This is a genomic window from Bdellovibrionales bacterium, from assembly GCA_019750295.1.
Taxonomy (GTDB): Bacteria; Bdellovibrionota; Bdellovibrionia; order Bdellovibrionales; family JAGQZY01; genus JAIEOS01.
This window is the reverse complement of the sequence record JAIEOS010000019.1, coordinates 1-43,625: the sequence shown is the minus strand read 5'-3', so window position 1 is coordinate 43,625 and position 43,625 is coordinate 1. Positions and strand designations below refer to the sequence as shown.

Below are 43,625 nucleotides of genomic sequence, written 5' to 3'. Positions count from 1 at the left end.
CGTTGCCGCAGGCTCATAAGTTAAATACTCCGCAGGACCTGAAAGAATCTTTGTAGGACTCACGGTATTTATTTTCTGATTTGTGATAGCGCTGTCTGCGATATCGATAGTTGCAATTGTTCCATCAAAGATTTTACCACTTGTCACAGCGTCAGTGGCAAGCTTTGCTGTCACAACACCTAAATCTTTAATCTGCAATTGATTTGTGCCGTTAATTTCAATTCCGATATTGTCAGTCGCAACAGTGAGTGTTGCAGCACCACTTGTTACACCTCCAGTGAGTCCGCTACCGGCATTCGTATTGACCGCAGTGATATCACCAATTGTTCCGGCAGTAACGGTATCTAAGATCTCAAGAGCTGTTGTTCCGTTCCAATATATTAGTTTATTGATGTCTGAATTATACCAGGTTGTCCCTACATGACCCATTCCCAGCGGAGTGCCCGTGATTAAAGTACTTTGCTGAGCGTTTGTGTAACTTCCTAATCGCAAAGTCCTCTGACCACTCATGGTCACATGTCCCGTACCTAAAAGATCAAAACTTGCAAAATTGGTCTGGGCTCCCATAGTGATTGCACCCGTCATAGTACCGCCAGCGAGTGGAAGTTTTGTTGTATCTGTGTTTGTTGGAACAACACCTGCTGGTAAACTTCCTGTCGTAATCTTTGAAGCGTCAATGCCACTAGCGAGCATCGCATTTGTCACGCCACCTGTAGCAATGCTAATTGTACCTGCCGTGGTGATTGGTCCTCCCGTCAAGCCAGACCCTGTGGCAATACTTGTCACAGTTCCAGTACCTGACCCACCACCGCCCATGACTTGAACTGCTGTTCCGTCAAAAAACTTTACTTGATTGGTTGTGGAGTTAAACCACGTGGCTCCAGCCACTGGGGACCCAGGGTCTGCGCCAAAGCTTGGAAGATTTGCGCCGTTGGTCCCTTGTGGCATATAAAGTGGGCTTGTTCCGGCGAGGAGAGCTAATAGACTCGTGTAATTTGTGCCACCTAAAAGAGTTTCCAAATTACTTTGAGATAAATTCTGGGAAGGGTTTATTTGTACAAAGTTTGCTGGCGTTAAGCCTTGGAGACTATTCGCGTACCAAGAAAACGGAGTCGCTTGCATATGGAAGTCTTGTGCCAAGGTTACAAGACCTGAGCCATCGTTGTAGCTAATGCGCATTTTTCGGGTGTGGCCAGAGAGAGCATTGTAGCTTGTTCCAACTGCGCAAGTTGTAATACCCGTAATATTCTGATTGTTTCTAAAAATATTTTCAAGCGCTGATGTGTCTTCAAAATCAGTTCCCGAACGAATCCCAACTCCTACGTTAAGACTGAAAACTCCGCTCGATCCAAGCATGTTGATGGAGTGCTGCTCTTCAAATAAAACACAATCGTTCACCTGCGAAAGAATTTGGACGCGAAAAACGACTGGATCAGCTTCAAGAGGAGTGCTTCCGTTTTTTAAAATTTGTCCTTGGTAAACAAAGCTCGATGGAACTTGCGCAAAAGATTGGTCGCAAAATAAAATGAGGCATAGACTTAAATAGATTAAAAAATTTAATCGCAAATATACATATGCTCTCATATAGATAGCTCATCGGAGTTTTCCATAATTTATTGAGTATTTTAAGGCATTTATAATGTATCGTCATGAAACACTGCTTTCGTCTAAACAATGCATTACTTTGAATTTCTTAAAGAATATTAAGGTATCAAAAGCGGGCCACTAAAAATGGTCGCAAAATTACTTTTTTTAATGTGTGATACTGGCGTCTGATCTTAAAGTGAGATTGGTTTCCTCGATCAAAGGCTTATCGATTCTTTTTCCAGCGGACCCCTTAATCAGATCGGGACCCGCCATCATCGTAGAATGGCTAGCTCCTAGAGCATCAAAAAGTTGGGCTTGCTTATCAAACTGTCGAAAAAATTCCACCTGCACCACTTGTTCTTTGCCAGTGATTTTTAAATCTTTCACGCCGTCTCGGTGTGCTCTGATTCTACAAATGGTGATACCATTTTGGTCTGAATCGGTGCAATTCAAAGAATTTATACCTGAAAATACATCTCTATCAAATAGGACACTAATGTTTTGTTGGGGATTGCCGAGGCGATCTTGTACGTTAAGAGTCAGCATTAACTCACTAAATCCATCAGCAATAGCAGTACTTTTTGAAACAACTGTCACTACGATTCCAGCGTGCCCAGTTGTTCCCCCACCGCCATTCACCCAATCATTAACAGCTTGAGTACATCCTGATATCGAAATCATAGTGCACAGAAAAAAAATGCGTTTAAATGGGAATATTTTCATCAACAAGACCTATCGGCCATAGCAAGCAAATAGTAAAGATATGTTGTCTCAAAACAATACAATTTTATAAAAATTAATTTTAGCCTATAGTAATTTTGATCTCTAAAAATTTACAAATATAAAAAAGCATCGGAAGGCTGGGATATCGCCGTGATTGCTCGATGGTTTTAACAGTATTGACAGCAAGTCCCAATTGTTCAGCCAGTGCCTCCTGAGAAAGCCCCAGACTCTCGCGCTTCTTTTGTATCTTTTGGGCAATACCTCTTAACTGCTTTTCCGCATCTCGTTGAAATTTTTCGGGTATCGCTTCTAATCTTTTACTTGCCATTAATCTAATGGCAACACAGGGCCACTACTAGTAACAGATACTAATAGTGGTCTTTTATCAATTTTTAATCTCCGTTTAAGACACAGTTTTAATGAGTCTTTTTATTTCTGGAGATTTCCGATCCACAAGATCACCCGTTGCGTAGCGATGTAAAATGCTGCTTATAAAAGTTTGATAAGGTATGCCCAGTCGTTCCGCCTCTGTACGGATATCTGACAGATCAGATCCATCAACGCGAAGACTGATTTGCGTTTTTACAGCATCCTTATCAACAGTTGCTTTTTTAGGTCTCTTTTTTAATTTGCTTAAATCATATTCCTTCTTCATAACTTTTTTTCTCCTTATCTGTGGCCTTCCTTGCGCTTATGATACGGACAACATCTCCATGATCTCTTTCGCAAAAAACAACTATTAGTAAATTCGACCGTGAGGATAACCCTATGCGAATAAAACGATCTTCACCTTCGCTGTGTTCAGGATCAAAAAACTCAATAGAATATTCATCAGCCCAAACAGTTTGAGCTTCTTCAAACCATACGCCGTGCTTCTTTTGATTGATTCTGTTTTTAGTATCATCCCAGTCAAATTTCATAATGACATTGTATGCTATTGTATATTCAAAAGCAATACAATCAAAATGAGCTAATAATGCCTAATAAAATCAATAGTTTACGTAAATTTTTAACGCACACCTAACCCTCTTGAAAAGGAGTAATTGATAAACAATAATGATCACGTAATTAAGGTCTTGGCTAATGAACAGCAAGACCCGTTCTTTGAAAATCGAATCGCGCCCGAATTTCTGAATACAAAACTTGCGTCCTTGTATCTTGGAATTACTGAAAACGCTTTACGAATTAAAGTATGTCGCGGACAAGTCCCCTACTTTAAATTCGGTAGACAACTCAGATTCAAGATCCATGAATTAAGAAGTTTGTTGCTTAGAAAGGAACGATAAAATGTCTATTTCTAAGTATTCAAAAGACGGAAAAGTTTTGTACGAGGTATTTGTAAAAACAAGAGACTCAAGCGGAAAACAAGTTGGATTGCGAAAAAAAGGTATTAAATCACTCAATGAGGCTAAAGAAGTTGAGTTTGAATTTAAAACGAATTTGCGCGGTCACAAAAACAAAATTCCGTGGATCACATGGACTGATCATTTTTTAGCAAGATATAAAACTGAGTTTTGTAATTCTACCTACGAGAACTACAAACGAAACTTGCAAAAATGGGTCAACCCCGTTTGGAAAGGAAAATTTTTAGATGAAATCTCCTCTTCCGATGTTCACGCAATGGTTTTTGAACACATCACTGGAGTTTCTAGCTATACAAGAAAGACTTTTTTAAAAATTATAAAAAGAGCTTTTAATATGGCTATAGAAGAATGTGTTCTGCAACGCAATCCGGCGATTGGGATAAAAGTTAAAGTCGCAGAAGTCCACCAAGGAGTATTGAATCGCAGTGAGATTGAGCTTTTCTTAAAAGAAGCTAAACTCTCTAAGCACAGATTTTTTCCTCACTGGTCATTAGCGCTTTTGACTGGAATGAGAAGCGGAGAGCTACACGCTTTGCGCTGGTCTGATGTTGATTTTGACTCAGGCTTTATTAGCGTCAACAAATCATGGACTAAGTTCAATGGTGAAGGACCTACTAAAACCTCTAAAAATCGAGTCTGCCCAATCTCAAGAGAATGCCGTAAGTTCTTAACTGAGTTAAAACTTGTAACGGGATCATCAGATTTTGTGCTTCCCAGATTGTCAGAATGGGATCAAGGCCAACAAGGTCAGGTCACAAAAGACTTTTGCAGAGGCATGGGGATTACGCCGATTAAATTCCACGACCTCAGAGCTACATTTATTACGCAAATGCTAAACAATGGCGTTCCTCTATCAAAGGTAATGGCTATTGTTGGGCACTCAGCGCTAAAAACTACACAGGGCTATTTAAGACTGTGTGGCAAAGATGTCGAAGGAGCTACGGAGGATCTCAAGATCATCATTCCAGAAGCATCTAGCTCTGGGAAAGTTATTGAAATGCGCCGAAAGGATGCAAACAATTGACTTTCTTAGTGTTCTAGGTAACTCTTGGTAATTGTTAGGTCCCTTAAGTGAGTAATTACAGTAATTTGGGGAGCTTGGTTCTCCCCGACCAATTTAGAAAATCAAAGGTTCTACGGAGCGCCCCGGTCGCAGGTTCGATCAATCCTGTCTCGCGCAGGCGAAAGCCGAGCCAAAAATCACCACACCCCTCTCAAATCCCAAACTATCAAATCGTCAGCGCCCGATTTCGACAAGTAATGTAAATCATTTTCTCGGTAATTCGTAAATTTTGAGATTTAGAGTGCTCAATGCATTGTCGCAAAAAAGACTCCTGCTCCCCCGTGAGCCCTTCAAGAGGAGTCAACGGCAATGCCCCCGCACGAATAATTCTTGGTTCGTCAACGCTCTCAGAAATGTCGTCCTCAAAAACGGCGTTTGTAGACACTTCCTCTGCAAAGAGTTGAAGAGGTAAAATCATCAGAGATAGAAAAATTAGATTTTTAAACGTCATCATTCTCGGCCCCCTAGTCATACCTACCCAATGGAAAACTTGAGCTGGTTGAAAGAAAAGTGGAGCAAGCGGCATGCCTTAAAAACTCCATTTACAGCTATTAAAAACGTTACTATTTCAAAATCTCATTTTGATTGTTTAAACTCAAAAACATGTCTAAAACATTTTCGTTCTAATTTGAGAATTCAAACAATCCTGGATGGACCAGATGATCTATCACCCCAAGACCACTCCATCAAAAAAATCCAAACAAGCTCACGAAATTCTCCTAAAACGACAGCGCCAATGATGTCGTGAGCGTTAAGTTCTCTTTTGAAAAATCAGATGCGCTTTTCGGAAAAACGTTGGCGTCGGCCCGAAGATATCGAAGCTCATTTCTCCACGAAAGACCGTGTTCAAGAATTTGATCAAACCCAAGCGACCCGCCCCATCCGTTGAAACTCTCAGGACGATTCGTCACTAGGATGACTTGATCGGGGTCATTAAAATGTTCAAGGCGGAGAGACACTTTTTGATCCTCCGAAATTTTATATCGACCCATCAATGAAACTCCAAACCATTGGCTTGAGTTTGAACTCTCTGGTTTTTCTTGAAATCCAATATCGAACTCTGCGGCCCACTCAAAGTTTTCGGCATTTTTGCTTCGTAGAATCAAGTTGTGGTAATGACGAAACTCTGAGTTTCGAGGCAATCCATTCAAATCAGGAGAGATCTCATTACCGATCAGTGTGTTGTAGACGACTGAAAAACGATCCCACGAATACTCAATTCCAGTTCCTATATTTTTATCGGTGTTGTTCTCAGAAATGTTCTGCCAGCCATTGATCACCAAAAACTGAAGAGTGAGCGAGTCACTGGCGGTGTGAGTGAGCTTTACTCCAGAAAGATAATAAGGTGAATAATCGGCAACCCAGGAGCGAGTGAGAACTATGTTGTCGCGAGAAATCCATGTCTCTGCTCCCACATGGGCAAAGAAAATTCCGGCATCGACCCAGGTTTTATCTGAGATCTTATACCCGAGACGCGCCTCCTGGATGTGACGAGAAAGTTCGGGGCCACTGATAGAGCCTCTCTGGGGTTCCCCCGAATAATTGCTCTGCACCGAAGTGCCGGCCTGAAGCGCAAATCTTCCCCGGAGTTTTGGAGCGTCGACGTTGACGTCTAAATAGCCGAGGTTCAGGTTAAACTCATTGGACCTGGAAGGCTGGGTCGAGAACGCACGATCCCCATTTGGCGGATTATTAAAATCAAACGCATATTGCGTGTCGACAAATCCTCCCCAAGAAATATGAGGTTTAGACTCCTCCGCTAAGCTGAAGGAACTGACGGACAAAATAAAAGTGGCGATGACTAAGTTTTTCATAGGAACAGAGTCTCTCAGATTTAAAATAAAAATGAACATAAAAATATGGAGGAAAGCATTAGAAAAATAAAGCTTCAGAAGCTTAAAAAAATAGCAGAACAGAATAATAGGACTTTAGTACATTTCGTAAATATCAAATTTAATCCCACCGCTCGTTTGCTGATGCGTGGGGTGCCACGTCTTCAACAATACTCCAGACATAAATAAGAAACTCGTCAGCCAGTGGAATTTTAATAAATAATTTATCTTCTTTGATTTCGATAGCTGTTTGAGTTTTCTTACCCAATTGCATATCTGGATCAGAGCTGCAGTCGGAGCCGTTTTCCGGATTTAACCAAGTCACATGGAGAATCAGTTGATCGCCTTCTATTTTCCAATTTCCTCGATTTTCACAAAAATTCTTTTGGGTTTTAAGTTGCCAATAGAGACGGTGCGTCCCGTCTCCATAAAAATTAAAAGTCATTTTGAGTTGGGGATCATCGGGCTGAATCCATTGATCTTCGTAGTAGTAACCGAAGGCTTGCCAAGTTCCTAAAATCTGCTGTGAATAATTTTGAACTGCGGCGGCGTTGACACCTAGACTCAACAGAACCCAAAGTGACATCATGCTCTCTCCTTATCTATAAAAATCGACGACGAACTAACACCTGGCTGACCATTGAGTTTTCGTCTTTTGTGAGTTGCTCGCTGGCCATTTTTGAAAACGTTTTTCCAAAATCCACTAGGGTGCTAGCTGCATTTAGTCTCACAAGAGTTTTAAGCGCTAAAAGTTCTGCTTTTTGAACTCCTATTGTTTTCCTGAGCTCCCAGAGTGTTCCACTCACGATAAGTGAGTCCCCATACACCGTATTTTTCTGGTCACTTAACGTAAAATTATTATCTACGGATCGAGTGTAGGGACCATTGAGGTAACTGACTTCGCCCAGATGTGGATGATCCAGAAAAGAAGTGGTATAGAAATCGGCAAAAGCTTCATTTAAACTACCTTGAGGCAAGCTCGAGAGTGCATCGACAAAGGCATGAACCGTTTCGTGCATTACGATGGTAGGATCTTTTAAAATATCTTTATAACTGACACCATCCCCCTGCCCTAAGTAGATACGTTGATCGTGATAAAACATTGCTGATTTTTTAGCCGGCGCCCCCAAATGTGTCTTTACTTCAATGCTAAATGGAAGATCTACGCCTAAACGATTTTTAAAACTTTGCACAACTTTCTGTACAAAATGATAAACTTGGACTTGATCAAAGCGCGGATCTTCTGGATTAAAAAAGAACAGCTCTTGTGGGGACCGAGCGATGGTGTTTGTGTCTGTGATGACCTTTACATATTGACCTGTAAGAGTTCCATCGCCCATGAGTCCAGGCAAGAGAACTTCCTCAACATGACTCCACTGAGGACCACTGGGATAAACTTTTCCTCGTCCGTCAAAGTAGGAACTCACCTGCTCTCGACTGATAAATTTAAAATCTGTCGTGATCTTTAGCCGTTCTACAAGATCCATTTTCTCTGAGAGAAAATCGACTTTATAAAACAGGGGGAACTTGCCTTTATTCGAGAACACCAGTTTTATAGGAGTGAGGAACCGGCCATGGCGTAACTCAGGAATTTTAATGGGCAGGAGCTTTAGAAATTCATCTTTTTCAACATGAAGCTTCCGAATTTTCGCCTTGAGGTGGTCTGAGGGGTGATTCGAATAGGTGGCCGATACAAAGATGGGGTCATTCCCATTTTTAATGATTTGCAGGTTAGAGTTCTCGACCTCCGCCGAATCATGAAGTTGCACAAATCTTTCGACAGTCCCCGCAAGAGTTGGAACTGTGAAAACAGGCTGGGAGAATTTAGAGGAAATCGCAGGCGCTGCAACACCATCATTCTTAGTCCAAGTGATCGAGACATCTTTGTATTTTTTTTGACAACCCAAACCCAATATTGAAACAAATATGAGTATCCAGTTCATGGCAACCCCTTGAGGGAGATACCTCTCCCGTTAAATTACTCAATCATTAAATTCTTCTCGAAATAAGTGCCGTCGCCAGCAACAAATCTCACCTTATGAGCGCCGGGAGCTAAAGCTCCCAGGGAAACAACTTTCTGATAGGGCACTAAGGCCATGGTGCAAAAGGTCTGCATCACATCGGCCAGAACCTGCACCTCGTGGAGCTTTTCCTGGAGGTGCGTCACTTTTACCGAATTGAGCCTGTAGCAGCCGTTTGGAAAATAGCCATTCACAATAACCATAGGGTCCGCTTTAGAGTCGAAGCTGCTCGGAAAAAAGGCTTCCGAGACACCTACAACAACTTGCTTCACTTCGACCCTTGTTAAACTCGCCGAACCGCTCTCACAAATTGCCATGAAAAATATTATGAATAGAATTCCCCGCATCACAACCCCCTTAGTCGACTTTTAAGGTTTTCTCGAAAAAGGTTCCGTCGTCGGCTACAAATCTTAAAGTGTGCGAACCTTCACTTAAAACTCCAAGAGAGATTTCCTGGTTAAACGGCACAAAAACCCGAATACATATCGCCTGTTTGACTTTAGCAATCGTCTGAATCACATGTTCAGTTCCGGTCTTATGCTCCACCTTTGCCGAAGCCATGGTGTAACAAGTGTTCGGGAAAAGTCCATTGACCACGACGTAGGCTTCAGATTTAGAATCAAATCCGCTCGGAATATAGACATCACTAATCGCAATGGCGATTTCTTTGACCGGAAAGTTTTCTGCTTGAGTTGCTAAACTGCTTCCGACGATGCCGCACACGAGAAAAAAAACTTTAAACTTCATATTAACTCCTTTGGTTAGTTGCTGACTCATCAGCATGAGCAACTCAGATGCCACAGTGATTGGTGTTTATTTTTGATTAGGATTTTTTTTTGAGACAGATCGTCAATCACCATCAGACAACATGGCAGGGATAAATTCAGCGGCTAGGTTTTATAAAATAGTTTGGCTCGAAAAAAAAAGCCGACGGATTCAAGTCGGCTTTTTGAGGGAACTTGAGAATATGCCTTTATATTCAGCTTCCTATCGAACTACACAAAGTGGGTTGCCCACAACATGACATCCTGATCAGCCAGCTTTAAATAGTATTACTGAAAACTTCGATCCAAAGCCAACCTGACTAGCCACAACAATTGTGCCACCCCAGGAATTGACGATGTTGTATGAAATCGCCAGTCCGAGACCAGTGCCATGACCAATGTCTTTCGTCGTAAAAAAGGGTTTAAAGAGATGTCGAAAGTTTTCTTCACTGATTCCAATTCCTGTATCAGCCACGGTTATTCTTACTTTATCTGCGAAATCTTCGACCGTGAATACGACTTCCGCCGGCCTTGTTACCTCTTTTTGCTCATTATTCCAACTTTCAATCGCCTGAATGGCATTGACTAATAAATTAATCAGCACTTGACCAAGGGGGCCGGCTTCGGCCTTAACTTGAAAATCGCTATTTTCAGGTTTTATTAAACGAATATTCTTACGTTCAAATTCATGCTCCAACAGATTAAGAACATCCCCTATGACCTCGGCAAGCCTTACAGCGCCCGCACTCCCCTTTTGATCTCGAGCTAAATGAAGTAGCGAATGCACCAAGGCCGCAATGCGGTCAATTTGAAGCGTAATAATTTGCATGTCCTTACGAAGACTTTCGTTCTCTTTAGCCTTTTTTTCTGCAAGCTCAGCTCGACTACGGATAATGCCTAAAGGTGTACCAATTTCGTGAGCTAAGCTCGAAGCTAAAAGTCCCAAAGATGCGAGGCGGTCTTTATGAAGTATTTGAGCCCTCACTTCATTGATTTCGTCGAGATCCTGAGCCTGCTTGATCGAGTAACGTATCGATCGCTCGAGAAGGGAGGCGGTCAAATGATTTTTTACCAGATAGTCCGAAGCTCCCATTTCCATGGCTTTAAAATCAAGATCAAAATCAGTAAGCCCGGTTAAAAAGATGATAGGACAGCGAAAGGTATGCTCTCGAGATTCGATTAAAAAATCCAATCCTGTCTTTTCTCCTAATCGATAGTCCAATAGACACGCGTCGAAATGTCCTTCTTTGAGTCTCTTAAGGCCATCGTAGTAATTAGAGGCCCAGACTAAATCGTATTTTGATGGCTGAATCTCTTGGAGTAAGTTATTGATATGAAAATAATCATCCTGATCGTCATCAACTAATAAAATCTTCAAACACGTGTTCATTGATCATCTCTTTTACGATCTGGCAGCTCGACAATTTCAAACCAATAACGTCCCAAATTTCTCATAACGTCCACCAAAGCGCTGAACCCCACTGGCTTTGTGATAAAAGAATTTGCCCCGAGATTGTACGACCTAACAATATCCTCTTCGGCTTGAGACGTTGTAAGTACGACAATTGGAATTTGATGAAGCCTTGGATGCATTTTTAATTCACGCAAGACCTCTCGACCATCCATTTTCGGCATATTTAGATCAAGTAATATTAATCCGGGCAGCCCGCCGAATTGCAAGTCGGTAGAATCCAATCTTTGTGACAAATAATCGATTAACTCAGTACCATCATGAACGAAATCCACTTTATTTGATAAACGACTTTCGACAAAAGCTTCTCGAATCATTTCGCAATCTTCTCTGTCATCATCGACAACAAGGATAGGAACGCTTGTTTTATTTTTCATAGATCCTCACTGCTTATGTTTTATGGGTAACGTAATTAGAAATCGCGCTCCCTCACCTAACCGGGAAATCGCCGTGAGAGTACCGCCGTGCCGATCAACAATTTTGCGACAAATTGCAAGACCGATTCCGGTCCCCTCGTACTCATGCCTTCCATGTAAACGTTGGAAGATCGTAAAAATTCGATCCGTATATTTTTGATCAAAACCAATCCCATTATCTTTCACTTCGATTTCGCAAGCGGCATGCTCGCCAAGAATAGATGACTCAACGATCCTCCCTGAAATCTCCACGAGAGGCGCTTGTCCCGGGAGCTGAAACTTTAAAGCATTACTTATTAAATTTTGAAACAGCTGTTGCATTTGGGTGGGATCAGCATCGATAGAAGGCAAGTCAGACACATTCACTTTCGCTCCACTTTGTTCAATCCTTATCTCTAAATCGGCACACACCTGATCTAGAATATGATTTAAAGATAAAGTGCTAAATGGCTTAGCCTTCGTTGTCACTCGTGAGTAGGTGAGTAAGTCATTAATGAGAATCTGCATTCGTCGAGCAGAAGATTGGATACGATCTAAATAATCAGTGGTCTCCTGATTGAGCAATCCGTTAGTTTTTGACTTTACACGGTCGGAAAATGATTGAATTTTTCTAAGGGGCTCTTGTAGATCATGAGCGGCCACCGAAGCAAACTCCTGGAGCTCCTGATTACTCACCTCTAATTTTTTTGCATATATTTTTAACTGTTCGTCCGCCAGTTTCCGTTGAGTGATGTCATAGCGAACAGCTACATATTTGAGAGGTTGACCGTTCTCATCCATAAAGGGAACGATGGTCGTATTCACCCAATAATATGATCCATCTTTTGCTCGATTCTGGATTTCCCCCTCCCAAGTCTGCCCTTGAGAAATGGTCTTCCACATATTAATAAAAAATTCGCGCGGATGATGGTGTGAATTGATGATACGGTGGGTGTTCCCAAGGAGCTCTTCTTCGGAATATTTCGAAATCGCACAGAATTTGTTATTGACGTAGGTAATGATCCCCTGTTTGTCGGTCACAGCCACAATGGCCGCCTCATCAATAGCCGACCTCAACTCTGCGAGATCTAGACTAGATAGATTCTTTTTCATAACTATCCTCGGTAGGCTCAATCGCGTCAGAAGTGAGTAGTCCGTAAAGCTGCTCCTTGCGGTATAAAGTCCGGCGACTTATTCCTAGCACTTTCGAAGCCTCGTCTTTTCTATTTTCTGTCTCCCCTAATATTAATTTAATGTAGCGCTCTTCGAGCTTCTCCAATGTAGGACGGTCGGAGTGAAGTTGCTCCAAATTTTGTTGTGCCTCCTCCAACGCGCTACCCAATACTGCGGATTTCTCGATGATGGTCCCAGGAGTAAGAACGATTGCACGCTCGATGACATTTTCGAGTTCGCGAACATTCCCCGGCCACGGGTGCGCTATTAACAGAGCGAGCGCTTCATTCGATATGCTCCTCACATTCGAGTTATTCCTTGCAGAAAACTTTTCGATAAATGAATTAACTAATAACGGAATATCTTCACGTCGCTCCCTTAGGGGAGGAACTCTGATCGGAACCACGTTTAATCTATAAAAAAGATCCTCGCGAAACTTTCCTTCCTTAGCCATCTGTTTAAGGTCTCGGTGAGTGGCTGCCAGAACGCGGACATCTATACTTTTTGTTTGATTACCACCAACTGCCCGTATTTCTTTTTCCTGGAGAACCCTTAAGAGTTTAGCCTGAAGGTGAAGACTCATATCACCAATCTCATCGAGAAAAAGAGTGCCACCATTAGCCTCCTCGAATAAACCCTTCTTATCCGCAATAGCACCGGTAAACGATCCTTTGATATGGCCAAACAGTTCGCTCTCGAGCAGGTGTTCGGGAATCGCCGCACAGTTGATAGGAACAAATGCTTTATTTTTCCTCAAACTTAAATTATGGAGGGCTTTAGCTATAAGCTCTTTTCCAGAACCACTTTCTCCACTAATCATCACACTTGCCGAAGCTGGCGACACAATCTTTATCAACTCAAATACCGCCGACATTGCGGGGCCTTTGCCTACGATTAAGTCTAACGAAAAACTTTTATTGAGCTCTTTTCTTAAACTTGCATTCTCCTCTTTGAGATGGACCTTTTCACTCGCTCTTTTGACCAGCAGGCTCAGTTCGTCGTTCTTAAAAGGTTTCACGATATAATGATAAGCTCCCGCCTTCATGGCCAATATGGCCGTTTCTATAGAACCAAAGGCCGTCATCATAATAGAAACCACAGACGGATAGTCCTTCTGGACTTTTTTAAGAAACATGAGGCCATCAATATCTTTCATTTTATGATCAGTAATAAGGATATGGGGAACTTCGGATTGGAACTTTACTAAAGCCTCCGCTGCCGATAAGTATTGGGAAACGTCGCAGCCTTCCTCCGTAAGGAGATCTTTTACAACTCGGCCCATTTCAACATCATCATCAACAACAGCAATTTTAAGTGTTCTTTTCATAATCATCCTTACTTTGTAAGCCAAATCATTACAACTTTTATGCCATTTAAGAGCTTGAGAAAGGGTCAACAAATGGCTGAGCTTTAACAGCTAAATGCTCTGTAGTACTCGCCAGCGCAGGAAGAAGATATTCAGAGAAAGAGTAAGACAAGTTGTCCCCCTGATTAGTTCTCAATTGACAAGTTGTCACGAAATTTGAGGCCTATGCTGCTGTAGCCTTGGTGAGTCTGGCAGGGTCTTTGCGATGAACGACAGAACTAACAAGGAGATTTTATGAAAGCAATACCCCAGATCCAAAAATATATGACTTTTGTACCTAAATCCATCGGCGCCGACCAACCCATTTCTAAAGCGCAAGAGTTTATGAAGAAACTACATCTGCGGCATCTTCCCGTACTCCGAGGGGGTAAACTGGTAGGTGTTATTACCGAAAGGGATATTAACTTTATTCTGCAATTCGCAGAAACAAACGCCGAGACTCTGACGGTAGAAGACGCTTACACTGCCGACCCTTATCATACGACGCCGACGGCTCCTCTGAATGAGGTGGTAAGTCATATGGCAGAAAAAAAGTACGGCTGCGCCTTGGTCGTGGATAACGGTAAACTTGTAGGAATCTTTACCGAAATTGATGCCTATAACGCGCTTTCAGATCTTTTAGAAACGCGACTCAAAAATTAGTTGGAGTTCCCGTTTCATGCAAAAAACAAAAGCTTTATTTCCTCGTAAGCAACTTATGAGGAAATGCTTTAGAACTAAATACAAAAGAAGGCTGACGGCCCTTTTGAAACACCCTTTTTTTTGGGTGCTTACCGTGTGCGGGAATAGCATGATAATTGCGGGCACTTTATCTTTTTATATATTTGAAACTCCCTATCGCAAGCACCCGTTGTCGCTAATGGATTGTCTCCTTTGGAGCACGGGTATTGTTACGACGATCGGCTACAGCAACAATGAGGCTTTCACTTTCGCCGGCAAATTGACCATTCTCATTTTAATGTTAGGTGGCACACTCTTTCTGTGGTCCTATATGGCATTTTTGGTTTCTGCTCTGATCACCCCTGAATTGTCCTCTTTAGAGAACGATATTCATCAAGTCGAAAAAGAACTGGAAGACCTCCAAAGAAATTAAAACCGACTTAAACTAAGGCATCGGCGGGGTCTTAACCTCAAATATAAACTTTTCCGATTTTTTCTTGGAACTGATCGTAAGCTCTAAGACCACCGGGTTTACCTCTCCAAAATTTTGAGCTTCGAAATGTTTTTCGCGTCTGGTAATCTTTAGTACCTTGCGCTTCGGATTGATCTTTTCCAGGCGCAGAGACACCCCTGAAAGATCATAAGTTCCATTAATTTTAACGTTAGATAGATCCAGCTCTGCTTCTTCCCGCCCGAACACAAATATTTTGAGTGGACTGCCGGGCACTAACCTGACCGAAAACAAATCTCCCTGGCGACTGAGAGCAGTTAAATCCGAGGGATTGGGATCATAAGGCCTAATTTGCGCTAAGGCTAGCGTTGTTGCCGAGAGAAGACCAAGAACTAGGGGTATCTTAATTAGCTGAGTAAGTGTCATGGAATCACCATTTTCTCGAGCGACTTAAGCTTTTCCTCGACCAAGTAGGGAAGCCTTTTGCCGCCGCTCCCTGTATATCCTAACTCAACACTTTCCTTGTATGCTTTGAAACACCGAAGGCCGATCGCTGACTTAGGCTTTGTCTTAAGGCACTTTTCGTAATACTTTTCGTGAATATCCCAGAAGGTCATTTCGTTGATGGCTTCATAACAGAGTCCAGTAATGTAGAGCGCCTCAGCTAAATTTTCTGGCTTTGGAAATCGCTTGAAGTAAGTATGCATAAGTTCCGTAGCGATTAAATAATTTACCTCTCCCGTATAGACCACCCGGTGCGTGTTATCGTCATTTAAACCTATGAGCCGTTTTACTTTCTTTAAAAGCTGATCCTCGGTAGTAAATTCGAAGGGCCCTTCTTTTTGCCATTTTCGAATATCGTTTTCCCAAATTATGGCCTTGTCTTTAAGTGCGGTATTTAAATGGTCCGTTTCTCTAATTTTTTTACAGATTAAAAGTGCATGCTCGGGGCTCTTTTTAACTCTGACCGCAATCATCAAGGCGATGTTAATCGCGGGCTCTAGACCGGTTTTGTGAGTTCTCAGGACATCAGGATTTTTAAGCTTAATCATTACCTTATGGTAAGCGGAATCAAAATGGCGCAGGCTGGCTTCGAGGCGAACCTTATCTATCCATGATCCAGAAATCATAGCCTTCGACAAAGCACTAACAAAGGGAAGTTGAGTTCCAGTAGAATCTCGAGTGTGACAGGCGATGCAATAGGATATTGCTGATCCGAGCTGACTTTTTGAGTAGGAATAAAAGCCGTTCTGCATGCCATTATTAACAAGTGCAATTTGGTCCCGAAAGGATTCCGAAATAAATGCGAGAGATGGATCATCCTCCGGAGATTTAACACCATGTGCACTGCCAAGATCGATTTTTTTTGACACTTCATAAAGCTTATTGGCCTTAGACTTCAGTTCAGCTATCTCGCGCGGGGTTTTAGGGTCTGGTTTAAACACCTCTGGTAAAATATCCTCCAAAGCCGCCGAAAGATTTTTCATCTCTCCAATCCAAACTGTTCTTTTCACATCATCTGCACTCACCGAAAATGCAATGACGATAAAAAAGGAAAAACAAAATAATTTACTCATAGGCATCAAACTTTCTATTGAACAACAAGGTTCTTAGGGCGTGCTTTCTAAAGACTGGTGAAATATTTTTAACCTTAAAAAATTTTTGGATCATGCAAGACATCTTTTACACCTCTGCTGTGTCTTTCTTTTACTTAGCAAGCGAAGTGCCAGAAATGTCTTGTTTAGATAGAACTTATTGAATTTCAAGAAAGTCATCAGCCCTCGATGAGACAGACTGTCATCGTCGAGGACAACTTGTCTTACGGGCGAATAGCGACCTTAAGAACTCCGTCTCTCTGGTGAGAAAAGAGATCGTAAGCTGAAATGATTTCGTCTAATGAAAATTCATGCGTAATCATCGGCTTGAGGTGAATACGGCGGGCACTTACCATATTCATTAATCGACGCATTCTCTCTTTACCCCCAGGACAAAGAGTAGTTACGATTTTGTGATCCCCTAGACCTGCAGCAAAGGCGTCTAGGGGAATCTCCATCGACCGAGAATAGACCCCAAGACTCGAAACTGTACCCCCTGGCTTAATGACTCTTAAGCAGGACTGAAAAGTGGATTCACTTCCGAGGGCCTCTACGGCAACGTCGACGCCACGCCCGTTCGTCAGTCTTAATATTTCGGCTACGGGATTTTTTTCAGAAAAATTAATGGTGACGTCGGCCCCCATTTGTTTAGATATCAACAGTCGTTTTATATTGTTATCCACCGTGATAATCTGGCTAGCTCCACTCACTTTGGCTCCAATCGTCGCACATAGACCTATTGGCCCCTGGGCAAATATAGCCACCGTGTCTCCGATCTTTACTTTTCCACTTTCAATTCCACTCAAACCTGTACTCAAAATATCTGGACACATCAAAACCTCGTTGTCCGAAAGCGAATCTGGAATTACGGAAAGATTTGCCATGGCATTCGGAACGAGAAGATATTCGGCCTGAGCGCCGTCAATTGTATTACCAAACTTCCAACCCCCCATAGCGTTTCCACCGCACTGGGAGTGTATTCCATCAAGACAGGAATAGCACTGACCGCAGGGAGTAATAGCTCCGACGATGACTCTTTGACCTAAAGAAAAACCTTTAACTTCGCTGCCAAGGCTTTCAATAATTCCTACAGGTTCGTGACCGATCGTTAAGCCCGATTTCACTGGATATTCGCCCTTCAAAATATGAACATCTGTTCCACAAATCGTCGTAAGGGTAATTTTGATAAGCGCTTGCGTGGGTCCCGGAACTGGAACAGGTTTTTTTAAGATTTCAATCTTACCTGGCGCAATAAAACACAACGACTTCATCATCCGGTCACTCATAAATCACCTCTGAATTTTTACTTCTCATTAATGAATCTAAAATTAACTTCGCGTCATTTAATTTTTTAAAAAAATTATTTTTCCCTTGAACCTCAAAATAGTTCGGATGATCGCGCCACAGTTCAGCAATCCGACGATCAATGATCGAAGCTTGATTCGCACTTTCAATTCTGACGGGATTATCGTGATTGTAGTAAGTAAACTTCAATGGGGAGCGTAAGTGAATGACACCCGTGTATTTAGAGTATTCCTTTTTTAAGCTGGTGTTCAGTTGACTAAAGAAATCGTCCTCACATCTAGGCCAATAGGCCAGTCCATCGAGAGTTCCACGATCACACACCCCCCACGAATAATACTTTTCATCAATAACGAGAGACTGCATCTCATTTTGGACGTGATAGATCGCACGCTGGACCGCCATCTTGGCGGTTTCAGAAGAGAGGCGCCAAAATCCCCCACTAAAAAGGATCGATGCGGCCTCGGGAATGATTGCGGTATGCCGGCACGAAATTTTTCTTATATATTCGAGGAACGCTGTTTTCCCAACTCCGGGTCCACCAGTGATAACGATAAACTGCGTCGGAATCTTTGTTACATGGCCGGAGCAACTTCCTTCGCAGGCTATAGCTGATTTAAACATTTATTCTCCTAATACAACCGTGTCACCATGAAGTGGGACAGTACATTGCCAACCAAACTTTTCCTCCAACCTCTTACGGAACTCGTCAGAGGCAATGGATTCTCCGTGGGTAATAAAAACTCTCTTTGGAGAAATTCCTGATCTTTCAAACCAATCCATCATCTCGAGATGATCGGCATGAGCCGAAATACTCTCAAGCAAGCAGACTTCAGCTCTGATGGGGACATAGGAACCATGCACTTTAACTTCTTTTGCCCCGTTCTTTAATGCAGCCCCTCGGGTTCCCTCACTCTGAAATCCAGTGAGCATGATTGTATTATTAGCAAAAGGGGCGAAGGCTTTTAAATGGTGCAAGACTCTGCCCCCGGTCAGCATGCCGCTGGCAGAAATAATAATCATTGGACCTTTTTTCTCATTTAGTTCTTTAGAGGCCTCAGTAGTTTGAACAATCGTTATGATTTCGTCGATCGCTTTGCACTCTGTTTCGGTTAAGCGATGGAGGTTTGGATATTTTCGGAAGATTTCACTAAAAGTTTTCGCCATTGGACTATTAAGATATATCGGTACATCGGGGATCCGCTTTTCTCGGCGCAAAACAGACAGTAAATACATTAAAGCTTGGGCCCGCCCTACAGCAAACGCCGGCACAATGATCGCACCTTCTCTTTGTACAGTTTTATTTATAATGCTTTCCACGACTTGATATAAATCCTCTACCGGGTGAATACGGTCACCATAGGTAGATTCGGTAACCAAATAATCAACGGTGGGTAAATTATCCGGTGGAAAAAAAAGAGGATCGTCGTTTCGTCCCACATCTCCCGTGAATCCAATGCGTTTCCCATCGACCTCAAGAATAACTGACGAGGCACCGAGAATATGACCCGCATACTGAAAAGCAACTTTGATATCTTTTGTTGCATTAAATGTAATATTAAACGGAACCTGATGAAAATACGCCATAGAAGCTTCTGCCTCTTTCGCGGTAAACAGAGGTAATGCAGGCTTGTGTTTTGTTCTCCCCGATTTGTTAAGATAGCTGGCCTCTTCCTCCAGGATCGATCCGCAGTCCGGCAATAATACCCCACACACATCGGTCGTTGCCGATGTGGCGTAGATTTTACCCCTAAATCCCTCGTTAATGAGACGAGGGATTAAACCGGAGTGATCAATGTGAGCGTGAGTTAAAATAACTGCAGCGATATCTGCGGGATTTTCAGCAGGCAAATCCCAATTTTTTAGACGAAGAGCCTTTACGCCTTGGAACAGCCCACAATCCACCAAAACCTTTTGATCTTGGTAAGTCACCGAGTACTTTGACCCGGTCACCGTACTGGCGGCTCCTAAAAATTGAATGCTTACACTCATGATTTTCCCACTAGTTTGGAAAAACGATCATCGGTTTTTCGATGTTTCGCATAATTTTGGAAGTGACACTGCCAAGAAACTTGAATGAGTCCGAATGATCCCTCGGCGTTACCGCCACAACATCTGCAAGTTCGGAGCGGACTTCAATTTTATCCAAAGTGTTACCTTCGACATTCGTGAGTTCGATTCTGGGGTTTTTCTTTTTGAATCGCTTCTTGAGTCGATCATCTTCATTTTTGACCTGCTCATAAAGAAACCGATAGGCTTGTAAATCTAAGATGGGGGTGGGACTCTGCATAACATGAAAATATTCTGCTTTTGCCGAAAACACTTTCTTTAATTTCTCAACACCCTTAACAGTTGTATCCGAATTGGCCGTCAAATCACATGGGACTAAAATTTTCTTAGGAATTAAAGTCCGTTTACCCCGATGGATCCAGGTCGGAAATGGTGAAAGCAAGGCGAGTTTTTCAGCCGTACTACCTAGGAAAAATCTTGCAATCAAGCCATGACCTTTATGACCAGCAACAATCATGGGCTGCTTTAAGCCCCTAGCAACAGCAATAATTTCTTCATAGGGATAACCGTATCTGAACACAACTTTAGAAGAAGGATTAAGCCGATACGTTTTTCTCACCTCTTTTTCGTAATATTTGGCAACAACGTCTCTTTGTACTGAAAATCGCTCATCAAAAACGGCGATATCCTCAAAGGTATAAACGTAGGTCAAGGGAGCTTTCAATCTTCTAGAGAGCTCCTGGGCTTGTTTTACAACGGTTTTTGAATAGGTCGAAAGATCAACACCGACAACAATATTACGAATACTTTTAAACACTGTTCCTCCCGAACGTGAAGTTTTAAAGCATTCATTTCAAGAAGCTGGCCAACTTTTAAAAACCCTTAGTGATGGTCCAACCTAATATTGAGACATTTTGTCAACAGCCAGGACAATATCAATGACAACTTAACCCATGAAAGAATTAGCAATTATCACCTTTATCAGCGAATCGGCGATCCACGTCCCCCCAACCCCAAACGTGACCAAATAATATCCACGATATTCCAATCAGCAATATCTCTGCTGAATTCTGCCAGACTCCATAAATAAGCACCAGTGTACCGATAAGCTGTAAGATTAAATTATAGGGATGCAAATGCAAAAGAGCCACTTTTCCAAGTGTTGTCCTTGCAAAGAGATTCGTATCGATATCAATGACCGAAAGTAAAGACACTAAACGACAGGCCGTGAGCGCCGCGAGCGCAGACATAAGATTATGATCCCAAAGATAATATATAAACCATAGTTGGCCTATTGAATCGATAAAAATACTCCGCGGATGAAACCTTAATAAGACGTACTTTTGCAATGCGGAAAATCCTTTTTGTACATAATCAGCTTTATCCTTTAAAAATACATCTGAATCCACGCAGACCTCCTAGGTAGCTTCTGTATATAAAATTAGTAGCATCGTTCATGCCAAGAATTTAAATCTAAATTTTGCTAGAGTATTCCATATAAATAGAACCAGAAAACAAAACACTGATAAGCCAAAACATAAGAGAAGGTATCGGTTGCTAATCTGAGAAAAGGAAAAAATATTATTAATTGTCTGGTTATAATTGCTTATTAATATAGACAAACCTGTCCCTATTATTAACAAATATGATTTTTTCTTGAGAAACGTTGATATTATATTATTTACTCTCCCTTGAGAAACTTCGGCAAAAACAAGGGAGAGATTGCAAGTAATCAAAGCAAAGATCGTCAACGCACGAACTTGATTTATCTCCATCTGGTCGTCAATTATTACGGCAAAATAAATAGAGAATGTGACCGCGAAAATAAAAAATCCCTGCAATAAGCTGCGAAGGATGTCAAAAAAGCCAAATAGTTTTTTGTCCGCACGCCTCGGCTTTACAGTCATTACCTTGTTGTTTAACGATTGAGACTCAAAAAGTAACGAACTTATTGGATCAATAATAAGCTCTAATAAAACAATATGAATTGGCAAAAGAACCGTGGGCAGACCTAATAGAGCGGGAAAAAGTGATAGACCCGCGATGGGAACATGAATAGCAAATACGTAGCTCATGGCCATCTTGAGGTTATTGTAAATAATTCGCCCTCTTTCAATGCCCGATACAATCGAAGAAAATTTATCGTCCATAAGCACTAAGTCTGCAGATTCCCTAGCCACATCAGTTCCGCGAACTCCCATGGCAATACCAACATCGGCCTGCTTTAAGCTTGGAGCATCATTCACCCCGTCCCCAGTCATTGCGACGATTTCGCCGGTTTTGCTTAATAACCTTACGATTCTTAACTTCTGATCATGTGTCACGCGTGCGAATATGTTTGTGTCTTTAAGACGAGTAATTATCTGATCGTCGGATAGCGAATGTAAATCCTGACCTGTTACAACCCTTGTTGAATTTGTTAAATTAATTTTTTCTGCAACTTTCGAAGCCGTTACTGGATAGTCTCCGGTCATCATGATTATTCTTATCCCAGCGTTCTTACAGACTTGAATAGAATGTGCAACGTCTTCTCTCACTGGATCTTCGAAACCAATAAATCCGACCCATTTTAATTTTAGCTTTCTAATGTCCGGGGGCAACTGATCAATATCGCAATTTGCCTTTGCTACACCTAAGATCCGAAGCCCATTGTTAGCGACATTTTTTATGGTTTCCTCAATGCTAAATCTATCCTCATTAGACATCTCGCAAAGACTAAGAACAGCTTCGGGGGCACCTTTCGCAGCAACAAGGGCCTGTTTACCTTTCAATTCTTGCCATACATTTGCCATTACGAAGAAATTATTCTTGATTGGATATTCTTGATCGAGCTTCTTATACTTCATTTTATTTTCGATGAGTCGCTCGGCCTCGAACAGTGATTTTTCCATGGGATCAAAAGAGTGCTTATTACTCGAAAATATGCCAAATTTTAAAATATCTTTGATATCGACGTTCAAATCAGTTTGATCGTTTATTTTTTGCGCAGAGATTTGAGACTCTAAGTAGGCAATTCGCATACTATTTTTAGTGAGGGTTCCTGTTTTGTCCACACAAAGCACCGTGATCGCTCCAAGCCTTTCGATAGATACGGGCGTTCTCACCAGCATTTAAACTTTTGAGAGCCTCCAGGCGCCGAGCGCCATAAAAATAGTGAGTACAACGGGAAACTCCTCAGGTAGAAGTGCCAACTCGAGGGCCAACCCGTTCAGAATCGCTAAAGACCAATTCGCAGTTCTAACTCCCACCACCACGACGAGAATTACTGCAATGATGGCTCCCATAAAGGCGAAATTTCTAACAATTTTTCGAACTTCTTTATTTAGATTTGTTCCTTCAACGATGGTGGCTTGGGCACTTTTTCCTATTTTCCCCAGTATCGTTTTTTGTGCAGTTTCGGTAACCACCGCTTTGCCCCTACCGCCCACCACCATCGTTCCCATAAAGATTTGAGATTTATTTTCGCCGCGAGACTCATCCCTGTCGGTGGTTCCTAAACGAGCATTTTTGATGACTGGCGCCGATTCTCCTGTAAGGAGTGATTCATCGATGTGTAAGCTATTAGCCTCAATAAGAATCGCATCGGCCGGAATCCTGTCACCTTCCTTTAATAAAATGATATCGTTCGGAACCAATTCCCTCGTTGCGATGATCTGCTCTTTGGAGTTACGAATAACTACCGCTTTAGGACTAGATAACTCGCGCAGGCTGTCAATCGCATCTTTTGCTTTTTTCTCCTGATAAAGCGAAAGAGCTATGACAAATAGGACGGAAGTACTCAAGACCATGGCCTCTTTGAATTCACCAAGAAGAAAGTAAAAAGCGACCACAATTAGCATTAAAAGGATCATTGGTTCTTTGAGTGTTTTAAAAACTAAAACTAATATGCTTTCTCTGGCTCCGATGAGTATCTCGTTATAGCCATAAAGACGAACTTGAGATTCAACCTGCGAAGTATTTAGACCGATTAAATTATTCAAAGGCACTATAGAGGTGACATCATTACTTAATCTATTATTCATCAGGAGTTACTAGAGCAATTCAAATACCAATCCCATAATAGCTACAATGTTAGGTTGGGTTTCGGTGAGCTAGGACTGGGACAAATTGTCTTTAAAGGAATGACAATCTGGCAATCGGGAGCTGCGTGGTTGGCTATAGATCTCGAAAGAGACAGATGGTTCAAAAAAATGACCGCTTTTTATCCTCGCTTTCAACCGATTGAAAAATGTCTGACACCAGTGCCTTCTCGTTACGACTGGACACTGATTCAATAATTGATTACATTGAATTCATCACCCAGGGCTGGGAGGAAATCTATGATGTCCATTTTCACGTTATTCTTAAATTTGGCCTTAGCCGCGCCGGTGACGTGTGTACCGACGTCATGCTCCCCAGGCTGCGATAGTTCGTGCGATTACCAGACCTGCACAGGCAATTCGACGAACAGCTTTTTAATAGACAAGCTACCACATACCTATCAAGTCAAACCGGACGCCTGCGAAGACAGCCTAGAGGGGCGCGTCTGGAATCAGATCCCATTTGCCGAGGCTGACGTTTCTGTGAATACCCTGCAATCTAATGTGAGCCACTCTTACAAAATCTGTGAAACCAAAACCAGCTACGGCCCAGCATGCCCTCCACCAGATCCGCCGGGGGAGCCTGGCCCTTTCTAATCTCAGAGTTTTTATTTTTGCCTAAATCAGGAATTTATTTCGGTAAGAGGCGTACTGTACACCTCATCACTGGCACGTATAAATATCGTGGTACGCGGCTAAACCACCCATAAAGAGCACGCACGTGTCTCCCACCGACGGACAGTAATCTCCAGGAGCTATGAATAAGCTGCAAGTGTTCGTCGCTGGGCCAAAATTGGAGGAGGTGTGTTGCCATGTACCGCCACACGCGTGCGTATTGCAAGAGTTGGAAGTGGCCTGAGCCGAGTGACAATCCCCACCACCACCGCGAGAGCATGCCATCGTCGATGCCGGCGCTCCTCCTGGACAATCGTTGCGAGAGCAAGCTTGCGAGTCCGCAGGTCTTCCACCGCCACACAGTCCATCAGCGACCGTAACACCATCGTTCCGTTGGCACCAGACCGTGCGTGTTTCGGTACCTGAATTCGTAGGACACCACACCGAGCGAGAATTTACACCGCCCACCACAGGACAATACTGATTTCGATATTGAACGCCGCCACCACAGGAGGCACTACACGCTCCCCAACCATCATACGTAAACGCGGGCTGAGCCGCAGAGCACGCCGACCATCCACCTGTTTGCCAGGCCGGCTGAACCGCCGTGCATCCCGCCCAACCCGTTTGCTGCCACGAGTAGGAGTAAATCACCCAAGAGTATGTCGCTACCGTGCTGGTATTACCCGCAGCATTTGTGGCGCGGATATTTACAGTATGGTTGCCCACGCTCAATCCCGCGCGCGAATCTGGCGAGCTGCAAGAAGTCCAGGCTCCCGCATCCCACTGACACTCTGTCGAAGCGATGGGAGATTCGCCATCGGTTGCAGAGAACTGAATCGAGGCTGAAGTGCTGGTTAATCCGGTCGTAGGAGTCGAAGTGAATGCTATCGTAGGAGCCGTCACATCGATCATCCAGTTGGCAATGATCGACGAGCTCATATGCCCTAAATGATCTTGAGCTTGAACTTCAAGACTATGATTACCGGGGGCTAAGGAGGGAATATTGAAAGGACTCGTACACGTCGCCCAGGCTCCCCCATCAATTTTGCATTCGATAAAATCGACACCGGCCATGCCCGAATCGATCGCGGTGAAGGCGAAGTCCGTGTTTGTCGAGGAAACATAGGAATTCGGCTGTAAGGTAAAATTGACCGTGGGCGGACTGAGATCGACATGAAACGTGTGTGTTTGAGTTTCAACGTTTCCAACAATGTCGGTCGCACGTACACTAAATAGATAAGTATTCTGAACCAAAGACGAATAATTATGGGGCGTCGTACATGGAGCAAACCCGCCTCCGTTGATATCACATTCGACCGATGCGATCCCACTCAAGGCATCGAGCGTGGTGAATTCGAATGTCGCCGACGTGTCGTTATTCACGGTCAATGGAGCATTGGTGATCGTCACCACAGGATTCTCGCTATCGACACGAAATTGAAACGGAGAGTTACCGGCGACGGTCTGTAAGCCGGCCCTATCCACCGAGCGAATATGTACGGTATATGTTTCCCCGTTGAGAAGAACTGAGCAAGTGCCACCGACAAAGTTATAATCTAAAAGCGGGTCTGCCACAGACTCCTGGTTACAAATTACACCATTGGAGAGATCACGTATCGACACTAAATAATTGATCGCATCCGTGGATGCTGACCAATACGCACGAGGAACACCCGGAGCCCAATTATCCTGAAGACTCTCGGACACTCCCGTCACGCCCGTCAGCATAAAATTTCCGGGCGGCGTGAGATCCACGGAAAAAGGAAAGTCCGGAGCTGTTGTCACATTCCCCGCAGGATCCTTCGCCGTGATCCGCACAAGATAGTTCCCCGCAGGAACTAGCGCGCAGTTTTCAATCTCTAATTGAATGAGCGACATCGACGCCACTGCCTGACAACGCACACTCGTATCTAAATTTAAGATCTGAACGGTATACTCTTTTTGCCCCGTCGAAGCCGTCCAGTGGATCACTGGATCTACGAAATCGGAAAGATATTCGTCGACAATCAAATCATCTTCACCCGTTACACCGGCCACGGTGAATAGGCCTGGATTTGTGATATCGTATTCGATCGACATTAATGGATGTTTATCAGTGCGGAGGTCTCCATCGTTGTTAAGTAACCAAAGATAAACTCCTTTGAGACCTTCACCCGCCGACAGGTTGTAATGGGAAGGACGAGAGGTATGCCAGCCATTACTTGGCCCCTGTCCACCAGGACACGCATCCGTCGGAGCCGTGGGACTAAAGTTCGCATCTTCGGTAAGACACCAATAACCGGCCCACGAATCATTGGTCACGCTCACGTTAACGGCGACGCCGTTCGAAAAACCAGGATCAGATCCCGCCAGTGATAAATTTAAACCTGGAGCGTAAATATCAATTTCGGCGGAGGGAGAGCACGTCAAAGGACTTTCGTTACTCGCTTTATCCACCGCGACCACTTGGAAAGAATAAAAAGACCCATGACTCAGTCCCGCAAACTCTTCAAGCAAAGAATCCGTATCAATGGATTTGACCACACTCCCCGTACAACCCGCTTGATCGTAAAGTTTAATTCGATAAGGCAGTTCCGCTAAACCCGAGATCCCGTTATCGACCGAGGGATTCCAGCGAGCTTGGAGGCTCGTCTGCGAGGTGTACATATCAGTGGGTGGAACCACGGGGGTCACTGGATCTGGATTTTGCTGATCGATCCCCACCCAAGGCGTACATGCCGTTTGGTAGGCCTTTTCGTCGATGGTAATGAAAAGTCGAAATGAATATTTAATTCCATCTTGAAGATTATTGATACGAATGGTGTCTAGAGAACTTTGCGATTGCTCCGTGAACGTCCCGGAACAGTCGAGAGATTCGTAAACCGCAGCCACCACATCGGCATTGCCAAAATGCCCGCGGAGGTTCACCTTAGTTTCGATTTCAATCTCGTTTTGATTAATATACTTGGCAGACTGGAGCGAGGCATACTCGACGTCGCTGGCCCGAAGATCTTGGTACTGTACACTCTTTGTGCAGGAAATGGCCAAGACTGCAAAGCCGGCCGCGGCGGTAAGATTTCGGAATTTAAAACAAATTTCTGCCCGAGCCATATTTTATCCATCGGTTGAAACGAGAAAATCTTGAGCTAAATGAGCAATTGCGATTCAAAAATAGACAATCCAGTTCCCTGAGACGATGGATTATGGGATATGGCGTCTCACAACCCCCTTCCTTTTATCTTAATCCACACGCGATTTGGTGCAAACTTGCCTGTAAAAAGGTGAAATTTGGATTCCGCAATGGACAGAAATCTCCAACGTTCAATAACCTTGTGGCCTAACCAGATCTTATTTGGGAGGATCTATGATTCAATTTTTAATGTCCTGTTCAATTCTTGCCACAGTCTCTTTCGCGAGCGCACAGACAAAGAGCGAGCAGCAAAAGATAACGAACCAAAACTCGGCCAAAATACTTCGTCAGGTCCTTTCGAAAATTCCCCTTAACAGCCACAGCTGTGTGGCCAACGTTGGCGATAATGCGGGAAATATTATTGAAGTTCTCTATTGCGACGGAGAATTGATTGCACAAAATGTAAAGATCATCCACGTAACAAGTATGTTCGAAAATATCGTTTCAGAACAAGCTTCAACTTTATTCATGAGCGGTATGCTCGAATTCGCCTTTGAACTTAAAGGCTACGTAAGAACGAATCATTACTCTAAATACATCTTCCAGAGAACTCACCGCGCTGACAAAATGGATTCAAATACCTTTTGAACACATCTCATTTAACAGCGAATCTACGAAAACGAGCATGGAGGGGCCCATTTTTTAGATCCTATCTTGTCGTTTTTATCGGGTACATGTGCATGTACCTTATCCGCAAAAATTTTAACGTCTCTCAAAATGATCTTATCGAACAACATGGTCTTACTAAAACAGATCTAGGCACTATCGGCTTTTGGTTTTCGATCACCTATGGAATTGGCAAATCCGTTGTCGGCTATTACGGCGACGGGAAAAACACCAAGAGCCTCGTGGCCATCTTATTAATGATCTCGGGCTTCTGCGTTCTTGGCTTTAGCTCGGTCATCGGATCAGTTGCGGGAATGACGTTTTTCTTCGCGCTCAATGGATTTTTTCAAAGTGCGGGTGGTCCTCTCAGCTACTCCACCATCACCAAATGGACTCCAGGAAAATGGCGAGGCACGTTTTTGGGGCTCTGGAATATGTCTCATAATGTCGGTGGCGCTCTCGCCGCCGTGGTGGCTACTTTCGGAGCTGAGCAACTGTTCGACGGAGACGTCAAAGGAATGTTTATTCTCCCCGCTCTCATCGCGATCGTTGTGGGCTTTATCGGGCTGTGGATCGGTTCGGACTCACCAGAAACCTATGGCCTAGGAAAAGTCGAAGAGATTTTTGGCGAACCCCTCTCCGTCGAGGACACCCAAGTCGCCTCCAATCCTATGAGTAAATGGGTAATCTTTAAAAAATATGTTCTTAAAAATCCTTATGTGTGGGCTTTGGGCTTTGCCAACGTTTGCGTGTATGTTGTCCGCATCGGTGTCGATCAATGGGGCATTGTCTATGCCCGCGAGGTTCTAGGAATGTCGAAAGAAGTGGCTAAACAAGGCTTTACGCTTTTTGAGGTGGGTGCACTTTCGGGGGCGCTTTTCTGGGGTGGAATTTCGGACTTTCTTAAAGGCCGTCGCGCGTTGGTGTCGATGATCGCTCTCGCACTCATTCTTGGGGCGTTGAAAGTCTACGAAGGTGCGCGAACGGAAGAGATCCTTCTCGCTTCCATGTTCAGTTTAGGATTTTTGATCTTTGGACCACAGCTTTTAGTATGTGTAGCAGCGTTAAGATTTATGCCGAAATCCGCCGTCTCGGTCGGGAATGGAGTCTTAGGGACTTTCGCTTACCTCTTGGGGGACTCCTTTGCTAAGCTCGGTTTGGGAATGATGGCCGATAATAAAGTGGTGCTGGGTCTTACGGGATGGTCAGGAACTTTTAAGGCCATGTTTTTCGCAGCCATCACCGGAATACTGATTCTGGCTTACGTGGCCATTGCCGAAGAACGAAAAATACGAGCCACCTCATCAAAAATTAGGTTCGAGTAATTTTGGGTTGAGCCGAATTCTCACCGGTCACAGGCCAGCTCTTACTTTTCTTCTCGATAATTTTGGGAACTGTTATAACAAACGCACAGCCATGGCCCGGATGATTATGCACCTCAACCGTTCCCTGTAGAAACTCGATGGATCTCTGAACAATAGTCATACCTAGCCCCAAGCCAGAGCGGTCTGCCGTGCCGGACACGAAAGGTTTAAAGATATTCGAGAGTAAGTCCTCGGAGATACCGCCGCACTCATCAGCCACTTCGATGGCTATGGCATCATCCGTCTCCACCGCGTGAAGAGTGATCGTGCCATTTTCTTTCGTATACTTAATCGCATTCTGAACTACATTTGCGATGGCCGATAACAAAAGCTGGCGATCCGTTTTTAAAAAAACCGAACTTTCGGCGTTATTTATTAGTTTTTGAGATTTTTTTAAAGCGTCGGCACAAGCGGTAATCACGATCTGATCAATGAGATCTTTCAGGTCAAACTCTTCAATGAAAAGTACAGGATCTGAGGACATCCTTACTTCCGAGAGAGATCGATCAATGATTCTACGCATTCTCAACAGATTTTCCTCAAGCACTTTGGAGGTACTTCCCCCAACCCCAACCAATCCTTTTTTTATCATTTCGTGCGCGACCGTGGCACTCGACAAAGCATTGCGAAGTTCATGAACAAGAAAACCTATGCTCTGGACTCCTTTTGCTTTTTCGTCGGATACGCTACGAAATTCAAACTCGGAGACCGCCGCCGCGATTGCGATATCTAAACACATGTTGAGGTCATTAAAGCTTTGCGAAGAGATGGATGTCGATTTCGATTGCGCTAACCCAGTTATGGCCTGGCAAACCGAACCATAAGCATGAACGACATGGGACAGCGTATAGTTAAGTCTTAACATTTCAAGACCATGCCGAGAGGCTTCAGCCACGATCCCTGTTTCGTCGGGATGGTCTTTCGGACTATCAAGATAGGTAATCAATTGATTTAGGAAGTTTGGAAGTCCTTTTTCCAAATCATGAGAGGACTTTCTTCCGCCAGCAAGAGATCGTGTTTTCTCTAAAGCAATGGCGACGATTTCGGCTTGGTTTTTTTTCAAGAATGAACTTAACATTTTCAATTCTCCTAAATTTACAAAGTTTAACTAAAAAATAGACGCACTAATTACAATCAGATAATAACAAGATTCGATGAGTGTACTGAATAAAACCGTGATTTTAGTCGTAGATGATTCAATAGATAACCGCGAACTATTGCAAGTCATTATTGAATCCAAAGGATATACCTTTTGTGGAGCTGAGAACGGTCAAGCTGCACTTGAAGCGCTAGAATCACTACCGACGCTCCCTAAATTAATATTATTGGATTCGCAAATGCCCGTTATGAACGGTTCTGAATTTCGATCGAAGCAAAAAAAGAGTCTTCGTTTTCGAAAAATACCGGTGATTCGCATGTCAGCGGCTAACGTGGCGGATATGAGCGCCGAGATGAATGACGTTGCTGGAGTATTGACCAAGCCCTATCAGATTGAGGATGTCTATAAGGTCGTTAGCGAAGATTACTCGTTGTAGTTGACTCACAAACTCTCGCTGATGATCTCGAGGTCGTTTTCGTAATTATCTTTACCCACCATAAAAATAACATAATTGAGAATAATAACCTCATCACGGCGAGAGGCGACAAAACCCCTTAATGATACAGTTCCATTATGAGTCTTAATCGTGATCTGACGAGCGAGATGCGACAACCCATAATCATGATGAATTTTCTTCTTGAGAAGGTTGGTAATCTCAATATCTTCGCGCAACGTGGGATGATTGTCCGAACTCATCTCCTTAAGGCTATCAATGCCCTCAACCGCAATGGAGGAGCGATACGCAAAAATAAGAGGAGTAAGAAAGGCGATAACTGCGATTCTAGAAAGTAAACGTCGTGACATACATTATCCTTTAATCCCTCGACAGCCCTCGACGGAAAGTATCGCTGGCGCGGCACCACGAGCATAAGAGTCAAAAAGAATTGATGGGGATCAAACTTCTCTTTCTCGTGGTCCCGCATTTCAGTTTCGATGGATCAAAACTGAAACTATTGCGTTTTTTATTTGCAAACGATTGGCCACTTGTAAATTTCTGTTGTTTATAATTAGAACGTGCGCATTTTCGATCTGGAGAGGCGCCCGCTTTATTTCAAAACAACTCTCAAAGAGAATGGGGAAATAATTATCCCCTTAAACTAAAAGTGCCCCTAAACTAATTACACTTTCGGCTGAGATTTTCGGAGACTGAGCCAAGAGCGGCTGCAGTTTTGCAACCGTGTCTAGTACGATGATTCAACGTCTCATAACCGTATCGAAATTCACCTTCTTCCTTTTCGTCAGCGCCTGCCTGTCACCGGCTCATCATGGAGTGATCCAGCACAGAGTCAGCGCCACGCATGCCGAAGTTTTGATAAATCGAAGAGCAAGTTATATTGGTAAAGAGGTTCTGGTGTACGGTCACAAATGCACCGCGAATGGCCTGGTCACACCGAGTCCTTGCGTAAACTACGCTAAGGGATACGGAAAAATCAGCGAAATCAAAGCCGGTGACATAAGCATTGTTGAGTTTTCGCCGGAGACCCCATTCGAGGTGGGAGATTTCGTGGAGTATTAAAAACCGAGAATACCCACGAAGGCATAAGACCCTTCCGTCAATTACGCATTGCACTTACAAAGACACGTATTGCATTTGTGGAAATTTAGATTTTAATCTCTAGAAGACTTATGTTACAGAATGAAAACTTAGTGAACACTTTAGATCAGCTCAAGACAACCGTGTACCTCAAAAATATTTACGGTCGTTATATATCGATGAATTCCAACGGAATTCAGCTCCTTCGCGAAACGCGCGACCAGGTTCTGGGTAAAACTCCGTTTTCTCTATTCGACTCCCAAACGGCCCAACAAATGGCAGACACCGACGCCTATGTCTCCCAAATCAAAGGCTCCTTTACGTCGGTCTTCGACGCGAAAGACAAATCTTCCGGCAAATCTCTTCCCATTTTTACAACAAAAGTGGCTGTGGTTTCTCCATCGAGACTCCCCCTAGGGATTTTAGGCATTTCTTTGACAGGAATGAGTGATCGTTCGTTGTACGCTGAGGCTCGCAGCTTGCTCCCTAAATTCATTCTCCAGAAACAATCGATGCTGGTCACCGAACTGCTCGAACTCAAAACTGTCGGTGATTTCTTTAATTTTTACCGAATTCATTAAGAATTATCGGAGTTACAGTTCTAGGCTTGTGGCTTTACTTACAAAAAATCCGATGGAGCTCGGTCATGATTTCGAGGACTCTGGGATCCAAGATTGAGTAATAAACCATTTTTCCTCGCTTTTCGGACTGCACTAATCCCTCAAGCCTCATTCGTGACAAAAACTGAGACACGGCCGACTGAGAGGCTCCGCAAAGATCTTCCACTTCACCCACGGTCTTTTCGCCGGTGGTGAGATGGCAGAGAATCATTAATCTTTGAGGATGCGCTAGGGCTTTCATCAACCGAGACACATCATCACAGTTTTTTCTCATTTTATTTGCGAGAGCAGTAGACTTCGACATATTTATATATTATGATATTATAATGTAAAAGCAAGGAGATTTTATGGCCAACCCTCAACCCCTCATTTTCCAGCAACTTTTTGAAGCTAAAAGCTCCACCTTCACGTATCTCCTTGCCGATCACCAATCTAAGGAAGCGATTTTGATTGATCCGGTTCTCGAGACTGTCGATCGGGATTTAAAATTGATTTCGGAGCTTCAATTGAATCTCAAATATGTCCTTGATACTCACATTCATGCCGATCACGTCACGGCGGCCGGTGAAATCCGAAAACGCCTCGGCGTAAAAACTGCGGTGGCCCAAACGGCAAATGTACCCTGCGTAGATGTCTATTTAAAAGAGGGAGACACTCTTACGTTTGGAAATTTTCATTTGAAAGCCATCGAAACTCCGGGGCATACCGATGCCTCGTTAAGTTTCTACTGCGAGGGCATGGTATTTACCGGAGACGCACTTTTGATTCGCGGCTGTGGACGGACTGACTTTCAAAGTGGATCGCCCGTGGTGCTTTATCAAAGTGTCACCCAGAAACTCTTCCGGCTGCCTCCTGAGACCGTGGTCTACCCGGGACATGATTATAAAGGATTCACCTCATCGACGATCGAGGCCGAGATGAACAACAACCCGAGACTCGGTAAGAATAAGTCTCTCGAAGAATTTGTGGAAATTATGAATAACCTTAAACTTCCCTATCCTCAACAGATGGACAAAGCGGTCCCCGCAAATCTCAAATGCGGAACTCCTGCCGACGAGCAAGAATCGAGAGCCGTTCCCATCATCTCGCCAGAGACTGTGCATCTCCAAAAGGGAAATCCTCTCATTATCGATGTCCGTCCCGCGGAGGAGTTTGCCGGCGAACTGGGTCACATCGAAGGCGCTCACCAGATCACCTTAGGCGAACCTTTAAAAAACTTTCTCGAAGGCTACAACCGCAAGGAAAGAATTATTTTTGTGTGCCGATCTGGCCGACGTTCCGAAGAGGCCACAAAAACCGCTCTGGCTCTGGGGTACACAGATGTCTTTAACATGGATGGCGGCATGTTACGCTGGAACGAACTGCAACTCCCGCGGGCGAAAGGATAATTTATGCACAGCTATTGGCTCTCCCTCCTTGGAGGAGTGTTCATCGGGATTTCGGCGTCTTTATTATTACTTTGGAACGGTCGAGTTTTGGGTGTGAGCGGCATTGTGGGCGGATCTCTGATTTTTAAAAAAAATGATTTCTTGTGGCGACTTATCTTTATATCAGGTTTAATCTGCGGAGGATTTTTCCTACAACTCTTTATACCTCAACAACTCAACATAAACTTGGAACGATCTTGGATAGGGATTGGAATCGCTGGCCTTCTCGTCGGTTTTGGAACCTCTCTGGGAAATGGTTGCACGAGTGGCCACGGAATCTGCGGCATCAGTCGACTCTCCGCTCGGTCCATCGCCGCAACCCTCGCTTTTATGATCGCGGGCGTGGTCACTGCGACTCTCGTAAGAGTTTTAGGGGGAGTCGTCTAAATGCGCTCACTCATCGCTACTTTTTTTGTCGCGTTCCTTTTTTCCTTAGGACTTGGTATTTCGGGTATGACTCAACCCCAAAAGGTGATTTCGTTTCTCGATATTTTTGGAAACTGGGATCCCTCACTCGCCTTCGTGATGATGGGGGCGATTACGGTCCACTTTTTATCTTATCGATGGATCGTCACTCATCGCCGCACTCCCGTCCTAAAAGATAAATTCCTAGTGCCCCCGCCAGGGGTCATCGATTTTAAACTCTTGAGCGGATCGGTTCTTTTTGGAGTGGGCTGGGGGCTTGCGGGGTTTTGTCCCGCGCCCGCCATCACCTCACTGGCCACTCTGCAATGGGAGATATTGGTATTTGTCCCGGCGATGCTTGCGGGAATGTTTATCCATCGGGCGATCCTCGCAGATCGGAAATCCCCGCAGTGATCGAACTTTTGGGCTACATTCTTACATTAATTATGGGAGTATCCCTCGGACTTATCGGAGGCGGGGGCTCTATCTTAACCGTCCCGATTCTTTATTATTTCTTTTCTCAAGACTCGATCACCGCAACATCCAACTCCCTCTTTATTGTTGGGGCCACTGCACTGATGGGTGCTTTTAAATATTATCGAAAAGGTCATGTTCAAATGGGCACTGCGGTTCTCTTCGCCTTGCCCAGCTTTATTGGCGTTTACATGGCCCGCGCACTGATCCTACCGAACATTCCCCATTCGGTCCTTTCTGTTTTTGGTGTTGAAATCACCAAGCCCATACTGATTATGATTTGTTTTTCTTTAATTATGATGATTGCCTCCCGAGCCATGATTCGGGCAGGACGTTTAGGAAAAGCATCAACGGCGGAAGTGATTTCTGTACCCCTAGTGAGCATTACTTTTAAAGGACTCTTTGTAGGCGTGGTGACTGGATTTGTGGGAGCTGGCGGGGGTTTTCTGATTGTTCCCGCCTTGACTTTACTTCTCGGTCTTCCGATCCGTAAAGCTGTAGGGACATCTCTGGCGATCATCACCGCCAATTCATTCTTTGGTTTTTCGATGAGCTTCTTGTCCCTTTCCTACGAAGTGCCTTGGATATTTTTATTCATGATTAGCGGGCTGGGTATCCTCGGAATCCTCATCGGAAATGGTCTTTCCGATAAAATCGCCGAACATCATCTTAAGAAAGGCTTCGGTTACTTTGTACTCATCGTGGGTTCCCTGATCCTCGTCGATCAAATTCTGCGTTCACTATAGCAAAGCTGACTGCCAACTAAAGTCCCTGTCGCGTCTTTCGCCGCAGAAAATCGATGCCCAAATCCACAGAGTGCTGACTTAGGAAATAAACGGCAAGATGCCCCATGAACGAAACCGTATGCGTTTCCACCGGGCGTTGCTTGGCCTTGAGTGCGGCTTCCATTTTTAGCATTTGTTCGTGCTCGACGATTTTGTCCCATTGACCATGATACAAAAACACCGGAGGAGAATGGTCTGTGACGTGATTCACCGGCGACGCTGCCTTCCACACGTCAGGCTTTTCGCTCAGGGGTACTCCTAAAAGCTTAAGAACCAATGGCGAATTCGGCCACACGGTGAGGTCGGCCGGAGTTCCTCCTGAGACGATGGCCTTTAAACCCGTCGACGGCTCTAGGCCCGCAAGCAGAATCAGATGAGCTCCTGCAGAATACCCCCACCCTGATATGTGATCCGGATGAATTCGATATTTTTTCGCATTAGCCCTTAGCCAATGGATGGCGTCTCTCACATCTTCGACGGCCCGTGGGTATTGATTTTGAGGAGCCAGCCGATAAGTCATATTAAAAACGACAAAGCCCGCTTTCGCTAACCGTTTTGATACAGCCTCCATGTCCCCGCTCCGGCGACTCCAACCCCCACCATGAACCACAATCACTGCGGGCAAAGACTCGCCTCCATTCGGAGAATAGAGATCCCCAGAAAGATGAACATCCCCAAGAAAAAAATACGGCGAAGATCATCCAGTTCCATTTTGAACTCATATCATCCTATCAGCACTCATCGATTAAAGTTTTTAAAGCCCATCCCACAGCGTCTTCCATTTCCGCTCCACTAAAACCAAAATCAGATTTGATATCATGCCAGATCTTTGCATTCACCAGTGAAGTGATCAGGGCGAGTCGCTTAAGTCTTTCCGGAGTTACGTCTAACTTTTTCTCTTGCTGAATTTTTTGAATCATAACAGCGGTGAGCTTTTTTCGAAATGACACTCGCGCTTGTTGTCCGAATGAAGACAATACGTAAGCCGTTGTGAGATTTTCGTGCTCGTCAAAAAGCTTAAAAACCTTTTTTGCAAAACCTACGAAATCTAGATTTTCCATTTGCGAGCCCGCCGCCGACAAATAGTTAACGAGGTAAGCATCCATCGCTTCCTGCAAACATTTTTTATCTTTAAAGAAACGAAACACGGTCCGTTGAGTGATGCCGCAATTCCTGGCCACTTCGGCAATTTGAACTTCCTCACCTCGGCGCTCCACTAATAATTCAATGTAAGCACGAAGAATGGCCGCCTGAGTTCGAGCCGCTTTTTCGGCGCGAGTCGTGTTGTCATACTTTCTTGGGATTTTTGCGGACTCTGAGATGTTTTCAGATGTATTTTTAGACAAATGGCCTCCCATCTCTTTCATAATCCCATTTACAAGATCAGAGTTCAATGATTTAATGTCAGCCATGGTGACATTAAATTGTGCACCTAAGGAGCTCCTATGTTAAGCCTTCTGATCGAGTTGACCGAACGAGGAGTTATTCCCAATTCTTTAGTTCGCATAGGGATTCGTAAACTTTGTGCCGACAGACTCAAAGAGCTTCGAGGTCAAGAAAAATTAGAGCCTCGATTTCAAGAGGAATATATAGAGATGCTCAAAGCCTCTCCCATTGCTGTATTCACGGAAGCCGCCAATGAACAACACTACGAAGTCCCTGCCGATTTTTTTCTTCAGGTCTTAGGATCGAATCTCAAATACAGCAGCGGCTATTGGACTGACGATGCCCAATCTCTCGATCAAGCCGAGCGAGAGGCCCTGGACATCACCATGCAACGGGCGGAGCTTCGCGATGGTATGGAAATTTTGGAATTGGGCTGCGGTTGGGGTTCACTGTCCTTATCCATGGCTCAAAAGTTTCCGCAGTCCAAGATCACAGCCGTTTCTAATTCCAGCTCCCAGCGACAATTTATCGAAGGGGAAGCTAAAAAAAGAAATCTAAAAAATCTAAGAGTCATTACACAAAACGTGGTTCTTCTCGAAAACTTCGAAGATTCAAAAACCTTTGATCGCGTGGTCAGCGTAGAGATGTTTGAGCATCTTCGAAACTACGAGGTCTTGTTTCGTCGGATTTCCAACTGGCTGAAGCCCGACGGAAAATTGTTTGTCCATATCTTCACCCATAAGAACTACGCCTATCTCTTTGAGACCGAGGGTGATGACAACTGGATGGGTAAATATTTTTTTACCGGCGGCCAAATGCCAAGCCACGATCTTTTTAAGTCTTTCCAGTCGGATCTCACCCTTGAGAAACAATGGCTATGGGACGGAACTCACTATCAGAAGACCTCCGAAGCCTGGCTGAGTTCTCTGGAAAAAAATCGACATAAGGTCATCGAAATTCTTGCTAAAACCTACGGAGAAGGAGATGCTTTCCGCTGGTACAACCGGTGGAAGGTTTTCTTCCTCGCGGTCGCCGAGCTCTTTGGATATAAAAACGGGAGCGAATGGGGAGTTTCTCACTACCTCTTTTCAAAGGATAAAAAATGAAGCTTTTCACTGTTCTTGTGACATTCATTTCAGTGACTGCGTTTGCAGAAACCCAAAAGGCTTTGATCTATCCCCTTGGGAAAACGGAAGGTAAACCTCTCTTCGTCCAAACGACCGAAGTCACGACTTTGGAATCGGGAGAGCGCCAATGGACTTCGAAGATCGAGGACGCCGACGGAAAAGTAGTAATGACCGAAAAAGCTCAAATGAAAGACACAAAGGTTTTGAGCCAATATATAGAACAACTCCAGATCAACGAGGCCTACGAACTTAAAGTGGAAGATAAGAACGCCCTATTTCTCACTTATAAAATCAAAGAGGGCCAAAAAGGGTCACCGGTGGATACGAATAAAATTAAAATGGAAGATGATTTTATTACCGGCCCACTCACTCAAACCTACCTTCAAAAAAATTGGGACTCTCTCATGGGTGGAAACACGGTTTGGGCGAATTTTGGAGTCTTTGAAGTCTCAAAGTCGATCGGCTTTCAGTTTCGAAAGGTGGCGAGCACGGATGAGACTCTAGAGCTTAAAATGAAGCCGTCTAACTTTTTTATTTCAATGCTCGTGGATCCCATTTATATTCAACTGAACAGTAAAAACAAACGCATTGAGAAGTTTAAAGGTCGAACACCGTTAAAAATCATGAAAAATGGAAAATGGAAGTCTTTCGACGCCGAAATCCTTTATCAATATCAATAGGACAAAATTATGAACGCTTATATTGTTGGTTCCCTTGCCGTATTTATACTTTTCCAGATCGGTGCCGTCTTTGGTTTAATCTACCGACGCAATGATCTCGCCGACGTTCTTTGGGGTCCTGGATTTTTACTCACGGGACTCGCGGCCGTGGGCGGAAAATATCTTCAGGGTCATCAGTTTCAATGGGGACTGACTGAGATTCTCATTTTTCTTTTTGTAGGGATCTGGTCCACCCGTCTCGCTATATATGTAGGTACTCGTTACTACAAAAAAGGAAAAGAAGACGTCCGCTACAACAATTGGAGAAAAGCCTGGGGCGACACTTGGCTGTGGAGATCGTATCTGCAAGTTTTTGTTCTGCAGCCCATAATTCTTATCGTAATGGCTCTCCCCATCATGAGAGCGGTTGAAGTGGCTCCGCAGACGTTCTCTCTCATTACCGCGATTGGAACCGCAGTGTGGATTTTCGGTTTTCTTTTTGAGTGTATCGCTGACGATCAGCTCCGTCGCTTTACGAAGGACCCCAAGAATAAAGGGCGCATCATGGACCGCGGTCTGTGGAGTTGGAGTCGTCATCCCAATTACTTCGGCGAAGTGGTCCTTTGGTGGGGAATATTTCTAATGGCGTCGAATCTCGAAGATCTCTGGCTGGTCGTCGCACCGATTGCCGTCACAATTTTGATCTTGAAAGTTTCTGGCGTCGATATGTTAGAAGCTTTGATGGAAAAGCGCCCTGGGTTTGCCGAGTACAAAAAGAGAACCTCGGTTTTCATCCCGCTTCCTCCGCGAAAGTAAGCGGGCTTCCATCTTAAAAAAGATCAATTACAGACCAGGCGTTTGACTCCTTGAGTGGCGCCTTGGAAATTAATGTCTCCGTTATTGATCGTCCAATCCTGAACCACAAAGTTTCCGCTCGCACAAGAAATACACGTGTAAGTGTTTTTTGCAATCGGGCCCTGTCCTGCCGGACATGTCCCTCCTCCCAGTTTTTTCGCGGCGTTGGATGCGCCCCAGTTGACGGTCTGAGTTTGTCCTTCGACGGTGCAAGGTCCACCGAAAGGCGTGGCCACACTACCCTCCGGATTGCTGGGCATACAGCCAGCCACGGTTTCCAGATTTGTCAGGGAATACCGTTTTGGACTTCCCATAATCTGATCTCCCTCGTGCAGATCAGAAGAGTCTAAAGCCTCGACTCCTGAAGTGCTACGACTAGTCGAACCACAGTTTTGAAAACTCAATGTGATTCCAACACCTGCAATTAAACTCAACGCGAATACGGAAATTTTTTTTAATTTCATTTAATCCCACCTTTTCAATGACGAAGAACTCTCAAAACACCCACAGTTGCACACCGAAAATTGATATCACCATCGTTTGTCATTCGAGGCTCGAGACTGATATTATTTGAATTCCACTAGATACAATTATGGACATTATACCCCCCGATACCTGAATTGATTCAGTCTTACTATGTTAAATGCACGGGTTATAAATACCAAGGATGATTATTCTCATCAACGACTGATCCAAAACATTGATCACAGGGACGAAATCGGATTTCAAAATGAATTCGTCATCTTATGTAGATCTCGAAAAAGATTCTAAATTTCGAAAAATGAATTAAAACGAAACATTTCCATAGTTCCATTGTATCACATCGACGCAAAACTCTTGAAACCTTAGCCTTTGGCGTGATCTTGAGTTGGCGTTTTCTGATCGATCATACTCGGGAGAAACATCGCGAGTGTGGCGTAACTGATGAAAATATAAAATCCAATTTGGAGACTGGTCCCGTTGGTGGTGATCATTTCTACTTGAGAAAGCTTCGCACTCAACGTGGAAAATTGACTGGTCACCATTCCATTAAATCCGATATATGCCATCAGAATCGCGACCACCTGAACATCAGCCATGGACCACTTGCCCGATTTTAATACGAAGAATTTGACCCACCATCTCTTCTGTGCCCCGAACACGTCATAGTAATAAAAGATCGATGAGGACATTTTAAGAAGCGGGAACACCACACTGAACATCACCATGAGGACGCCAACAACTTTCATTTGCATATCTTTATGGGACATCATAATCCAAAAAACGTCGATGATACTTTTACTTTGAAAGTAAACCACTTGATTCTCAAAAGAGATCGGATAGCCCAAAATAATAAAACCAAACTTAGAAACCTTAGCTTCCATATCGATCATAGGGCAAGTCACTCCCACAAATAACAATGTCAGTAATGTCGCCAGGCAAAGGAAAAAATGTGTCGCTGGGAGTTTGGTGCGATGAAATCCTAAAACTAAAAACAAAAAGGCTGAAAGACCAATCAATTGCCACGCCAGATGCTGGAGTCTCTCTGTCTCGATCGGAGTTTGTTCCGTCAACATTTTGCGAGCCTCGTCTTCACTAGAAACGCCAATTCTTTTGACGATTTCGTCAATTTCCGCCTTGTCCTCGGGTTCAAAGGTGTTTTTCAAATACTTGTCGATCCGCTCTTTAACAACCTCTTTGAGCTGCTGCTGAGTTTTGTCTTTCGTCATCTCTTGAACAATAAGATCTGCGTACCCCGGAATTCCTTTTTTTATATCCTCGACATCCACCAGAGCATCGATAAACTTTTGCTTCACCCAGCCCGTCGTTGAGCCTTTATTGGCGTCACGAACTTGATCCGCAACTTTGTCGATCAGTCCATTGAGTTGAACTTCCATATGCTCTTTGATTTTCACCTTATTTGTTTCATTAATTTCGAAGTTTTCGATCTCTTTGACGATAATATTCGCCATCTTATCCTTCCACACGGAAACACTAAAAAGTCCATACTTCATGTGGTTGATGTTGGCATAGTCATACTTACGAATCTGTTGAGTCAAAGAGCGAGAGACGATCTGCTCCGACAAAAATGCAATGCCCGCAAATAAGAGAATACCGACGAATAAACGGAGGTAGTTAAGTAAGCGCCGGCGTTTGCGAAATTGTTCCTGCATATAGAGGTCCTTAAAATAACATTGTCTTTTAAAATTGCTACTTCTTTCTTCTGAATCCGACTTGGTTATCAATAAAAAGTTTGGTAAAATTTGTGAATGTTACGCTTGATCTTATCCATTCTTTTTTTGGGGACCCTCTCAGGATGCGCAACCCCAACTCCTTATCAACCTGGAGCCGACGAACAACCGGGCTATCACGAGGTGAAGATCTCTGAAAATAAGTTTAGAGTCACCTTTATCGGCAACAGCTCTACATCCCGCGAGACCGTCGAGAATTATCTCCTTTACAGAGCTGCCGAAATCACCCTCGCGCAAAAAGCTGACTACTTTGAGGTGGCCGAGAAAGATGTCGAGGCCAAGACCGATTATATATCAACCATGACTCCTTACTACGGGAACTATTCCATGGGCGGTCGTCGCCGCTTTCCTTACTACGCTCATGGTTACTCTTCGGGTCGCAGTGACCTATACGCCCAAACTCGTTACGAGGCGGTGGCCTATATCTCATTAGGACGAGGCCAACCCGTCAACGAAGCAAATTCTTACATCGCTAAAGAGGTGGAAACCAATTTAGCTCCGCTCATTCAAAGAAAAAAATAAGCCTGTTTCAAATCTACTTCGAACCGGGGCGAGTCGGCTTCTGGGTGGAACCATCGGTTCCGTGCTCGGGATCTGGCCCAGACGCGTTACCCATGGGATCGGTCGTTTTTTTAAGGAGTGCCGGATTTTTGCGGCGTCGATCCTGGAGACTGCCCTTGTCACCGTCTCGAACAATGGCGCCCTTGTTCGCCTCCGGGGATGTTGTTGTAGCTGGGTCTGTGGCGGAGCCTGGAGTTCCCGGAGCGGGAGTTTCTGTAGGTCGCATGGGGTGCGGAGATGTCGGCACAGGCTGCGCCAAAGATTGTTGTATAAAAACAAGACCCATTAATAAAATTAAAACCTTAAAATATCCGCTCATAGATCAGTTCCTCCGCGGTTCCATAGGATATAGCTACCCTCATTGTTTATTGATTGGCATACCCAGAATCCTCGGAAGAGGCCACGGTGTTCGAATCGTAAATATTTAAATTGCTCTCACTTGGCATAAAAACAGGAACCCATACCAAGGTGATCAGAATTATTAAGATAATAAACTTCATCTTTTCCTCCGTGATATTAATACGACGTCCCTGCCATCTACATATGCAAATCTAAAGCCGAGATGAGTTAGAATTTAAAAAGACTACAAATGATGAAGGGACTTTTCTGAACGACGTTCGAATCAAATGGTCCCTAATCTCCTTTAAAAGAAAAGTGGGCTCAAGTCCGCTCGGACCTTTAGATTCTTTTTCATCATCTGCTGAAGTTCGAGCGCGTTCTCCATCGCAAAGCCAAACGTGGTATTATCAAAAATACACCACGAGGAGGGGGCATCGAGCTGAGTTGCAATTTGTGACAGGTAGGAGTTGTTATAGCGACTTTTATAAATCTCGGGGGTTCCATGCAACC

Annotated in this window: 51 protein-coding genes; 17 read left to right on the top strand and 34 right to left on the bottom strand. The window is 44.0% G+C overall.

From position 1 onward, the window contains the following. The 5 genes from K2Q26_05170 to K2Q26_05150 form a co-directional block, all read right to left on the bottom strand. The coding region (locus K2Q26_05170; GenBank protein MBY0314886.1) for a hypothetical protein at positions 1-1,584 on the bottom strand (1,584 nt) is incomplete at its 3' end. Positions 1,585-1,752: 168 nt separating this feature from the next. Beyond that, positions 1,753-2,313, bottom strand: coding sequence for a hypothetical protein (locus tag K2Q26_05165; protein MBY0314885.1), 561 nt, complete (start codon positions 2,311-2,313; stop codon positions 1,753-1,755). 76 nt (positions 2,314-2,389) lie between these two features. Continuing rightward, the gene (locus K2Q26_05160) at positions 2,390-2,638 is read right to left on the bottom strand and encodes a helix-turn-helix domain-containing protein (protein ID MBY0314884.1); all 249 of its coding nucleotides are present in this window, start codon (positions 2,636-2,638) and stop codon (positions 2,390-2,392) included. A 75-nt stretch (positions 2,639-2,713) separates the two neighbouring features. Beyond that, positions 2,714-2,965 carry a hypothetical protein gene (locus K2Q26_05155; protein ID MBY0314883.1) on the bottom strand — a complete coding sequence of 84 codons (252 nt, stop codon included), beginning with the start codon at positions 2,963-2,965 and terminating at the stop codon, positions 2,714-2,716. Further along, positions 2,949-3,230, bottom strand: a complete 282-nt coding sequence (locus K2Q26_05150) for a BrnT family toxin (GenBank protein ID MBY0314882.1) — start codon at positions 3,228-3,230, stop codon at positions 2,949-2,951. The genes K2Q26_05155 and K2Q26_05150 overlap by 17 nt, the downstream gene beginning before the upstream one ends. Before the next feature lie 367 nt (positions 3,231-3,597). On the opposite strand from K2Q26_05150, the gene K2Q26_05145 reads away from it, so the two are divergent. Continuing rightward, positions 3,598-4,698, top strand: a complete 1,101-nt coding sequence (locus K2Q26_05145; protein MBY0314881.1) for a site-specific integrase — start codon at positions 3,598-3,600, stop codon at positions 4,696-4,698. Between the two features lie 205 nt (positions 4,699-4,903). Here K2Q26_05145 and K2Q26_05140 read toward each other — a convergent pair whose 3' ends face one another. From K2Q26_05140 to K2Q26_05095, 10 genes are all read right to left on the bottom strand, one after another. Then, a complete protein-coding gene (locus tag K2Q26_05140; protein MBY0314880.1) occupies positions 4,904-5,191 on the bottom strand; it encodes a hypothetical protein in 288 nt (95 codons plus the stop codon). 265 nt (positions 5,192-5,456) lie between these two features. Beyond that, positions 5,457-6,551 (bottom strand): porin, encoded by a 1,095-nt coding sequence (locus tag K2Q26_05135; GenBank protein MBY0314879.1) that lies wholly within the window; start codon positions 6,549-6,551, stop codon positions 5,457-5,459. 139 nt (positions 6,552-6,690) lie between these two features. Beyond that, a complete protein-coding gene (locus K2Q26_05130; GenBank protein MBY0314878.1) occupies positions 6,691-7,158 on the bottom strand; it encodes a lipocalin family protein in 468 nt (155 codons plus the stop codon). 13 nt (positions 7,159-7,171) lie between these two features. Then, on the bottom strand, positions 7,172-8,512 hold the full coding sequence (locus tag K2Q26_05125) for a hypothetical protein (GenBank protein MBY0314877.1): 1,341 nt from the start codon (positions 8,510-8,512) through the stop codon (positions 7,172-7,174). 35 nt (positions 8,513-8,547) lie between these two features. After that, positions 8,548-8,862 (bottom strand): hypothetical protein, encoded by a 315-nt coding sequence (locus K2Q26_05120; protein ID MBY0314876.1) that lies wholly within the window; start codon positions 8,860-8,862, stop codon positions 8,548-8,550. 85 nt (positions 8,863-8,947) lie between these two features. After that, on the bottom strand, positions 8,948-9,337 hold the full coding sequence (locus K2Q26_05115; GenBank protein ID MBY0314875.1) for a hypothetical protein: 390 nt from the start codon (positions 9,335-9,337) through the stop codon (positions 8,948-8,950). A 285-nt stretch (positions 9,338-9,622) separates the two neighbouring features. Further along, the gene (locus K2Q26_05110; protein ID MBY0314874.1) at positions 9,623-10,744 is read right to left on the bottom strand and encodes a hybrid sensor histidine kinase/response regulator; all 1,122 of its coding nucleotides are present in this window, start codon (positions 10,742-10,744) and stop codon (positions 9,623-9,625) included. After that, positions 10,741-11,202: a response regulator gene (locus K2Q26_05105; GenBank protein ID MBY0314873.1), complete on the bottom strand. Its 462-nt coding sequence runs from the start codon at positions 11,200-11,202 to the stop codon at positions 10,741-10,743. Before K2Q26_05105 ends, K2Q26_05110 begins: the two co-directional genes overlap by 4 nt. A gap of 6 nt (positions 11,203-11,208) precedes the next feature. Further along, positions 11,209-12,333 (bottom strand): PAS domain S-box protein, encoded by a 1,125-nt coding sequence (locus tag K2Q26_05100; protein ID MBY0314872.1) that lies wholly within the window; start codon positions 12,331-12,333, stop codon positions 11,209-11,211. Continuing rightward, positions 12,314-13,720: a sigma-54 dependent transcriptional regulator gene (locus K2Q26_05095; GenBank protein ID MBY0314871.1), complete on the bottom strand. Its 1,407-nt coding sequence runs from the start codon at positions 13,718-13,720 to the stop codon at positions 12,314-12,316. Before K2Q26_05095 ends, K2Q26_05100 begins: the two co-directional genes overlap by 20 nt. Positions 13,721-13,993: 273 nt before the next feature. Between K2Q26_05095 and K2Q26_05090 the strand changes: the two genes are divergently transcribed. Together K2Q26_05090 and K2Q26_05085 are read left to right on the top strand one after the other, a co-directional pair. After that, on the top strand, positions 13,994-14,401 hold the full coding sequence (locus K2Q26_05090; GenBank protein MBY0314870.1) for a CBS domain-containing protein: 408 nt from the start codon (positions 13,994-13,996) through the stop codon (positions 14,399-14,401). 16 nt (positions 14,402-14,417) lie between these two features. After that, complete coding sequence (locus K2Q26_05085; GenBank protein MBY0314869.1) at positions 14,418-14,852, top strand: potassium channel family protein; 435 nt, start codon at positions 14,418-14,420, stop codon at positions 14,850-14,852. Between the two features lie 12 nt (positions 14,853-14,864). Here the strand turns inward: K2Q26_05085 and K2Q26_05080 are convergent, their stop codons facing one another. The 9 genes from K2Q26_05080 to K2Q26_05040 all read right to left on the bottom strand — a co-directional run bounded on the left by K2Q26_05080 (position 14,865) and on the right by K2Q26_05040 (position 23,799). Continuing rightward, on the bottom strand, positions 14,865-15,296 hold the full coding sequence (locus tag K2Q26_05080; protein ID MBY0314868.1) for a hypothetical protein: 432 nt from the start codon (positions 15,294-15,296) through the stop codon (positions 14,865-14,867). Then, positions 15,293-16,447: a hypothetical protein gene (locus K2Q26_05075; GenBank protein ID MBY0314867.1), complete on the bottom strand. Its 1,155-nt coding sequence runs from the start codon at positions 16,445-16,447 to the stop codon at positions 15,293-15,295. The genes K2Q26_05080 and K2Q26_05075 overlap by 4 nt, the downstream gene beginning before the upstream one ends. 242 nt (positions 16,448-16,689) lie before the next feature. Next, entirely contained in the window at positions 16,690-17,751 is a 1,062-nt protein-coding gene (locus K2Q26_05070) for an alcohol dehydrogenase catalytic domain-containing protein (GenBank protein ID MBY0314866.1), read from the bottom strand. Continuing rightward, positions 17,744-18,391: an ATP-binding protein gene (locus K2Q26_05065; GenBank protein ID MBY0314865.1), complete on the bottom strand. Its 648-nt coding sequence runs from the start codon at positions 18,389-18,391 to the stop codon at positions 17,744-17,746. The genes K2Q26_05070 and K2Q26_05065 overlap by 8 nt, the downstream gene beginning before the upstream one ends. Continuing rightward, positions 18,392-19,759, bottom strand: coding sequence for an MBL fold metallo-hydrolase (locus K2Q26_05060; protein ID MBY0314864.1), 1,368 nt, complete (start codon positions 19,757-19,759; stop codon positions 18,392-18,394). Positions 19,760-19,769: 10 nt separating this feature from the next. After that, a complete protein-coding gene (locus K2Q26_05055) occupies positions 19,770-20,594 on the bottom strand; it encodes a universal stress protein (GenBank protein ID MBY0314863.1) in 825 nt (274 codons plus the stop codon). 145 nt (positions 20,595-20,739) lie between these two features. Further along, positions 20,740-21,186 carry a hypothetical protein gene (locus K2Q26_05050; GenBank protein MBY0314862.1) on the bottom strand — a complete coding sequence of 149 codons (447 nt, stop codon included), beginning with the start codon at positions 21,184-21,186 and terminating at the stop codon, positions 20,740-20,742. A 45-nt stretch (positions 21,187-21,231) separates the two neighbouring features. After that, positions 21,232-22,887, bottom strand: a complete 1,656-nt coding sequence (locus K2Q26_05045; protein ID MBY0314861.1) for an HAD-IC family P-type ATPase — start codon at positions 22,885-22,887, stop codon at positions 21,232-21,234. Beyond that, complete coding sequence (locus K2Q26_05040; protein ID MBY0314860.1) at positions 22,888-23,799, bottom strand: HAD-IC family P-type ATPase; 912 nt, start codon at positions 23,797-23,799, stop codon at positions 22,888-22,890. Positions 23,800-23,898: 99 nt separating this feature from the next. On the opposite strand from K2Q26_05040, the gene K2Q26_05035 reads away from it, so the two are divergent. Continuing rightward, positions 23,899-24,054, top strand: a complete 156-nt coding sequence (locus tag K2Q26_05035) for a hypothetical protein (protein ID MBY0314859.1) — start codon at positions 23,899-23,901, stop codon at positions 24,052-24,054. A gap of 465 nt (positions 24,055-24,519) precedes the next feature. Here K2Q26_05035 and K2Q26_05030 read toward each other — a convergent pair whose 3' ends face one another. Further along, positions 24,520-27,564, bottom strand: coding sequence for a hypothetical protein (locus tag K2Q26_05030; protein MBY0314858.1), 3,045 nt, complete (start codon positions 27,562-27,564; stop codon positions 24,520-24,522). 253 nt (positions 27,565-27,817) lie between these two features. Here K2Q26_05030 and K2Q26_05025 point away from each other — a divergent pair, with 253 nt between their 5' ends. Together K2Q26_05025 and uhpT are read left to right on the top strand one after the other, a co-directional pair. Continuing rightward, the gene (locus tag K2Q26_05025) at positions 27,818-28,231 is read left to right on the top strand and encodes a hypothetical protein (GenBank protein MBY0314857.1); all 414 of its coding nucleotides are present in this window, start codon (positions 27,818-27,820) and stop codon (positions 28,229-28,231) included. Continuing rightward, the gene (uhpT, locus tag K2Q26_05020; GenBank protein MBY0314856.1) at positions 28,228-29,574 is read left to right on the top strand and encodes a hexose-6-phosphate:phosphate antiporter; all 1,347 of its coding nucleotides are present in this window, start codon (positions 28,228-28,230) and stop codon (positions 29,572-29,574) included. The genes K2Q26_05025 and uhpT overlap by 4 nt, the downstream gene beginning before the upstream one ends. Here the strand turns inward: uhpT and K2Q26_05015 are convergent. Next, positions 29,561-30,691 (bottom strand): HAMP domain-containing histidine kinase, encoded by a 1,131-nt coding sequence (locus tag K2Q26_05015; GenBank protein MBY0314855.1) that lies wholly within the window; start codon positions 30,689-30,691, stop codon positions 29,561-29,563. The two genes, uhpT and K2Q26_05015, sit on opposite strands and share 14 nt — an antisense overlap. A 76-nt stretch (positions 30,692-30,767) precedes the next feature. Between K2Q26_05015 and K2Q26_05010 the strand changes: the two genes are divergently transcribed. Next, positions 30,768-31,148, top strand: coding sequence for a response regulator (locus K2Q26_05010; protein MBY0314854.1), 381 nt, complete (start codon positions 30,768-30,770; stop codon positions 31,146-31,148). Positions 31,149-31,153: 5 nt separating this feature from the next. Here the strand turns inward: K2Q26_05010 and K2Q26_05005 are convergent, their stop codons facing one another. Next, a complete protein-coding gene (locus K2Q26_05005; protein ID MBY0314853.1) occupies positions 31,154-31,516 on the bottom strand; it encodes a hypothetical protein in 363 nt (120 codons plus the stop codon). 385 nt (positions 31,517-31,901) lie between these two features. Here K2Q26_05005 and K2Q26_05000 point away from each other — a divergent pair, with 385 nt between their 5' ends. Beyond that, positions 31,902-32,228 (top strand): hypothetical protein, encoded by a 327-nt coding sequence (locus K2Q26_05000; protein ID MBY0314852.1) that lies wholly within the window; start codon positions 31,902-31,904, stop codon positions 32,226-32,228. Positions 32,229-32,338: 110 nt separating this feature from the next. Next, a complete protein-coding gene (locus K2Q26_04995; GenBank protein MBY0314851.1) occupies positions 32,339-32,827 on the top strand; it encodes a hypothetical protein in 489 nt (162 codons plus the stop codon). Positions 32,828-32,861: 34 nt separating this feature from the next. Here K2Q26_04995 and K2Q26_04990 read toward each other — a convergent pair whose 3' ends face one another. Then, complete coding sequence (locus tag K2Q26_04990; GenBank protein MBY0314850.1) at positions 32,862-33,170, bottom strand: metalloregulator ArsR/SmtB family transcription factor; 309 nt, start codon at positions 33,168-33,170, stop codon at positions 32,862-32,864. A gap of 43 nt (positions 33,171-33,213) precedes the next feature. Between K2Q26_04990 and K2Q26_04985 the strand changes: the two genes are divergently transcribed. The 4 genes from K2Q26_04985 to K2Q26_04970 are packed head-to-tail and all read left to right on the top strand — an operon-like array spanning position 33,214 to position 35,918. Further along, positions 33,214-34,254 (top strand): MBL fold metallo-hydrolase, encoded by a 1,041-nt coding sequence (locus K2Q26_04985; protein ID MBY0314849.1) that lies wholly within the window; start codon positions 33,214-33,216, stop codon positions 34,252-34,254. Between the two features lie 3 nt (positions 34,255-34,257). Beyond that, a complete protein-coding gene (locus K2Q26_04980) occupies positions 34,258-34,680 on the top strand; it encodes a YeeE/YedE family protein (GenBank protein MBY0314848.1) in 423 nt (140 codons plus the stop codon). Beyond that, on the top strand, positions 34,681-35,112 hold the full coding sequence (locus K2Q26_04975; protein ID MBY0314847.1) for a YeeE/YedE family protein: 432 nt from the start codon (positions 34,681-34,683) through the stop codon (positions 35,110-35,112). Continuing rightward, positions 35,112-35,918: a sulfite exporter TauE/SafE family protein gene (locus K2Q26_04970; GenBank protein MBY0314846.1), complete on the top strand. Its 807-nt coding sequence runs from the start codon at positions 35,112-35,114 to the stop codon at positions 35,916-35,918. The genes K2Q26_04975 and K2Q26_04970 overlap by 1 nt, the downstream gene beginning before the upstream one ends. A gap of 16 nt (positions 35,919-35,934) precedes the next feature. Here K2Q26_04970 and K2Q26_04965 read toward each other — a convergent pair whose 3' ends face one another. Both K2Q26_04965 and K2Q26_04960 read right to left on the bottom strand, forming a co-directional pair. Next, positions 35,935-36,582 (bottom strand): alpha/beta hydrolase, encoded by a 648-nt coding sequence (locus K2Q26_04965; protein MBY0314845.1) that lies wholly within the window; start codon positions 36,580-36,582, stop codon positions 35,935-35,937. A gap of 106 nt (positions 36,583-36,688) precedes the next feature. Further along, positions 36,689-37,303, bottom strand: a complete 615-nt coding sequence (locus tag K2Q26_04960; GenBank protein ID MBY0314844.1) for a TetR/AcrR family transcriptional regulator — start codon at positions 37,301-37,303, stop codon at positions 36,689-36,691. A 99-nt stretch (positions 37,304-37,402) separates the two neighbouring features. Between K2Q26_04960 and K2Q26_04955 the strand changes: the two genes are divergently transcribed. Genes K2Q26_04955 through K2Q26_04945 form a run of 3 tightly spaced genes read left to right on the top strand, consistent with a single transcriptional unit; the run spans position 37,403 to position 39,945 of the window. Then, positions 37,403-38,449 (top strand): cyclopropane-fatty-acyl-phospholipid synthase family protein, encoded by a 1,047-nt coding sequence (locus K2Q26_04955; GenBank protein MBY0314843.1) that lies wholly within the window; start codon positions 37,403-37,405, stop codon positions 38,447-38,449. Continuing rightward, positions 38,446-39,150, top strand: a complete 705-nt coding sequence (locus K2Q26_04950; protein ID MBY0314842.1) for a hypothetical protein — start codon at positions 38,446-38,448, stop codon at positions 39,148-39,150. Before K2Q26_04955 ends, K2Q26_04950 begins: the two co-directional genes overlap by 4 nt. 9 nt (positions 39,151-39,159) lie before the next feature. Beyond that, positions 39,160-39,945 carry a DUF1295 domain-containing protein gene (locus K2Q26_04945; GenBank protein ID MBY0314841.1) on the top strand — a complete coding sequence of 262 codons (786 nt, stop codon included), beginning with the start codon at positions 39,160-39,162 and terminating at the stop codon, positions 39,943-39,945. 23 nt (positions 39,946-39,968) lie between these two features. Here the strand turns inward: K2Q26_04945 and K2Q26_04940 are convergent, their stop codons facing one another. Next, on the bottom strand, positions 39,969-40,448 hold the full coding sequence (locus tag K2Q26_04940) for a hypothetical protein (protein MBY0314840.1): 480 nt from the start codon (positions 40,446-40,448) through the stop codon (positions 39,969-39,971). A 381-nt stretch (positions 40,449-40,829) separates the two neighbouring features. Beyond that, positions 40,830-42,137: a paraquat-inducible protein A gene (locus tag K2Q26_04935; GenBank protein MBY0314839.1), complete on the bottom strand. Its 1,308-nt coding sequence runs from the start codon at positions 42,135-42,137 to the stop codon at positions 40,830-40,832. Positions 42,138-42,233: 96 nt separating this feature from the next. On the opposite strand from K2Q26_04935, the gene K2Q26_04930 reads away from it, so the two are divergent. Then, positions 42,234-42,737, top strand: a complete 504-nt coding sequence (locus K2Q26_04930) for a hypothetical protein (protein ID MBY0314838.1) — start codon at positions 42,234-42,236, stop codon at positions 42,735-42,737. 13 nt (positions 42,738-42,750) lie between these two features. Here K2Q26_04930 and K2Q26_04925 read toward each other — a convergent pair whose 3' ends face one another. Further along, positions 42,751-43,095 (bottom strand): hypothetical protein, encoded by a 345-nt coding sequence (locus K2Q26_04925; protein MBY0314837.1) that lies wholly within the window; start codon positions 43,093-43,095, stop codon positions 42,751-42,753. Positions 43,096-43,419: 324 nt separating this feature from the next. Then, positions 43,420-43,625: hypothetical protein (locus tag K2Q26_04920; GenBank protein ID MBY0314836.1), on the bottom strand; the 206-nt coding region annotated here is incomplete at its 5' end.

Excerpts from the sequence above, each read along its gene's own strand:
- K2Q26_05045 (MBY0314861.1), bottom strand. The coding sequence starts at position 22,887 with ATGCTGGTGAGAACGCCCGTATCTATCGAAAGGCTTGGAGCGATCACG.
- K2Q26_05125 (MBY0314877.1), bottom strand. The coding sequence starts at position 8,512 with ATGAACTGGATACTCATATTTGTTTCAATATTGGGTTTGGGTTGTCAA.
- K2Q26_04980 (MBY0314848.1), top strand. The coding sequence starts at position 34,258 with ATGCACAGCTATTGGCTCTCCCTCCTTGGAGGAGTGTTCATCGGGATT.
- K2Q26_04985 (MBY0314849.1), top strand. The coding sequence starts at position 33,214 with ATGGCCAACCCTCAACCCCTCATTTTCCAGCAACTTTTTGAAGCTAAA.
- K2Q26_05040 (MBY0314860.1), bottom strand. The coding sequence starts at position 23,799 with ATGAATAATAGATTAAGTAATGATGTCACCTCTATAGTGCCTTTGAAT.
- K2Q26_04945 (MBY0314841.1), top strand. The coding sequence starts at position 39,160 with ATGAACGCTTATATTGTTGGTTCCCTTGCCGTATTTATACTTTTCCAG.
- K2Q26_05005 (MBY0314853.1), bottom strand. The coding sequence starts at position 31,516 with ATGTCACGACGTTTACTTTCTAGAATCGCAGTTATCGCCTTTCTTACT.
- K2Q26_04935 (MBY0314839.1), bottom strand. The coding sequence starts at position 42,137 with ATGCAGGAACAATTTCGCAAACGCCGGCGCTTACTTAACTACCTCCGT.
- K2Q26_04955 (MBY0314843.1), top strand. The coding sequence starts at position 37,403 with ATGTTAAGCCTTCTGATCGAGTTGACCGAACGAGGAGTTATTCCCAAT.
- K2Q26_04995 (MBY0314851.1), top strand. The coding sequence starts at position 32,339 with ATGTTACAGAATGAAAACTTAGTGAACACTTTAGATCAGCTCAAGACA.
- K2Q26_05070 (MBY0314866.1), bottom strand. The coding sequence starts at position 17,751 with ATGAGTGACCGGATGATGAAGTCGTTGTGTTTTATTGCGCCAGGTAAG.
- K2Q26_05015 (MBY0314855.1), bottom strand. The coding sequence starts at position 30,691 with ATGTTAAGTTCATTCTTGAAAAAAAACCAAGCCGAAATCGTCGCCATT.
- K2Q26_05085 (MBY0314869.1), top strand. The coding sequence starts at position 14,418 with ATGCAAAAAACAAAAGCTTTATTTCCTCGTAAGCAACTTATGAGGAAA.
- K2Q26_04930 (MBY0314838.1), top strand. The coding sequence starts at position 42,234 with ATGTTACGCTTGATCTTATCCATTCTTTTTTTGGGGACCCTCTCAGGA.
- K2Q26_05110 (MBY0314874.1), bottom strand. The coding sequence starts at position 10,744 with ATGAACACGTGTTTGAAGATTTTATTAGTTGATGACGATCAGGATGAT.
- K2Q26_05135 (MBY0314879.1), bottom strand. The coding sequence starts at position 6,551 with ATGAAAAACTTAGTCATCGCCACTTTTATTTTGTCCGTCAGTTCCTTC.
- K2Q26_05030 (MBY0314858.1), bottom strand. The coding sequence starts at position 27,564 with ATGGCTCGGGCAGAAATTTGTTTTAAATTCCGAAATCTTACCGCCGCG.
- K2Q26_05090 (MBY0314870.1), top strand. The coding sequence starts at position 13,994 with ATGAAAGCAATACCCCAGATCCAAAAATATATGACTTTTGTACCTAAA.
- K2Q26_04950 (MBY0314842.1), top strand. The coding sequence starts at position 38,446 with ATGAAGCTTTTCACTGTTCTTGTGACATTCATTTCAGTGACTGCGTTT.
- K2Q26_05035 (MBY0314859.1), top strand. The coding sequence starts at position 23,899 with ATGACAATCTGGCAATCGGGAGCTGCGTGGTTGGCTATAGATCTCGAA.
- K2Q26_05130 (MBY0314878.1), bottom strand. The coding sequence starts at position 7,158 with ATGATGTCACTTTGGGTTCTGTTGAGTCTAGGTGTCAACGCCGCCGCA.
- K2Q26_05155 (MBY0314883.1), bottom strand. The coding sequence starts at position 2,965 with ATGAAGAAGGAATATGATTTAAGCAAATTAAAAAAGAGACCTAAAAAA.
- K2Q26_04940 (MBY0314840.1), bottom strand. The coding sequence starts at position 40,448 with ATGAAATTAAAAAAAATTTCCGTATTCGCGTTGAGTTTAATTGCAGGT.
- K2Q26_05150 (MBY0314882.1), bottom strand. The coding sequence starts at position 3,230 with ATGAAATTTGACTGGGATGATACTAAAAACAGAATCAATCAAAAGAAG.
- K2Q26_04990 (MBY0314850.1), bottom strand. The coding sequence starts at position 33,170 with ATGTCGAAGTCTACTGCTCTCGCAAATAAAATGAGAAAAAACTGTGAT.
- K2Q26_05000 (MBY0314852.1), top strand. The coding sequence starts at position 31,902 with ATGATTCAACGTCTCATAACCGTATCGAAATTCACCTTCTTCCTTTTC.
- K2Q26_05060 (MBY0314864.1), bottom strand. The coding sequence starts at position 19,759 with ATGAGTGTAAGCATTCAATTTTTAGGAGCCGCCAGTACGGTGACCGGG.
- K2Q26_05025 (MBY0314857.1), top strand. The coding sequence starts at position 27,818 with ATGATTCAATTTTTAATGTCCTGTTCAATTCTTGCCACAGTCTCTTTC.
- K2Q26_05145 (MBY0314881.1), top strand. The coding sequence starts at position 3,598 with ATGTCTATTTCTAAGTATTCAAAAGACGGAAAAGTTTTGTACGAGGTA.
- K2Q26_05115 (MBY0314875.1), bottom strand. The coding sequence starts at position 9,337 with ATGAAGTTTAAAGTTTTTTTTCTCGTGTGCGGCATCGTCGGAAGCAGT.
- K2Q26_05065 (MBY0314865.1), bottom strand. The coding sequence starts at position 18,391 with ATGTTTAAATCAGCTATAGCCTGCGAAGGAAGTTGCTCCGGCCATGTA.
- K2Q26_04925 (MBY0314837.1), bottom strand. The coding sequence starts at position 43,095 with ATGAGCGGATATTTTAAGGTTTTAATTTTATTAATGGGTCTTGTTTTT.
- K2Q26_04975 (MBY0314847.1), top strand. The coding sequence starts at position 34,681 with ATGCGCTCACTCATCGCTACTTTTTTTGTCGCGTTCCTTTTTTCCTTA.
- K2Q26_05100 (MBY0314872.1), bottom strand. The coding sequence starts at position 12,333 with ATGAAAAAGAATCTATCTAGTCTAGATCTCGCAGAGTTGAGGTCGGCT.
- K2Q26_05140 (MBY0314880.1), bottom strand. The coding sequence starts at position 5,191 with ATGATGACGTTTAAAAATCTAATTTTTCTATCTCTGATGATTTTACCT.
- K2Q26_05095 (MBY0314871.1), bottom strand. The coding sequence starts at position 13,720 with ATGAAAAGAACACTTAAAATTGCTGTTGTTGATGATGATGTTGAAATG.
- K2Q26_05010 (MBY0314854.1), top strand. The coding sequence starts at position 30,768 with ATGAGTGTACTGAATAAAACCGTGATTTTAGTCGTAGATGATTCAATA.
- K2Q26_05105 (MBY0314873.1), bottom strand. The coding sequence starts at position 11,202 with ATGAAAAATAAAACAAGCGTTCCTATCCTTGTTGTCGATGATGACAGA.
- K2Q26_05075 (MBY0314867.1), bottom strand. The coding sequence starts at position 16,447 with ATGAGTAAATTATTTTGTTTTTCCTTTTTTATCGTCATTGCATTTTCG.
- K2Q26_05080 (MBY0314868.1), bottom strand. The coding sequence starts at position 15,296 with ATGACACTTACTCAGCTAATTAAGATACCCCTAGTTCTTGGTCTTCTC.
- K2Q26_05160 (MBY0314884.1), bottom strand. The coding sequence starts at position 2,638 with ATGGCAAGTAAAAGATTAGAAGCGATACCCGAAAAATTTCAACGAGAT.